Source organism: Sphingopyxis sp. Root1497 (genome assembly GCF_001427085.1).
In the GTDB taxonomy this organism is placed as follows: domain Bacteria; phylum Pseudomonadota; class Alphaproteobacteria; order Sphingomonadales; family Sphingomonadaceae; genus Sphingopyxis.
Window position 1 is genome coordinate 198,509 of the sequence record NZ_LMGF01000005.1, and the last position, 53,974, is coordinate 252,482.

Annotated in this window: 61 protein-coding genes and 1 pseudogene (2 of these 62 cut by a window edge); 33 read left to right on the forward strand and 29 right to left on the reverse strand. The window is 65.6% G+C overall.

The annotated features are described in order from the left end of the window. A protein-coding gene (locus ASD67_RS15365; protein WP_235535696.1) for a flavin-containing monooxygenase crosses the window boundary here: on the reverse strand, positions 1-381 show its 5' portion. 1,167 nt of this gene lie to the left of the window's left edge; the window shows 381 of its 1,548 coding nt (coding positions 1-381); its start codon is at positions 379-381; its stop codon lies beyond the left edge, outside the window. Between the two features lie 183 nt (positions 382-564). Between ASD67_RS15365 and ASD67_RS15370 the strand changes: the two genes are divergently transcribed. The 3 genes from ASD67_RS15370 to ASD67_RS15380 all read left to right on the forward strand — a co-directional run bounded on the left by ASD67_RS15370 (position 565) and on the right by ASD67_RS15380 (position 3,252). After that, positions 565-1,689, forward strand: coding sequence for a DUF47 family protein (locus ASD67_RS15370; RefSeq protein ID WP_162248596.1), 1,125 nt, complete (start codon positions 565-567; stop codon positions 1,687-1,689). 15 nt (positions 1,690-1,704) lie between these two features. After that, a complete protein-coding gene (locus ASD67_RS15375) occupies positions 1,705-2,718 on the forward strand; it encodes an inorganic phosphate transporter (RefSeq protein WP_056349051.1) in 1,014 nt (337 codons plus the stop codon). Between the two features lie 72 nt (positions 2,719-2,790). Beyond that, entirely contained in the window at positions 2,791-3,252 is a 462-nt protein-coding gene (locus tag ASD67_RS15380) for a DUF1579 domain-containing protein (protein WP_200938043.1), read from the forward strand. Positions 3,253-3,256: 4 nt separating this feature from the next. On the opposite strand, the gene ASD67_RS15385 is transcribed toward ASD67_RS15380, so the two are convergent. Together ASD67_RS15385 and rimO are read right to left on the reverse strand one after the other, a co-directional pair. After that, complete coding sequence (locus ASD67_RS15385) at positions 3,257-4,738, reverse strand: DUF4403 family protein (RefSeq protein ID WP_056349057.1); 1,482 nt, start codon at positions 4,736-4,738, stop codon at positions 3,257-3,259. Positions 4,739-5,318: 580 nt separating this feature from the next. Next, positions 5,319-6,692, reverse strand: coding sequence for a 30S ribosomal protein S12 methylthiotransferase RimO (gene rimO, locus ASD67_RS15390; protein ID WP_056349060.1), 1,374 nt, complete (start codon positions 6,690-6,692; stop codon positions 5,319-5,321). Positions 6,693-6,785: 93 nt separating this feature from the next. Here rimO and ASD67_RS15395 point away from each other — a divergent pair, with 93 nt between their 5' ends. Then, positions 6,786-7,115 carry a DUF423 domain-containing protein gene (locus ASD67_RS15395; RefSeq protein WP_056349062.1) on the forward strand — a complete coding sequence of 110 codons (330 nt, stop codon included), beginning with the start codon at positions 6,786-6,788 and terminating at the stop codon, positions 7,113-7,115. A gap of 28 nt (positions 7,116-7,143) precedes the next feature. Here ASD67_RS15395 and ASD67_RS15400 read toward each other — a convergent pair whose 3' ends face one another. The 7 genes from ASD67_RS15400 to ASD67_RS15430 all read right to left on the reverse strand — a co-directional run bounded on the left by ASD67_RS15400 (position 7,144) and on the right by ASD67_RS15430 (position 13,085). Beyond that, complete coding sequence (locus tag ASD67_RS15400; protein WP_056349066.1) at positions 7,144-8,211, reverse strand: potassium channel family protein; 1,068 nt, start codon at positions 8,209-8,211, stop codon at positions 7,144-7,146. Beyond that, positions 8,208-9,284 (reverse strand): M23 family metallopeptidase, encoded by a 1,077-nt coding sequence (locus ASD67_RS15405; RefSeq protein WP_056349069.1) that lies wholly within the window; start codon positions 9,282-9,284, stop codon positions 8,208-8,210. The genes ASD67_RS15400 and ASD67_RS15405 overlap by 4 nt, the downstream gene beginning before the upstream one ends. Before the next feature lie 85 nt (positions 9,285-9,369). Then, the gene (locus tag ASD67_RS15410) at positions 9,370-9,957 is read right to left on the reverse strand and encodes an SOS response-associated peptidase family protein (protein WP_056349073.1); all 588 of its coding nucleotides are present in this window, start codon (positions 9,955-9,957) and stop codon (positions 9,370-9,372) included. Positions 9,958-10,095: 138 nt separating this feature from the next. Then, the gene (surE, locus tag ASD67_RS15415) at positions 10,096-10,857 is read right to left on the reverse strand and encodes a 5'/3'-nucleotidase SurE (RefSeq protein WP_056349076.1); all 762 of its coding nucleotides are present in this window, start codon (positions 10,855-10,857) and stop codon (positions 10,096-10,098) included. 102 nt (positions 10,858-10,959) lie between these two features. Beyond that, a complete protein-coding gene (serS, locus tag ASD67_RS15420; RefSeq protein WP_056349079.1) occupies positions 10,960-12,240 on the reverse strand; it encodes a serine--tRNA ligase in 1,281 nt (426 codons plus the stop codon). Positions 12,241-12,282: 42 nt separating this feature from the next. Next, a complete protein-coding gene (locus ASD67_RS15425) occupies positions 12,283-12,744 on the reverse strand; it encodes an SRPBCC family protein (RefSeq protein ID WP_056349082.1) in 462 nt (153 codons plus the stop codon). Further along, positions 12,741-13,085: an ArsR/SmtB family transcription factor gene (locus tag ASD67_RS15430; protein WP_056349085.1), complete on the reverse strand. Its 345-nt coding sequence runs from the start codon at positions 13,083-13,085 to the stop codon at positions 12,741-12,743. Before ASD67_RS15430 ends, ASD67_RS15425 begins: the two co-directional genes overlap by 4 nt. An 83-nt stretch (positions 13,086-13,168) precedes the next feature. Between ASD67_RS15430 and ASD67_RS23730 the strand changes: the two genes are divergently transcribed. From ASD67_RS23730 to ASD67_RS15445, 3 genes are all read left to right on the forward strand, one after another. Beyond that, entirely contained in the window at positions 13,169-14,182 is a 1,014-nt protein-coding gene (locus ASD67_RS23730) for a hypothetical protein (protein WP_235535697.1), read from the forward strand. Between the two features lie 711 nt (positions 14,183-14,893). After that, positions 14,894-15,355, forward strand: a complete 462-nt coding sequence (dksA, locus tag ASD67_RS15440) for an RNA polymerase-binding protein DksA (RefSeq protein WP_056349089.1) — start codon at positions 14,894-14,896, stop codon at positions 15,353-15,355. A gap of 126 nt (positions 15,356-15,481) precedes the next feature. Then, positions 15,482-15,865 carry a PilZ domain-containing protein gene (locus tag ASD67_RS15445; RefSeq protein ID WP_235535698.1) on the forward strand — a complete coding sequence of 128 codons (384 nt, stop codon included), beginning with the start codon at positions 15,482-15,484 and terminating at the stop codon, positions 15,863-15,865. A gap of 57 nt (positions 15,866-15,922) precedes the next feature. Here the strand turns inward: ASD67_RS15445 and ASD67_RS15450 are convergent, their stop codons facing one another. Continuing rightward, positions 15,923-16,081, reverse strand: coding sequence for a YdcH family protein (locus ASD67_RS15450; protein WP_082545256.1), 159 nt, complete (start codon positions 16,079-16,081; stop codon positions 15,923-15,925). 141 nt (positions 16,082-16,222) lie between these two features. On the opposite strand from ASD67_RS15450, the gene ASD67_RS15455 reads away from it, so the two are divergent. After that, a complete protein-coding gene (locus tag ASD67_RS15455) occupies positions 16,223-16,420 on the forward strand; it encodes a YdcH family protein (RefSeq protein WP_056349099.1) in 198 nt (65 codons plus the stop codon). Positions 16,421-16,514: 94 nt separating this feature from the next. After that, positions 16,515-16,997, forward strand: a complete 483-nt coding sequence (locus ASD67_RS15460; protein ID WP_235535699.1) for a DUF1465 family protein — start codon at positions 16,515-16,517, stop codon at positions 16,995-16,997. A 41-nt stretch (positions 16,998-17,038) separates the two neighbouring features. On the opposite strand, the gene ASD67_RS23145 is transcribed toward ASD67_RS15460, so the two are convergent. Further along, the gene (locus tag ASD67_RS23145; protein ID WP_156377738.1) at positions 17,039-17,443 is read right to left on the reverse strand and encodes a hypothetical protein; all 405 of its coding nucleotides are present in this window, start codon (positions 17,441-17,443) and stop codon (positions 17,039-17,041) included. Between the two features lie 49 nt (positions 17,444-17,492). Next, a complete protein-coding gene (locus ASD67_RS15465) occupies positions 17,493-18,575 on the reverse strand; it encodes a DUF2332 domain-containing protein (RefSeq protein ID WP_056349102.1) in 1,083 nt (360 codons plus the stop codon). 39 nt (positions 18,576-18,614) lie between these two features. On the opposite strand from ASD67_RS15465, the gene hisG reads away from it, so the two are divergent. The 7 genes and pseudogenes from hisG (at position 18,615) to ASD67_RS15495 (ending at position 26,540) form a co-directional block, all read left to right on the forward strand. Next, positions 18,615-19,271, forward strand: coding sequence for an ATP phosphoribosyltransferase (gene hisG / locus ASD67_RS15470; protein ID WP_056349105.1), 657 nt, complete (start codon positions 18,615-18,617; stop codon positions 19,269-19,271). After that, the gene (hisD, locus tag ASD67_RS15475) at positions 19,258-20,550 is read left to right on the forward strand and encodes a histidinol dehydrogenase (RefSeq protein ID WP_056349108.1); all 1,293 of its coding nucleotides are present in this window, start codon (positions 19,258-19,260) and stop codon (positions 20,548-20,550) included. The genes hisG and hisD overlap by 14 nt, the downstream gene beginning before the upstream one ends. A gap of 7 nt (positions 20,551-20,557) precedes the next feature. After that, positions 20,558-21,010: a transcription antitermination factor NusB gene (gene nusB, locus ASD67_RS15480; RefSeq protein ID WP_056349111.1), complete on the forward strand. Its 453-nt coding sequence runs from the start codon at positions 20,558-20,560 to the stop codon at positions 21,008-21,010. A gap of 119 nt (positions 21,011-21,129) precedes the next feature. Further along, positions 21,130-22,059: a thiamine-phosphate kinase gene (thiL, locus tag ASD67_RS15485; RefSeq protein ID WP_056349114.1), complete on the forward strand. Its 930-nt coding sequence runs from the start codon at positions 21,130-21,132 to the stop codon at positions 22,057-22,059. Between the two features lie 183 nt (positions 22,060-22,242). Next, positions 22,243-22,334: hypothetical protein (locus ASD67_RS23735; RefSeq protein ID WP_235535791.1), on the forward strand; the 92-nt coding region annotated here is incomplete at its 3' end. 1 nt (position 22,335) lies between these two features. Beyond that, positions 22,336-24,297 (forward strand): annotated as a pseudogene (locus ASD67_RS15490) (sodium-translocating pyrophosphatase); the annotation flags it as partial. Positions 24,298-24,491: 194 nt separating this feature from the next. Then, entirely contained in the window at positions 24,492-26,540 is a 2,049-nt protein-coding gene (locus ASD67_RS15495; RefSeq protein WP_162248597.1) for an alpha/beta hydrolase family protein, read from the forward strand. Positions 26,541-26,579: 39 nt separating this feature from the next. On the opposite strand, the gene ASD67_RS15500 is transcribed toward ASD67_RS15495, so the two are convergent. Further along, positions 26,580-27,398 carry an SDR family NAD(P)-dependent oxidoreductase gene (locus ASD67_RS15500; RefSeq protein WP_056349122.1) on the reverse strand — a complete coding sequence of 273 codons (819 nt, stop codon included), beginning with the start codon at positions 27,396-27,398 and terminating at the stop codon, positions 26,580-26,582. 312 nt (positions 27,399-27,710) lie between these two features. Between ASD67_RS15500 and ASD67_RS15505 the strand changes: the two genes are divergently transcribed. Further along, entirely contained in the window at positions 27,711-28,241 is a 531-nt protein-coding gene (locus ASD67_RS15505; RefSeq protein ID WP_056349127.1) for a CarD family transcriptional regulator, read from the forward strand. 211 nt (positions 28,242-28,452) lie between these two features. Here the strand turns inward: ASD67_RS15505 and truA are convergent, their stop codons facing one another. Both truA and fmt read right to left on the reverse strand, forming a co-directional pair. Continuing rightward, positions 28,453-29,193: a tRNA pseudouridine(38-40) synthase TruA gene (truA, locus tag ASD67_RS15510; RefSeq protein WP_056349130.1), complete on the reverse strand. Its 741-nt coding sequence runs from the start codon at positions 29,191-29,193 to the stop codon at positions 28,453-28,455. Between the two features lie 96 nt (positions 29,194-29,289). Then, complete coding sequence (fmt, locus tag ASD67_RS15515) at positions 29,290-30,210, reverse strand: methionyl-tRNA formyltransferase (protein WP_056349132.1); 921 nt, start codon at positions 30,208-30,210, stop codon at positions 29,290-29,292. A 238-nt stretch (positions 30,211-30,448) separates the two neighbouring features. Between fmt and recR the strand changes: the two genes are divergently transcribed. From recR to def, 4 genes are read left to right on the forward strand one after another with little or no spacing between them, the layout of a single operon-like run. Next, complete coding sequence (recR, locus tag ASD67_RS15520; RefSeq protein ID WP_056349136.1) at positions 30,449-31,045, forward strand: recombination mediator RecR; 597 nt, start codon at positions 30,449-30,451, stop codon at positions 31,043-31,045. Positions 31,046-31,050: 5 nt separating this feature from the next. Next, the gene (locus tag ASD67_RS15525) at positions 31,051-31,395 is read left to right on the forward strand and encodes a hypothetical protein (RefSeq protein WP_156377739.1); all 345 of its coding nucleotides are present in this window, start codon (positions 31,051-31,053) and stop codon (positions 31,393-31,395) included. Next, positions 31,392-31,805, forward strand: a complete 414-nt coding sequence (locus ASD67_RS15530) for a hypothetical protein (RefSeq protein ID WP_056349143.1) — start codon at positions 31,392-31,394, stop codon at positions 31,803-31,805. The genes ASD67_RS15525 and ASD67_RS15530 overlap by 4 nt, the downstream gene beginning before the upstream one ends. A 42-nt stretch (positions 31,806-31,847) precedes the next feature. After that, the gene (gene def / locus ASD67_RS15535) at positions 31,848-32,381 is read left to right on the forward strand and encodes a peptide deformylase (protein ID WP_056349146.1); all 534 of its coding nucleotides are present in this window, start codon (positions 31,848-31,850) and stop codon (positions 32,379-32,381) included. A 102-nt stretch (positions 32,382-32,483) separates the two neighbouring features. Here the strand turns inward: def and grpE are convergent, their stop codons facing one another. Further along, positions 32,484-33,044, reverse strand: coding sequence for a nucleotide exchange factor GrpE (gene grpE, locus ASD67_RS15540; protein ID WP_056349150.1), 561 nt, complete (start codon positions 33,042-33,044; stop codon positions 32,484-32,486). A gap of 4 nt (positions 33,045-33,048) precedes the next feature. Continuing rightward, positions 33,049-34,092 (reverse strand): heat-inducible transcriptional repressor HrcA, encoded by a 1,044-nt coding sequence (gene hrcA, locus ASD67_RS15545; RefSeq protein WP_056349152.1) that lies wholly within the window; start codon positions 34,090-34,092, stop codon positions 33,049-33,051. 269 nt (positions 34,093-34,361) lie between these two features. On the opposite strand from hrcA, the gene ASD67_RS15550 reads away from it, so the two are divergent. Next, on the forward strand, positions 34,362-35,162 hold the full coding sequence (locus ASD67_RS15550) for a dienelactone hydrolase family protein (RefSeq protein ID WP_056349155.1): 801 nt from the start codon (positions 34,362-34,364) through the stop codon (positions 35,160-35,162). Between the two features lie 15 nt (positions 35,163-35,177). Here the strand turns inward: ASD67_RS15550 and ASD67_RS15555 are convergent, their stop codons facing one another. Further along, positions 35,178-35,897: a hypothetical protein gene (locus ASD67_RS15555; RefSeq protein ID WP_056349158.1), complete on the reverse strand. Its 720-nt coding sequence runs from the start codon at positions 35,895-35,897 to the stop codon at positions 35,178-35,180. Positions 35,898-36,003: 106 nt separating this feature from the next. Between ASD67_RS15555 and rph the strand changes: the two genes are divergently transcribed. The 4 genes from rph (at position 36,004) to ASD67_RS15575 (ending at position 39,601) form a co-directional block, all read left to right on the forward strand. Continuing rightward, positions 36,004-36,720 carry a ribonuclease PH gene (gene rph / locus ASD67_RS15560; RefSeq protein ID WP_056349161.1) on the forward strand — a complete coding sequence of 239 codons (717 nt, stop codon included), beginning with the start codon at positions 36,004-36,006 and terminating at the stop codon, positions 36,718-36,720. A 1-nt stretch (position 36,721) separates the two neighbouring features. After that, positions 36,722-37,345, forward strand: coding sequence for an RdgB/HAM1 family non-canonical purine NTP pyrophosphatase (gene rdgB / locus ASD67_RS15565; RefSeq protein WP_056349164.1), 624 nt, complete (start codon positions 36,722-36,724; stop codon positions 37,343-37,345). Between the two features lie 62 nt (positions 37,346-37,407). Beyond that, positions 37,408-38,586, forward strand: coding sequence for a radical SAM family heme chaperone HemW (gene hemW / locus ASD67_RS15570; RefSeq protein ID WP_056349166.1), 1,179 nt, complete (start codon positions 37,408-37,410; stop codon positions 38,584-38,586). Positions 38,587-38,704: 118 nt separating this feature from the next. Next, positions 38,705-39,601, forward strand: a complete 897-nt coding sequence (locus tag ASD67_RS15575) for a tyrosine recombinase XerC (protein WP_056349170.1) — start codon at positions 38,705-38,707, stop codon at positions 39,599-39,601. 111 nt (positions 39,602-39,712) lie between these two features. On the opposite strand, the gene ASD67_RS15580 is transcribed toward ASD67_RS15575, so the two are convergent. From ASD67_RS15580 to rsmI, 4 genes are read right to left on the reverse strand one after another with little or no spacing between them, the layout of a single operon-like run. Further along, positions 39,713-40,327, reverse strand: coding sequence for a DedA family protein (locus ASD67_RS15580; RefSeq protein WP_056349173.1), 615 nt, complete (start codon positions 40,325-40,327; stop codon positions 39,713-39,715). 22 nt (positions 40,328-40,349) lie between these two features. After that, the gene (gene gshB / locus ASD67_RS15585) at positions 40,350-41,300 is read right to left on the reverse strand and encodes a glutathione synthase (protein WP_056349176.1); all 951 of its coding nucleotides are present in this window, start codon (positions 41,298-41,300) and stop codon (positions 40,350-40,352) included. Between the two features lie 20 nt (positions 41,301-41,320). Continuing rightward, a complete protein-coding gene (locus ASD67_RS15590) occupies positions 41,321-41,671 on the reverse strand; it encodes a YraN family protein (RefSeq protein ID WP_056349179.1) in 351 nt (116 codons plus the stop codon). Beyond that, positions 41,668-42,540, reverse strand: a complete 873-nt coding sequence (rsmI, locus tag ASD67_RS15595; protein ID WP_056349181.1) for a 16S rRNA (cytidine(1402)-2'-O)-methyltransferase — start codon at positions 42,538-42,540, stop codon at positions 41,668-41,670. The genes ASD67_RS15590 and rsmI overlap by 4 nt, the downstream gene beginning before the upstream one ends. Before the next feature lie 10 nt (positions 42,541-42,550). Between rsmI and ASD67_RS15600 the strand changes: the two genes are divergently transcribed. Both ASD67_RS15600 and infC read left to right on the forward strand, forming a co-directional pair. Beyond that, on the forward strand, positions 42,551-43,738 hold the full coding sequence (locus tag ASD67_RS15600) for a penicillin-binding protein activator (protein WP_056351994.1): 1,188 nt from the start codon (positions 42,551-42,553) through the stop codon (positions 43,736-43,738). Between the two features lie 194 nt (positions 43,739-43,932). Beyond that, the gene (infC, locus tag ASD67_RS15605) at positions 43,933-44,454 is read left to right on the forward strand and encodes a translation initiation factor IF-3 (protein ID WP_056349184.1); all 522 of its coding nucleotides are present in this window, start codon (positions 43,933-43,935) and stop codon (positions 44,452-44,454) included. Between the two features lie 11 nt (positions 44,455-44,465). On the opposite strand, the gene ASD67_RS15610 is transcribed toward infC, so the two are convergent. Then, entirely contained in the window at positions 44,466-45,164 is a 699-nt protein-coding gene (locus tag ASD67_RS15610) for an NRDE family protein (RefSeq protein WP_056349187.1), read from the reverse strand. Between the two features lie 133 nt (positions 45,165-45,297). On the opposite strand from ASD67_RS15610, the gene ASD67_RS15615 reads away from it, so the two are divergent. Continuing rightward, complete coding sequence (locus ASD67_RS15615) at positions 45,298-45,735, forward strand: hypothetical protein (protein WP_056349190.1); 438 nt, start codon at positions 45,298-45,300, stop codon at positions 45,733-45,735. Positions 45,736-45,834: 99 nt separating this feature from the next. Here the strand turns inward: ASD67_RS15615 and ASD67_RS15620 are convergent, their stop codons facing one another. The 5 genes from ASD67_RS15620 to uvrB form a co-directional block, all read right to left on the reverse strand. Further along, positions 45,835-47,340 (reverse strand): S10 family peptidase, encoded by a 1,506-nt coding sequence (locus ASD67_RS15620; protein ID WP_056349192.1) that lies wholly within the window; start codon positions 47,338-47,340, stop codon positions 45,835-45,837. A 95-nt stretch (positions 47,341-47,435) separates the two neighbouring features. Continuing rightward, on the reverse strand, positions 47,436-47,726 hold the full coding sequence (locus ASD67_RS15625; RefSeq protein ID WP_200938044.1) for an addiction module antidote protein: 291 nt from the start codon (positions 47,724-47,726) through the stop codon (positions 47,436-47,438). After that, positions 47,701-48,066, reverse strand: a complete 366-nt coding sequence (locus ASD67_RS15630) for a type II toxin-antitoxin system RelE/ParE family toxin (protein ID WP_056349197.1) — start codon at positions 48,064-48,066, stop codon at positions 47,701-47,703. The genes ASD67_RS15625 and ASD67_RS15630 overlap by 26 nt, the downstream gene beginning before the upstream one ends. Positions 48,067-48,224: 158 nt before the next feature. Then, complete coding sequence (locus ASD67_RS15635; protein ID WP_056349201.1) at positions 48,225-49,193, reverse strand: Gfo/Idh/MocA family protein; 969 nt, start codon at positions 49,191-49,193, stop codon at positions 48,225-48,227. Between the two features lie 7 nt (positions 49,194-49,200). Next, complete coding sequence (gene uvrB, locus ASD67_RS15640) at positions 49,201-51,387, reverse strand: excinuclease ABC subunit UvrB (RefSeq protein ID WP_056349203.1); 2,187 nt, start codon at positions 51,385-51,387, stop codon at positions 49,201-49,203. 105 nt (positions 51,388-51,492) lie between these two features. On the opposite strand from uvrB, the gene ASD67_RS15645 reads away from it, so the two are divergent. The 4 genes from ASD67_RS15645 to ASD67_RS15660 form a co-directional block, all read left to right on the forward strand. Beyond that, positions 51,493-52,455 carry a TonB family protein gene (locus ASD67_RS15645; RefSeq protein WP_056349207.1) on the forward strand — a complete coding sequence of 321 codons (963 nt, stop codon included), beginning with the start codon at positions 51,493-51,495 and terminating at the stop codon, positions 52,453-52,455. 74 nt (positions 52,456-52,529) lie between these two features. Next, positions 52,530-53,087: a DUF3617 domain-containing protein gene (locus ASD67_RS15650; protein WP_162248598.1), complete on the forward strand. Its 558-nt coding sequence runs from the start codon at positions 52,530-52,532 to the stop codon at positions 53,085-53,087. Between the two features lie 13 nt (positions 53,088-53,100). Beyond that, positions 53,101-53,502 carry a VOC family protein gene (locus ASD67_RS15655; protein WP_056349214.1) on the forward strand — a complete coding sequence of 134 codons (402 nt, stop codon included), beginning with the start codon at positions 53,101-53,103 and terminating at the stop codon, positions 53,500-53,502. After that, positions 53,475-53,974: the 5' portion of a hypothetical protein gene (locus tag ASD67_RS15660; RefSeq protein ID WP_056349217.1), read on the forward strand. Its footprint extends 118 nt past the window's final position; 500 of the gene's 618 nt are visible here — the first part of the coding sequence; it begins with the start codon at positions 53,475-53,477; its stop codon lies off the right edge, out of view. Before ASD67_RS15655 ends, ASD67_RS15660 begins: the two co-directional genes overlap by 28 nt.

The window sequence follows — 53,974 nt, forward strand, 5'->3', positions numbered from 1 at the left end:
CGCGCTGTCCCAGTCGGCACCAACGACCTTGCGATCGAAACGGATGCGCTCGCGGATATGGCGTTCGTCGACGATGCGGTTCAGATATTCGAGGATCGCAGGGCCATCGGCGATCGTCTTTTCATGCTTCCATGGTTCGAAGACAAAACCCAGCGTGTGCATGTCACTGTCCGAGCGGATGCCGGGATAGCGGAAAAGATCCCAGGTGCCGCCCAGATCGGCGCGGCGCTCGACAAGCGCGAAGCTGCGCCCGGGGCTGTACTGCTGGAGGTGAACCGCCATGCCGATACCCGAAATGCCCGCGCCGACAATCAGTACATCCTGATCGACCGGCGCAGCCGCTGTGTCATTCGCGCGTTCCATGGTCGCGGTACCTGCCATGATTTCGTCTCCCATATGTCTTTAGGGTGCAGCTTACGCACCGCGTTGCATTTTGCAATGCATTAGACGGGGGAGCGTTGGGGGGCGAAGCATCCTTGTCGCTGTCACATTATTGTCATAGGGGCGAAACCCGATTGTAACCAACGGCGGCATGGCCCGCCCAAGAATAGGAAGGGACGAAAAATGCGCCAGATCGCGGTTCTTCCCTATCGTTTCGGTGGACCTGCGCAGGATGGACCGACCGAAGTGCTGCTGATTACCTCGCGCGAGACGAAGCGCTGGGTGATTCCCAAAGGCAACCCGCTAACCGGCATGACGCGCCACGCCGCCGCCGCGATCGAGGCGGAGGAAGAGGCCGGCGTGATCGGCGCCGTGTGCCCGACGCCGATCGGCAGCTATCAATATCGCAAACGCCGCGCTAACGGCGCGTCGGTGTTGCTCGACGTCGAGGTGTTTCCGCTCGCCGTCACCAGCGAACTTTCCGAATGGAAGGAAGAGGGTGAGCGCGACCGCCAGTGGTTTCCGTTCCACGCCGCCGCCGCGGCGGTCGAGGAACCCGATTTGCAGGCACTCATCCGTTCGTTCGGCGACAGCGGTTTTCGCGCCGTGGCGCGGACCGGCGGGGTGGTGCAGAATGTTGCCGAGAAGACAGGGGTGAGTTGGATGTTCGCATGGTTTCAGCGCTTGCTGCCGCGACAGGGCAATTTTTTCGAATTGTTCGAAAGCCACGCCGCGACGCTGGTTGCCGGGGCCAACGCGCTGTCGCGCCTGTTGCAGGGCGGGCCGGGGATGGCCGATCATATCCAGGAAATCGTCGAGCGCGAGCATGACGCCGACGCGATCACCCGCGAAGTGCTGCAGACTGTGCGCCGCACCTTCCTGACCCCCTTCGACCGCAGTGCGATCACTGACCTGATCGCGTCGATGGACGACGCGATCGACGAGATGCAGAAGACGGCGGGCGCGATTGATCTGTACGACGTGACCGAGATCGAACCCGAAATGCGTGACATCGCCGGCATCATCGTCGATGCCGCACGGCTGACCGCCGAGGCGCTGCCGCTGTTGCGCAACATCGGCGCCAACGGGCCGCGGCTGCACGAACTGACCGAACGGCTGGTGCGTATGGAGGGGCATGCCGACGAAATCCATGCAGCCGGGTTGAAGCGCCTGTTCCAGGAACATGGCGAGACGAACACGATTCAGTTCATCATCCGGCGCGAGCTGTTCAGCCACCTCGAACGCGTCGTCGACCGGTTCGAGGATGTCGCGAACGAGATCGACGGCCTGGTCATCGACCACGCATAAGCGAGGGCACGCGCCATGCATGAACTCGCATTTCCCCTGCTCGTCGGCCTCGTCATCCTGGCGCTGGCGTTCGATTTCCTCAACGGGCTGCACGATGCCGCGAACAGCATCGCGACCGTCGTCGCGACGCGGCTGCTCAAACCGGTACAGGCGGTGCTGTTCGCCGCTTTCTTCAACTTTGCCGCATACTTCCTGTCGGTCATCTTTCCCGAACTGCACAAGGTCGCCGAAACGATCGGCAAGGGGATCATCGACAAGGATCTGGTGACCCCTGCGGTGGTGTTCGGGGCGCTGGTCGGGGCGATGTTCTGGAACATCGTCACCTGGCTCAAGGGCATCCCGTCGTCGTCGAGCCACGCCCTCGTCGGCGGCATCGTCGGCGCGGGCGTCGCCCATGCCGGGTTCGAGGGGATCGAGTGGACCGGTCTGAACAAGACGGTGATCGCGATCTTCCTGTCGCCGATGCTCGGGATGCTGCTTGCGATGCTGGTGATGCTGCTCAGCAGCTGGGCGCTCCGCCGCGCCACCGCCAATTTCGCCGAAAGAACCTTTCGCCACCTCCATCTCTTCTCGTCGGCGGCCTATTCGATCAGCCACGGCCTCAACGACGCGCAAAAGACGATGGGGATCATCGCCGTTCTGCTTTATTCGACCGGATATTTGCAGGGCGAGTTCCATGTTCCGCATTGGGTGGCGTTCAGCTGCTACGTCGCGATCGCGCTTGGCACATTGTCGGGCGGGTGGAAGATCATCGAGACGATGGGCGGCCGCATCACCAAGCTGTCGCACCATCAGGGCTTTGCCGCGTCGACCGGCGGGTCGATCATGGTGTTCACTGCCAGCCTGCTGGGTATCCCGGTGTCGACGACGCACACGATCACCGGCAGCATCATCGGCGCCGGCGTCGCCCGCCGCGCTAGCGCAGTGCGCTGGGGCGTCGCAAGCAATGTCGTCGCGGCCTGGTTCATCACCATCCCGGCAAGCGCGATCGTCGCGGCCGCCTTCTATGGCCTCACGCGCCTGTTCTGAGCAGGGCGGGGTTGCGTTCGAATGAGAACGTAATAAGAACGATCCCTGCGATGAGATCGGGGAGAATTCATGATGGCTGGTGATTTCGATTTCCAGATCGGCAGCTGGCGCGTGTGGCACCGCCGGTTGAAGATGCGCCTTGCGGACTGCAACGAATGGGAAGAGTTCGACGGGACGTGCGACATGCGCCCGATATTGGGCGGCGATGGCAATATCGAAGACAATGTCCTGCACATCGCCAGCGGATCCTATCGGGCCGTCGCATTGCGATCCTTCGATCCCGTTCAGAAGAGCTGGGCGATCTGGTGGCTCGATGCGCGCAGCCCGCATAGTCTGGACGTTCCCGTCATCGGCAGGTTCGAGGATGGGGTCGGGCATTTCTATGCCGACGATAGGTTCGACGGCCAGCCGATCCGGCTGCGTTTCATCTGGAGCCGCACCAACAGTGCTTCGCCGCGCTGGGAGCAGGCGATGTCGGCCGATGACGGCGCGACATGGGAAGTGAACTGGACGATGGATTTCACTCGGGCGTAGCGGGTCATTTCGCCGGGCGATAGTCGATGCTGGCACCGCCGGTCATCTGCACCGGCAGGTAGAGGCCGTTGCCATAGGCCTTGATCTCGCCGATCGTGAAGCTGGCGACATTGGTGCGGATTACGAACGCCCCCTCGCGCCGCTGGCCGACGGCGCGGCGGATCTTGCCCTGGAGTTCGTCCAGGTCGCGGGTGAAATTCTGGGTCAGCGCGTCGGCGATCAGCGGCGCGAAGCCTTCGCTGCGACCGAGCAGGATCAGCAAGTCGCCAGCCACCCCGTCGCTGTCGCCGTTTATGACAAGGTCGGTGAAACGGACCTCGGCCGAGCCCGGCTCGTTGCTCGGGATCGCGGTCATCCAGATGCGACCGCGGGTCGGCGCGCCCTTGCGGCTCTGGAGCCGCGCCTCGACATCGACCCCGACCGCGATCCGCCCGCCGGACGCGCCATAGACGGTCGTCTTGCCGAACTTCACGTCCATCGGCCCAAGCTCGGGGAGGACGAAGGGCCGGGTCGACCGTTTCGCGAGCGCGCGGTCGATCACCGGCTGGAGCTGCGCATAGTCGGCGATGACGGGGACGCGCACGTCGAGGTGCGGCTTGGGCGCCTGTCGTACCAGTTTCGGCAGCGGCGTCGGGGCGGGATCGGCCGGGCGGTTCGCGACGAAGGTTTCGGTGATGCCCTCGATCCCGAGGTTGAGGTTGATGCGCTGGCCGTCGAGACGATAGCCGCCATACAGGATGCGCTGCGGTGTGACGCGCATCCACACGGGCGGATTCTGGTGGTTGAGTTCGAGCGTCGTGAAGCTTTGCCGCCAGACATCGGCGGCCTGTTTGCGGATGTCGATCTTCGCGATCTCGCGGTTCACGATGCCTTCGACGTCGCGCACGACGGGTTTCAGCTTGGCGTCGGCCTCGTCGGTGAAGGTGATGCGACGCCCAAGGAAATCGATGCCCGGGGCGCTGGTCCAGCCATAGGTGATCCGCGCTTTGCCGCGGGTGCGCCAGTCGGGGGATAGTTCGATGCGGACGCGGGCGTGCGCCATCGCGGCGCCGGTCGCAGTCTCGCCCTTCAACACGCCGCCGACGTCGCGCGCGCTGATCCGGGCGTGGATCGGGACATCGACGACGATCTCGTCGCCTTCGCCGCGCAGCCGCAGCGGGCCGCGCGTGACCTGGCCGACGATGGTGCAGGGGATGGCAGGGGTGACCTTGACGCGCTTGCCGAACACCTTGACCCGCTGCGGCGCCACGCATGCCTGTTCGCGCCGGTCGATCGTCCACAAGGTACGCGGTACCGGGCGTTCGAGTTCCTGCCGCAACGGTGCGATGCTGGCATTGATCGGGACTGCGATCAGCGACGTCTGCGACGGCGAAGGCGCCTTGTCGGTCGCGCGCGGCGGCGCCTCGGCTCCGCCATCGGCAGGGTTGCAGGCGGTGAGCGCGGCGGTCAGCAGCACCATGGCGGTTGCCAGTGGGATTAGTCGCATGTGGTGCCCCTGATGCGGTCTTTCCTGTTCATAACGGCGACCGAGTGATGCCGTTCCTTTGGGGAGCAGAGCGGGACGAAAGGGGTGGAAATCTGCCCAACTTCACACTGAAATTGCGTTTTGTGCGGATGCCGTGACTCGATTGCCTCGTCACCCCGGGATTGACCCGGGGCCTGCCTGTTTTTGCGAGGCCTATGCCGTCGGGCAAGGCGGACCCCGGGTCGAACCCGGGGTAGCAAGAAGGATTGCTTGCGCGCAAACGGTGGAAAACTGCGCAACTTTATACTGGAATCGTCCCGCGTGAGGTCGCGGAGCGGCGATGAGGCACAGCTTAAAGCGACAAAAGCTACGGACAGCCGACGGAAAAATGTCTCCTTTGTCGTCCTAGACGAAGCCGTGCGCAAAACTCGCGGGACAACCGGGCGACCCGGCGTGCTGCAACGTAAAAGAGAAACGAACACCGACATGGAGGAAGGCTATGATCGCCAGATAAATTAGGACAGCGATTTTTGCGGCAGGACGCAGCCCGCCTTCGTCAGCGGCTTTGCCGCCGCTACCTCACCCCGCAAGCGGAGAGAATTTATTGAGTGGCGACCACCCCAAACAGGTCATGCTCGTCGGCGTCTTCGACCGCGACATCGACGATATCGCCGGCCTTGAGGGTCGCCGCGACGTCGCGGAGGTAGACATGGCCGTCGATCTCGGGCGCGTCGGCCTGTGACCGCCCCGTCGCACCGATGCTGCCGTCTTCGTCGGCTTCGCCGACTTCGTCGATGATCACGGGCAGGGTGCGGCCGATCTTGGCTTCGAGCTTGGCGGCGCTGATCGCGGCGGTTTTTTCCATGATGCGCTGGTAGCGCTCTTCCTTGAGCTCTTCGGGCACCTGATCGTCGAGGGCATTAGCCTGCGCGCCCGCGACGGGTTCGAAGCGGAAGGCGCCGACGCGGTCGAGCTGGGCTTCGTCGAGCCAGTCGAGCAGATATTGGAAATCGGCCTCGGTCTCGCCGGGGAAGCCGACGACGAAGCTCGAGCGGATCGCGATGTCGGGGGCGATGCTGCGCCAGTTTTTCAGGCGTTCGAGCACTTTTGCTTCGTTCGCGGGGCGCTTCATGCGCTTCAGGACGCTCGGGCTCGCGTGCTGGAAGGGGATGTCGAGATAGGGCGTGAGCAGCGCCTCGGCCATCAGCGGGATGACCGCATCGACGTGCGGGTAAGGGTAGACATAGTGGAGGCGTACCCATGGGGCGCGGCCTTCGCTGGTCTGGAGTTGACCGAGTTCGCGCGCGAGGTCGGTCATATGGGCGCGGACTTCGCGGCCCTTCCACTGGCGCGGGTCGTGGCGGGTGTCGACGCCGTAAGCGGAGGTGTCCTGGCTGATCACCAGCAGTTCCTTGGTGCCCGCGGCGACGAGCTTTTCGGCTTCGCGGAGGACGGCGTCGATGCGGCGGCTGACCAGTTTGCCGCGTAGATCGGGGATGATGCAGAAGGAGCAGCTGTGGTTGCAGCCTTCGCTGATTTTCAGATAGCTGTAGTGGCGCGGGGTGAGCTTGAGACCGCCTTCGGGGACGAGGTCGACGAAGGGGCCTTGGGTCGGCGGCGCGGCTTCGTGGACGGCGTCGACGACCTGTTCATATTGATGCGCGCCGGTGACCGCGAGGACATTGGGGAAGCGCGCGCGGATGACGTCGGCCTCATTGCCCATGCAGCCGGTGACGATAACGCGGCCATTTTCGGCCATGGCTTCGCCGATCGCCTCGAGGCTTTCTTCCTTCGCCGAATCGAGGAAGCCGCAGGTGTTGACGAGGACGACGTCGGCGCCGGCATAGTCGGGCGACAGGCCGTAGCCATCGGCGCGCAGTTTCGTCAGAATCCGTTCGCTGTCGACGAGCGCTTTCGGACAGCCGAGCGAGACCATGCCGACCTTCGGCTGGGAGGGGAGGGTTTTGGTTGCCATGATTGGCGGCGCGCATAGTCGATTTTGCGTGGCTTGTCACGCGCGGCGCTTGGCGCCATGCCACGGGCTGGAATCGGCGATGCGAGGTGACAGATGGCGATAGGCGTGTTGGCGGCCGTTTCGGCGGCGATGGCAGTGGCAGCGGGCGCGTTCGGCGCGCATGGCGCGGCGGGGCCGCAGGAGGCCGAATGGCTGCGGACCGGCGGTATCTATCAGCTGGTTCACGCGGTTGCCGCGCTGGCGATCATGGGGGTCGCGCGCGGACCGGCGCTGACCCTGCTCGCGGGCGGGGCGATTTTTGGCGTGACGCTCTATGCGATGGCGTTGGGCGCGCCGAAATGGCTGGGCGCAGTGACGCCGATCGGCGGCACGCTGCTGATCATCGGCTGGCTGTGGGCGGGCTGGATTTACTGGCGGGGCTAGGGGCTGGACCCCAGGCAGCCTAGCCGCCCTAGCCGCCGGGAACGCTTGCCTCGCATTCTTCGCAGCGGATGACCTCGACGACCATGTCGCCGGCCTCGAGGCGCTGCGCCTCGGTTTCCCAGAAGCCATAGGGCTTGCCGCCGCGATAGATGCGCAAGCCGCGTCCCGCGCTTGCCAACTGGTCGATGCTGCGGCCGATTTCTTCGGCGCTGACCTGCCGTTCGCGGAGCTGAACGCGCCCGCCGATGCTGGCGAGGTCGGCCATATAGTCGGCGACATGCGCGCCCTGCGCCGATCCGGCGAGCAGCAGGCCGGTGAAACTGACCGGGTTGATGACATTGTTCGCGCCCGCCTGGCGTGCGAGCAGTTCATTGTCCTGCGCGCGGATGACGACGCTGATCGGCACCTGCGGCGACAGGTGGCGGACGGTGAGGACCATCAGGATCGAGGTGTCGTCGCGTCCGGCGGACACCAGCACCGCCTGCGCGCGCGCGATCTGGACGTCGATCAGCGTGTCGTCGTTCGACGCATCGCCCTGCAGCACGTTGCAGCCCATCGCTTCGGCCTGCTCGATCCGCGTCCCCGACTGGTCGATGACGACGATGCAGCCGGGGTCGGTGCCGCGCGCGATCAGTTCCTTGACCGCTTCGCTGCCGCTGACGCCGAAGCCCAGGACGACGATATGGTTGGTGAGCTTTGCCTGGATGCGGGCCATACGCCATTTTTCCCATGTGCGCTTGAGGACGAAATTATAGGCGGTGCCGACGAAGATGAAGAGCACCATGATGCGGATCGGGGTGACGATGACCGCCTCGATCAGGCGTGAGCGGTCGGAGACGGGGGCGATGTCGCCGAAGCCGGTCGTCGTCACCGATATCATCGTGAAATAGACCACGTCGAGGAAGCTGATATGGCCGTCGTGGCTGTCCTTCAGCCCCGCGCGATCGATCCAGTGGACGAGCACGACGATCCCGATCAGGAAGAAGGCGACGCTGAGCCGCGCGATGACGTCGGCCCAGATCGGCCATTTGCTCGCGCGCTTCAGCGGGCGGAAGATATGCTGCATCTGGAACTTGTCGGAGGATTTTTTGCTCATCGTGCGGGCAGTTGCTTGAGCGGATCGACTGGGATGCGGTTCTTGCGCAGCTGGAAATGGAGTTGCGGGGTCTGGACCTGACCCGTCGCGCCGGCGAGGCCGATGACGTCGCCCGCCTTCACCGACTGGCCGCGCCGGACGTCGAGTTGCTGGGCGTGGCCATAGGCGCTGACCCAGCCGCCGCCATGATCGATCAGGATCAGCCCGCCATAGACCGCGATCTGGTCGCCGGCATAGGAGACGACGCCGTTGGCAACAGCATGGATCGGGGTGCCGGCGGGGGTCGCGATATTGATCCCCTGATTGACCTTGCCGGGCGCGAGCGGACCGAATTTGGCGATGACCTTGCCGGGCACCGGCCAGACGAAGCGACCGGTGAAGGCGGCGGGGGTCGCGATGGCGGCGGTGACCGGCTTGCGCGGGGCGGCGCTGGCGGCGGCGGGGGCCTTGTTGGCGGCGAGCGCGGGCTGGCTGCCGGTCGCGATATCGTCGATGTCGAGGCTGAACGCTGCTGCGCGGGTCGCGACATCGACCTGTTTGGGGGTGAGCGGCCGGGCATCGGCGGGCAGGCGCAGCCGCTGTCCGACGCGCAATATATAGGGTTCGGCGAGCGCGTTGATCGTGACGATCTCGCCCCAGTCGGCGCCATAGGCGTGCGCGATGCCGATGCCGGTCTCGCCCGCCGCGACGCGGTGATAGAGGCCGGCGGGAATGCGCAGCCGCTGGCCGGGAACGAGCGTGTAGGGCGGCGCGAGGTCGTTCTCCATCGCGATCGCTTCGGAACCGGCGTGGGTCATCTCGCCGATCGCGCGCAGCGTGTCGCCGGGGCGGACGGTGTAGAGACTGGCGGGAACCTCGCGAGCTTTGGCCGCGACGGGTTGGAGAACCCAGGTCGGCTTGCTGTCACCGCCCGATACATCGTCATAGCCGAGCGGGTTGTCCGCGAGCGAAGGCGGCGCGGGCGTGGTGACAACCGGCGGGGCGGGGCGCTGCGGTGGCGCCGATGCCGGAATGCAGGCGGCGAGCGGCGCCGACAGCAGCAGTATAGCAAATATGCGATGGTGGTCCCCCATGCGCCTTCTTTGCCAAAGCCTTGGCGGATTGACCAGCGGCGAGATGATCTCGAGATCCTCCCCATGGGCTTTGCCACGAGGCGGATTATTGCGGCGGGGTATCCGACACCGTCATCGCCTGGGCGGGGAAGGGGGTGACGAGGGCGCCGGCGTCTTTCCAGTCGGCGGTGAGCCAGCGTTCCTGCGCTTCGGCGGGCAGGATCAGCGGCATCGCGCCGCTGTGATGGTGCGCGACCAGCGGGTTGGGGTCGGTCGTCAGCATCGCGAAGGTGGGGATTTCGTCGGCGAAGCGGATGATGCCTGCGATGGCGAAGATCGGCTGGCCCGCGACCGCGAACCAGTGCTGGCGCCGCGCGCCGTCCGGCCCCGACCAGAGCGCGAAGCTGGTCGCGGGGATCAGGCAGCGGAATTCGGTGTGGCGCAGCGTGCCGATCCAGAAGGGGCTGTCGAGGTTGCGCACGCTGGTGATCGGGTCGGTGCCGCGCGGTGGCGGCGGTACGCCCCAGAACATCGGCCCGACCCGGCGCATGCGCCATTTCGCGTCACGGGTGACGATCGGCGCGGGACGTCCGGGGGCGGCATAGCCGCCGGTCCACGGGTCCTTGCCCGCCTCGGCACCGAAACGCGCCGCGATGTCGGCGGCCGGGACGTCGAGGCGGTAGAGGCGGGTCATGGCTCATACGCCAATGCCCATTGGTTCCGTTCGTGTCGAGCGAAGTCGAGACACCCATAGGATCGCACGACTTCGGCGTGTCTTGACTTCGCTCGACACGAACGGGATTTGAGGGCGGCTTGCACCCTCAAAGCAATATTAGCTGTAAGCCGCCCGCAGCGCCGCCAGCGATGCGTCATGGGTCAGGTCGAGCTGGAGCGGGGTGACCGCGATATAGCCGTCGTCGATCGCTTCCAGATCGCTGTCGTGGCCAAGGCTGTGCTCGATACCGTGCAGCCCGAACCAGTAATAGCGATAGCCGCGCGGGTCGGTGCCCTCGACGATCGAGCCGCGGCCATAGTCGTGGAAGCCCTGGCGTGTGACGCGGATGCCCTTGACCGCGTCGGCGGGCAGGGCGGGGAAGTTGATGTTGATCATCGTGCGCGGCGCCATGTCCATGGCCAGCAGCGGGCGCAGCACCTTGGCGCCCCAGGCTTCGGCGGCGCCGAAGGGGACGGTGTCACCCATGCCCTCTTTGGCGTAAACCTGGCTGAGCGCGATCGAGCGGATGCCCGCGAGCGCGCCCTCGATCGCCGCCGAAACGGTGCCCGAATAGGTGACGTCGTCGCCGAGATTGGCGCCGCGGTTGACCCCCGAGAGGATCAGGTCGGGCTTTTCGGGCATCAGCTTGCCGATCGCCATCATCACCGAATCGGTCGGCGTGCCGGTGCACGACCAGCGGCGTTCGGCGTGCTGGCGGACACGCACCGGGCGCGACAGGGTGAGCGAGTGGCCGGCGCCGGACTGCTCTTCGGCGGGCGCGCAGACCCAGATATCGTCGCTGAGCTGGCGGGCGATCGCTTCGAGAACCGCGAAGCCGGGGGCGTGATAGCCGTCGTCGTTGGTGAGGAGGATGCGCACGGTTCTTCTTTCTGTTCTTTCGTCATGCCGGGCTTGACCCGGCACCCGCCTTTTTCGCTTTCAAGAAGGCGGGCCCCTGGTCAAGCCCGGGGTGACGTTGATTTAGCTTGCCGGTTCCAGCTTCGTGATCCCGCCCATGTAGGGAAGCAGCGCCTCCGGTATTGTGACACTGCCGTCGGCCTGCTGGTAATTTTCGAGGATCGCGACGAGCGTGCGGCCGACCGCTAGGCCCGAGCCGTTGAGCGTGTGGACAAACTCATTGCCCTTCGCGCCCTCGCGGCGGAAACGCGTGTTCATGCGCCGGGCCTGGAAATCACCGCAGTTCGAACAGCTCGAAATCTCGCGATAGGCGTTCTGGCCGGGCAGCCAGACCTCGAGGTCATAGGTCTTGCGCGCGGCGAAGCCCATGTCGCCGGCGCAGAGCAGCATCTTGCGATAGGGCAGGCCGAGCCCTTCGAGGATCAGTTCGGCGGCGCGCGTCTTGCGTTCCAGTTCGGCGTCGCTGTCCTCGGGGCGGACGATCGAGACCAGCTCGACCTTCCAGAATTGGTGCTGGCGGATATAGCCGCGCGTGTCGCGGCCCGCCGAGCCGGCCTCGGAGCGGAAGCAGGGGGTCAGCGCGGTCATGCGGATCGGGAGCGGCTCTTCGGGCAGAATCTCTTCGCGTACCGCGTTGGTGAGGCTCATTTCCGACGTCGAGATCAGCCAGCGGCCGTCGGTGGTCTGGAACAGATCCTCGCGGAATTTGGGGAGCTGGGTCGTGCCGAACGCCGCCTCGTCGCGCACCATCAGCGGGGTCGCGCATTCGGTGTAACCCTGCTCGATCGTCTGGCGGTCGATCATATATTGGCCGAGCGCGCGTTCGAGACGTGCCATCTGACCGCGGAGGAAGGCGAAGCGCGCGCCCGACATCTTCGCCGCCGTCTCGAAATCGAGGCCGAGCGCGGGGGCGAAATCGGCGTGTTCCTGCGGCGCGAAGTCGAAGCTGCGCGGGGTACCCCAGCGCGAGATTTCGACATTGCCGTCCTCGTCCTCGCCCTCGGGCACGTCGGCGGCGGGCAGGTTGGGGAGGGCGGCGAGCCTGTCCTGCAGCGCCGCGAGTTGCTCGCGCTCGGCGGTTTCCTGCGCCGGGAGCGCGGTTTTGAGGTCCGCGACCTCGGCCTTCAGCGCCTCGGCTCGGTCCTTGTCGCCCTGCGCCATCGCCTGGCCGATCAGCTTCGACGCTTCGTTGCGCCGTGCGAGCGCGCCTTGCATGTCGGTCTGCAGCGCGCGCAGCGATGCATCCATCGCCAGGATTTCGGCGGACAGGGGTTCGAGACCACGGCGGGCGAGGCCGGCGTCGAACGCTTGCGGGTTATCCCGGATCAGGCGGATATCGTGCATGGCCGCGCTATGACGGCGCGGCGCTAGTGGTGCAAGTCCGGTTTAGCGGTCGATAAGCGCCGCAAGCTGGCCGATCGCGGTGCCCCAGCCCTCCTGAAAGCCCATCTCGTCATGCTTGGCGCTGTCCTCGGGGGTCTTGTGGAGGACGCGCGCCGTGTAGAGCGTGCCGCCGTCCTGCGCCTCGAAGGTCAGGATCGCGGTGATCGCGAGCCAGGGTTCGGCGGGTTGCCAGCCTTCGGTGAGGACGGTGGTGAAGACGAGCCTTTTCTCGGGCACCGCCTCCAGAAAGCAGCCGTCGACGTGCGGCTGAAACGCGCCGTCGCCCTCGCGCATCCGGGTAACGAAACCGCCGCCGGGGCGCAGGTCGAGCGTGTCGACCCGGCATTCGATCGGTGCGGGAATCCACCATGCAGCGAGCTTGGTCGGGTCGCTCCAAGCGTCCCACACCGCCGACGGCGGTGCCTTGATCAGGCGCGAGATGGTCAGTTCGGTTTCGTTGCTCATGGGTTCTTCTCCTCGGGGATTTGCGATTCGACGAAGGCGGCGAGGCGGTCGGTGCGGCCCTGCCAGATGGCGCGCTGCTGCGAGAGCCAGCTTTCGGCTGCTGCGAGCCGGTCCTCGTTGATGTGGCAGGTCCGCACGCGGCCCCGTTTCTCGGACCGGATCAGTCCCGAGGTTTCGAGCACCGTCAGATGCTTGAGGAAGGCGGGAAGGCCCATCGCGAAGGGTTCGGCCAGCCGCTTCACGGGCGCCGCGCCTTTGAGCAGGCGGCTGATCACCGCGCGGCGAGTCGGATCGGCGAGGGCGTGGAAGACCGAGTCGAGGGGCGTTTGTTGGTTTACCATCTAGTGAACCATATGAAACAGTTTTCCATATGGCAAACTGTTTCTGCGGCGCCAAGAAAAAGGGCCACCCTTGCGGGCGGCCCTTGAAATGGTGGTCCGGATCGGACCTCCAGTGGATGGCTTATGCGGCGTCCTGTTCCTGGCCGTTGCTGTTCGCGGCCCGGCGGCGCGCGACGAGCGCGGCGGCGGCGGCGCCGAAGAGCAGGAGCATCGGCGGGGCCGGAACGGGGGTCGGGGTGCCCGACGAACCGCTGCTGGTACCGCCCGAGCTCGACGACGAGGAGGAGCTGGACGACGAACTGCTGCTCGACGAGGAGGATGAGGAACTGCTGCCGGTCGAACCGAAGCTGCTGCTGCCGCCGGTCGCGCCCGACGAGGTGGCCCCCGACGACGTGCTGCTGCTCGAGGACGAAGACGAAGAAGAGCTCGACGAGGACGAGCTGCTGCCGCCCGAACCACCCGAGCTGCCGTGCGACGAACCGCCCCAGCCCGAACTGCCGTGCGACGAGCCGCCTTTCGACGAATTGCCATGGGACGAACCGCCGTGTGACGACCCGCCGTGCGAGCTGCCGCCATGCGACGAGCCGCCCTTCGACGAGTTGCCGCCGCCCGACGACGAGGAACTCGACGACGAAGAGGAGGAGGACGAGCTCGACGACGAACTGCTGCTCGACGAGGAGGTCGAGACGTTGCCAGACGACGTGCTGACATTGCCCGACGAGGTCGAGACGCTGCCGGTCGAGGTCGACACGCTGCCGGTCGAGGTCGACACGCTGCCGGTCGAGGTCGACACGCTGCCCGTCGAGGTGCTCACACCGCCGGTTGAGGTCGAAACATCGACATTGCCCGTGGAGGTCGAGACGCTGCCGGTCGAGGTCGAAACGCCCGACGAGGTGCTCGACGAGGTGCTCACGCCGCCGGTCGTCGTCGAGGTGACGACGATGCTGCCGCTGCTACCGCCGCCGCTCGATCCGCCGAAGAAACCGCCAAAGAAGCCGCCGCCGAAGCCGCCGCCAAAGCCGCCGCCGACCACGGTGACACCGCCGCCACCGCCGCCGCCGCCTTCCCAGCCGCCGCGCTGCGGGAAGGGCGCATAGGGGATCGGGGGCAGGGGGATCGTCTGGGTGACGACCTGGGTCTGCGGAGTTACGGTGCGGATAACGCGCTTCGTCGTGACGACGCGGCGCACGCGCTTGACCGGCTTCTTCGCCGCATGGCGCTTGCGCACGACGGGTTTGCCGGCGCAGGGCGAACAGGACTTGGTCGTTTGCGCCCGTGCCGCCGGCACGTCGCTGATCTGCATCGCGCCGGTACCGATGATCGCACCGCCGCAGGTGCAGGCGCAGAGCTTTGCGAGGGCCATTCGGACAGACATAGGTTTCTCTCTCTTTTCCCGTTGCTTGGTGGGAAGGTGCCACACCCCGACACCCGCTTGCACCTGTTCTGGGGCCAAAAGGCCAAAGCTTTGTGAACGCCGCAATTGCGTTAACCGCGTTTGACTGTCCGACAGCGGGAAAAGGAAGGCGGAATCAACTCCCGTCAGACCCACTGTCCCAAAACGGAACGAAAGTTTGGGCGATTCCCCTGCTGTGGTTAACCCGAGTGCCAAAAACAGGCGTTCGGCGACCGCAATGGCGACCGATGAGAATCGCGTCGGCCGTGACGGCGGTTCAGCCTTGCTTCACCCTGCAAACGCCATCCACCGCTTCGACGCTTGTATCGCATCCAACGGCTGGTTATAGGCGCGCGCACTCCCCCGGTCCGCCATGCCCGGCGGTCCGCGAGACGAAAGGACGCAAGAGCCCGTCATGCCGACACAGACCGCCGACATTGGCGCCGACGCGCTCCGCGAAGCCAAATCCAACCTCGATACGGACTATGTCCCCCGCGACGACGAGCCGTTTATGAACGAACGGCAGCAGGATTATTTCCGCGGCCTTCTGGTCGCCTGGAAAAGGTCGATCCTGTCCGAATCCGAATCGACGCTTGCCCAGCTTCAGGACGGTCCGCTGCGCGAACCCGACCTGGCCGACCGCGCGTCGAGCGAAACCGACTGGGCGATCGAACTGCGAACCCGCGACCGCCAGCGCAAGCTCATCTCGAAGATCGACTCGGCGATCCGCCGCCTCGACGAGGGCGAATATGGCTATTGCGCGGTGACCGGCGAGCCGATCTCGCTCGCGCGGCTCCAGGCACGCCCGATCGCGACGATGACGCTCGAGGCGCAGGAACGCCACGAGCGCAACGAGCGGATCTCGCGCGAGGACTGACCGAAGACCGGCAGTGTCTGCCCCAGAGTGGGACGGACCCGCGAAATTTACGTTTCCGCAAGGGCTGCGCCCTAGATTCGCTATCCTGACTTTTAACGCGGGGAACGGGTCGCAATGGAATCGCGCGTGCCGACATCGATAGACGAAGAAGTGGCGGCGCTGTCGCGCAGCGCCGATCGGGACAGCCTGTTCATGCAGGCGAGGGTGGCGATGGCCGGAAAACCCGAACCGATTCTTGTCCGCGTTCGCAATCTGTCGGCGGGCGGCATGCTCGCCGAAAGCCCGATTTCGGTCGTGCAGGGTGCGGTGGTCGAGATCGAACTGCGCAATGTCGGACATGTGCCCGGGCGCATCGTATGGACCGGCGACAAGAAATTCGGGATCGCCTTCGACCGCGCGGTCAATCCGCAGGCGGTGCGCCGCGACGTGGCGCCGCAAAAGGAGGATGTGCCGCCGACGCTGGCCGGCCTTCGTTTGAATAAGGGCCGACCGCCGATCCGTCCGCGCTGACCCGTTCCGCGTTCGGAAGGCGCAGCGGGCGATCAGCGGCCGAACCTGGCGCGATCGTCAGCCGTTCGCGAACAGCTCTTCCTTGATTTTCAGCTTCTGCTTTTTCATCTGCGCCAGCAGGCCCACATCGGGGGCCGGTCGCCGTTCTTCATTCGCAATTTTCGCATCGAGGTCCGCGTGGCGGGACTTCAGGGCGGAAAGGTGCGACATGTTCATCGGCCAGTCTCCTTCATTTTTCGACTCGGTTGGCAGGACCGAATAAAACATGGATCACAGAGTTTGTCGCGCCGTTAACGCGGCGATTCGGTCAGCCGGTCCCCGTTGCGGATAGATTGTGATCGTGGCAGGAAGCGGCGCGTGAACCCCGACGAGATCAGCCAGCGCCTCGAACTTCTTCGTATCGAGCATCGTGACCTCGATGCGGCGATCGCCGCGCTCGGCGTGACGGTGGTTCCCGACCAGTTGCAACTGGCTCGACTCAAAAAGAAAAAGTTGCGGCTGCGCGACGAGATCGCGTGGTGCGAGGACCAGTTGATCCCCGACATCATCGCCTGACCCGCGGCGTCATCCGACTCAAAATGGGACGGGCTTTCGAAATATTGGTTAGCGCCGTTGCAGGCATGGCGCCGGCCGTGGCATTTCCCGCCGCATGAACAGGGTCGTTTCAGAATTGGCGACGATCGGCCTGCCCGTGCGGCGTGCCCAGGTCGAGAATCTCTATGTCGAGGCGATGGTGCTGGCCGACGAAGCGCACACCGCCTTCGCCGCTGCGCGTGACCTGGGGGTGGTCGGCGTCGGGGGCACGCGTGACAGCCTGCTTCAGATCGGGCTTGCCTGTGAATCGCTCAAGACGACAACACGGCTGATGCACATCATCGCCTGGCTGCTCCATCGCCGCGCGATGATCGGCGGCGATCCCGGAGCCGGGCCGAACGACAGCGCGGCGCGCATCGGCGAACCCGTGGTCGCCGACTGGGATATCTGCGTCCGGTTCGACGACCCCGTCCGCCGGATCATCGCCGCGAGCGAGCGCCTGTTCGAACGCATTGCGGCGATCGAGGCCGGATGGGACGCGCCGGTCGCCGCGCCGCCGGTGCAGGCGATGCTGGCGCGGCTGGAGGCGCGGCTTTGAGCTTTGGCTGATTGGCGGCGGCTTTGGGGTGGGGAGTGGACTTAGGGGCGAACGGTAAACTCTGGCAATCCTAAGTGTGCCTTCGCCGCTGTAAACTCCCGCTCATCGAGTGGCCCGACAATCCGTTCAGGGTTCTTGCCCCAACCGCTCGTTTCCTCAGGAACCCGTTCAAAATAGTAGTAGCTCGTGGGACCTTCGCCATCCGAACTCGGAGTTTGAGCCACCACGATGTATCGTTTGTTGGCCCCTGCCTCCGCGACGAATGGACCAGGAAGTCCGTCGATGGCGCACCCAACGCCAGGCTCATTCGGGCAGCGGAAGAGAGCGACGTCCTGGGGATGTTCAATGAACATCAGATAGAATGGATGATCCACCTCTATCGCGCGGCGTCCGCATCCGGCTGTGGCAAGCGCGATGACAATCAGAAATAGCGGGTTCATCTTCATGCAAAGACATTCGCACCAGCTGTTGATGTCCGCAACCGGCCGTTAGCCGTCAGCCGGCCAGCCACTCGATCCATGCGCCATGGGCGTGCGCGCGGCCGAGCATCTTTGGTGCGCCATCGCCCGGCCAGTGGCGCACCACCAGTTCGTGATGGTGCACGGTGCGGTTCGCTTCGAGCGCGATCCAGGCGAGCGGGCGGTCCGCGGTGGCGCGGGCGCCGGCGGCTTCCATCGCGGCGGTGACGCGCGCCTGCTGGTCGGCGGGGACATATTGCCAGACGATCGAATGCATCAGGACGCGCGTCGTGCCCGCGGCCTGCGGTTTCGCAAGTTCGGCCTCGACAAAATCGGCGGCATTGCTGTGGACGATGTCGGGTTTCTGCGCGGTCGCGGCGACGATCGCGGCCTCCATGCGTGCGAAGCGGATATGATGCTCGGGCCAGATATAGGCTTTCAGACGCAGCGCCTGCGCCGGGTCGGTGAGGTCGACGGGGGCGACGTCGCAGCCTCTGGTGCCCAGGATTTCGATCTTGTGCTGTGGCGGATGGCGCCCACGCCATTCGGGGGTGAAGGCCATCGCGCCGGGCAAAGGCCCGACCTGCACGCCCGCGAGATCATAATGATAGCGCGCGAGCATCAGGTTGATCCCGGCGCTCGACCCGATTTCGAGGCACTGGAAATGCGGCGGCAGGCCTTGTTCGGTTAGCCAGAGCATCGCGGCGATGAAGTTCGACGAGCGCCCCGCCTCGTTGGTCTGCGGCGGGCCGTCGAGCCAGGGGAGGAGCGCCGCTTCGTGCCGCTGCACCGTGCCCGCGACGATCGCGGCGTCGTTGATCCCCTCAGCATCGGCGTAGATGGGGGCGAGTTCGTGCGCGATCCCCGCGAGGTGCAGCGCATGCAGCCCGCCCGCGGCGCGCAGGGGCAGGGCATCGGCGAGCGGCGGACCTTGCCATTCGGCGATCCGCCGCGCGAATTTGGTCGCGGGCGTGTCGAGCAGGGTCGCGATCGCGGCGACGATGCGCGCGGTCACCGGCGCGTCGTTGGCCCGGCAATAAAGCACCTGATTGGCGAAGGCGCCGCGTACCGCGTCGGCGCCGGTGTCGCCGAGTTCCATCGGCTGGGGTCGCTCGCTCATTGCCCTTTCTCCCGGGCCCGCTTATGGGCTGGCGCGCTTATGCCCGAACCCATCATCTTTGCCATCCCGAAAGGGCGGATTCTCGACGAGGCGTTGCCGTTGCTGGCCAAGGTCGGCATCGAACCTGCTGCGGACTTCTTCGATCCGAAGAGCCGCGCGCTGGTGTTCGCGACCAACCAGCCGCATGTTTCGCTGATCCGGGTGCGCGCCTTCGACGTCGCGACCTTCGTCGCGCATGGCGCGGCGCAGCTCGGTATCGTCGGCTCGGACGTGATCGACGAGTTCGATTACAGCGAGCTTTACGCGCCGGTCGACCTGGGCATCGGCCATTGCCGCCTGTCGCTTGCCGGGCCGGCGGACAGCGCGCCGCCGGGACTGGGGTCGAGCCATATCCGCGTCGCGACCAAATATCCCGCGACGACGCGCCGCTGGTTCGCCGCGCAGGGCATCCAGGCCGAATGCATCAAGCTTAACGGTGCGATGGAGATCGCGCCGAAGCTGGGACTGGCGTCGCACATCGTCGATCTGGTTTCGACCGGACGGACTTTGGTCGAGAACGCGCTCGCCGAGCAGACGATCATCAGCGAGGTGTCGGCGCGGCTGATCGTCAACCGCGCCGCGTTCAAGCTGCGCTCGGCCGAGGTGCCGGCGCTGGTCGAACGCTTTCGCCAGGCGGTGGGCGATGCGGCGGCTTGATGCCTCCGAACCCGGTTTCGCGGCCGCGTTCGATGCGCTCGTCAACGATCGGCGCGAAAGCACATCCGACGTGTCGGCCGACGTCGCGGCGATCATCGCGCGGGTGAAGGCCGAGGGCGATTCCGCGCTCGCCGATTATACCGCGAAGTTCGACCGCTTCGATCTCGACGCGAGCGGGTGGAGCATTTCGAAAGCGGAATGCGCAGCGGCTTACGACGCGCTCGGACCCGAACTGCGCGATGCGTTGAATCTCGCGGCCGACCGCATCCGCGCCTATCATGCTGCGCAGTTGCCCGAAGACCGCGACTATCGCGACGCGGCGGGTGCGCGGCTCGGCGCGCGCTGGAACGCCGTCGATGCGGCGGGGGTCTATGTTCCCGGCGGACGCGCTGCCTATCCCTCGTCGGTGCTGATGAACATCATTCCCGCGAAGGTCGCCGGGGTCGGGCGGATCGTGATGATGACCCCGACCCCGGGCGGCGAGGTCAATCCGGTGGTGATGGCCGCGGCACATATCGGCGGGGTCGACGAAATCTGGCGGATCGGCGGCGCGCAGGCGGTCGCGGCTCTCGCTTATGGCACCGACAGGATCGCGCCGGTCGACGTCGTTACCGGTCCCGGCAATGCCTGGGTCGCCGAGGCGAAGCGGCAGGTTTACGGGGTCGTCGGCATCGATATGGTCGCGGGGCCGAGCGAGATCGTCGTCGTCGCCGACAATCGGAATGCACCGCATGTGATCGCCGCCGACCTTCTGAGCCAGGCCGAACACGATCCGACGAGCCAGTCGATCCTGTTCACCGACGATGCCGCGTTCGGCGAGGCGGTGGCGGCGGCGGTCGCCGAGGTCATTCCGACGCTGGCAACCGCGCGCACGATGGAAGCGAGCTGGGCCGACAATGGCGCGGTCATCGTCGTGTCGACCCTCGCCGAGGCAATCCCGCTCTGCGATCGACTGGCGCCCGAACATCTCGAACTCGCGGTCGATGCCGATGTTGCCGACGCGCTGTTCGCCAAGGTCCGCCACGCGGGCTCGGTCTTCCTCGGTCGTCATACCCCCGAAGCGATCGGCGATTATGTCGCGGGTCCCAACCACGTCCTGCCCACCGGACGCCGCGCGCGCTTTTCGAGCGGGCTGTCGGTCGGCGACTTCATGAAGCGCACCAGCTTCCTCGCGCTGGACGAATCGGCGCTGGCTGCTATTGGCCCCGCTGCCGTTGCGCTCGCGGGCGCCGAGGGGCTGCCCGCCCACGCGCTCAGCGTCCAGAACAGATTGAATTGACCTCGCTATGAACAAACGCGCCCAATCCCGCTCCGCCGCCCGGCTCGCCGCCGTCCAGGCGCTCTATCAGCACGAGATGGAGGCGACCCCGGTCGCCCGGCTGATCCATGAATTCCATCAGCACCGGATCGGCGCGACGATCGAGGATGCCGAATATGCCGACGCCGACCTCGCCTTCTTCGACGATGTGGTGAAGGGCGCGCTGGCGCGGCTCCCCGAAATCGACGCGGCGATCGTCGCGCGGCTGGCCAGCGGCTGGTCGATGGAGCGGCTCGACCGCACGATGAAGGCGATCCTGCGCGCGGGCACCTATGAACTGTTCGCGCGCGGCGATGTGCCGGTCGGCGCGGTGGTCAGCGAATATGTCGACGTCGCGAAGGCGTTTTTCGATGCGCGCGAGGCCGGGTTCGCCAACGGGCTACTCGATGCGATCGGCAAGGATGCGCGCAAGCCTTCCTAAAAATTCCCGTTCGTGTCGAGCGAAGTCGAGACACGTGAAGCCTAGCGCGTCCCAAGCGTGTCTCGACTTCGCTCGACACGAACGGAATTAGGGCACATTGTTTCGGCGAGAGGGTCGTAATGTCCGAAGCCGATTTCATCGCCCGCCTGCAGGCCATCGCGACAGATCCCGCCGCGCGCGGGCTGGCCGACGATGCCGCGGTGCTCGGCGCCCTCGTGCTTACCCACGACATGATCGTCGAGGGAATCCACTTCCTGCCCGACGACACGCCGCAGGATGTCGCATGGAAACTCGTCGCGGTGAACCTGTCCGATCTCGCCGCCAAGGGCGCCGCGCCGATCGGGGTGCTGGTCGGCTACAGCCTCGGCGACGATGACTGGAACGCGGCCTTCGTCGACGGGCTCGATGTCGCGCTGCGGCGGTTCGGGATCGTCCTGCTCGGCGGCGACACGGTGCGGGTGCCGGCGGGGACGCCGCGCAGCTTTGGCCTGACCGCGATCGGCCGTGCGCCGGCGGGCGGCGCGCCGTCGCGCGGCGGGGTGAAGCCCGGCGACCAGCTGTGGGTGACCGGGACGATCGGCAATGCGGGGCTCGGCCTCGCGATGCGGCTCGGGCAGGTCGAACCGAACGAAACCTGCCTCGCGGCCTATCGCCGCCCGCAGCCGCAGCTGACCTTTGGCCGGGCGGTGGTTCCGCATGTCCATGCGATGATGGATGTTTCCGACGGCCTGCTGATCGACGCGCAGCGGATGGCGGCGGCGAGCGGGTGCGAGCTTGGGATCATGCTCGAATCGATACCCTTGTCGGCGGCGCTGCTCGCGGTGCGGCCCGATATCCTCGACACGCGCCTCGCCGCGGCGACGGCGGGCGACGATTACCAGCTGCTTTTCGCGGCCGATCCGGGCGCGGCGGCGGCGATCCGCGAGATATCGGCGGGGCTGAATGTCGCGGTCACGCCGGTCGGCCACGCCGGGGTCGGCACGGGAATCATGCTGACCCACCGCGCGCAGCGGATCGCGCTGCCCGCGCATCTCGGTTTCATGCACTGAGCGCGAAAGCCCCGGGAAACGGCCGAATAACCGGGCTTGCCCTCGTTTCGCTTTCTTCCCATAACGCGGCGTCCAATTTGGGGCGGTCGCATCAGGGGAGAGAGCGAACCGGCATCAATAAGTCGGACGTTCGACTGCTATCTTCGCGTTCGCCCTTCTTCAATGGGGAAGGAATAGACACGCATGAATCCGGTTATGATCGCGATAGCGTGCGGCCTGGTGGCCGTACTCTATGGATTCATTACCTCGCGGCAGGTGCTCAGCGCATCGGCGGGNCAATATCGCACCATCGCCATCGTCGGCGTCGTCGTCGCCATCCTCGTCTGGTGGTTCCTTGGCGAAGTTTCGGCGACGGGCTTCCTGATCGGGGCCATCCTGTCGGGCGTCGCCGGCTTCGTCGGCATGAACATCTCGGTAAAGGCCAACGTCCGCACCGCGGCCGCGGCGCAGACGGGTCTTCAGGCCGGCCTGACCATGGCGTTCCGCGCCGGCGCGATCACCGGCATGCTCGTGGCGGGCCTTGCGCTTCTCGCGATCTCGGTCTTCTTCTGGTATCTGATCGGTCCCGGCGGCTACACCGTCGGCGGTGACGATCGCACCGTCGTCGACGCGCTCGTCGCGCTCGCCTTCGGCGCTTCGCTGATCTCGATCTTCGCGCGTCTCGGCGGCGGTATCTTCACCAAGGCCGCCGACGTCGGCGCCGACCTCGTCGGCAAGGTCGAGGCCGGAATTCCCGAGGACGATCCGCGCAATCCCGCGGTGATCGCCGACAACGTCGGCGACAATGTCGGCGACTGCGCCGGCATGGCCGCCGACCTTTTCGAAACCTATGTTGTCACCGTCGGCGCCACCATGGTGCTGATCGCGCTGCTCCTGAAGAGCGCGGGCGACCAGCTGCTGCCGCTGATGAGCCTGCCGCTGCTGATGGGCGGCGTCTGCATCATCACCTCGATCATCGGCACCTATTTCGTTCGTCTCGGTGGCGGCAAGAATGTCATGGGCGCGATGTACAAGGGCTTCCTCGTCACCGCGGTGCTGTCGGTCCCGGCGATCTGGTTCTCGACGAGCTATGTGCTGAAAGGCGACATGGATACCGTCGTCACGGGTCAGGCGTTCAACGGCTGGGACCTCTTCTATTGCTCGCTGCTCGGCCTCGTCATCACAGGGCTGATCATCTGGATCACCGAATATTACACCGGCACCAATTACCGCCCGGTGCGGTCGATCGCCAAGGCTTCGGAAACGGGCCATGGCACCAACGTCATCCAGGGTCTGGCGATCAGCCTTGAATCGACCGCGTTGCCGACGCTCGTGATCTGCGCGGGCATCGTCATCGCCTTCCAGATCGCGGGCATCATCGGCATCGCCTTTGCGGCGACCGCGATGCTGGCACTTGCCGGCATGGTTGTCGCGCTCGACGCCTATGGCCCGGTCACCGACAACGCCGGCGGCATTGCCGAAATGGCGGGCCTCGACGACAGCGTGCGTGAAAAGACCGACCTGCTCGACGCCGTGGGCAACACGACCAAGGCGGTGACCAAGGGCTATGCCATCGGGTCTGCGGGTCTCGCGGCCTTGGTGCTGTTCGGCACCTATACCGCCGACATCACCGAATATTCGGCGAAGCTCGGCCTCGACGCGCCGCTGACCTTCTCGCTCTCGTCGCCCTATGTCATCGTCGGGCTGCTGCTCGGTGCGCTCTTGCCATACCTCTTCGGAGCGTTCGGCATGACCGCCGTCGGCCGCGCGGCGGGCGAGGTCGTCAAGGATGTTCGCGAGCAGTTCAAGAACAACCCCGGCATCATGACCTATGAGAGCAAGCCCGACTATGCGCGCACGGTCGACCTGGTCACCAAGGCGGCGATCAAGGAAATGATCATCCCGTCGCTGTTGCCGGTGCTGGCGCCGATCGTGGTGTATTTCGTCATTCGCGGCGTCGCGGGGCCGGCCGCGGCGCTCGAAGCGCTCGGTGCGCTGTTGCTCGGCGTGATCGTCGGCGGGCTGTTCGTCGCGATCTCGATGACCTCGGGTGGCGGCGCGTGGGACAACGCCAAGAAATATATCGAAGACGGCAACCACGGCGGCAAGGGCAGCGAGGCCCATAAGGCCGCGGTGACCGGCGACACCGTCGGCGATCCGTACAAGGATACCGCAGGTCCGGCGGTCAACCCGATGATCAAGATCACCAATATCGTGGCGATCCTGCTCCTCGCGGCGCTGGCGCACGGCGCGGCGTAAACCGCTTCGCCTGCGGGTGAAACAAGAGGCCCCGCCGGAGCGATCCGGCGGGGCTTTTTGGTTTCAATTTCAACTTATGTCGGTTGCCATCCCCGCGCGCGCTTTCTAGGCTGCGCGGTAGAGGGAAGCGCGGGCAATCGGCCCGAATGCCAGTGGGTTGCGCTCTCCGTCGGGGCATGAATACGGAGATTATGATGATCAAGAAGATGTTTGCCGCCGCCTTGCTGGCATCGGCAGTGGCGTGGCCGGCGGTCGGCATGGCGCAGGCGAGCGATATCGTCGTCACCGCGCAAAAGGGGCGCGTCGATACCGCCGTGTTCGGCAAAAGGCCGTTCATGCGCGATCCGCGCCTGTCGCCCGACGGCACCAAGATCGCGGTGATGATGAGCCGCGATGGCGTCGACAATCTTGTCTATCTCGACCTCGCGAAGCCGGGCAGCGCACCGACGCTGATCGCCAAGGCCGAAGAATTTCGTGAGGCGGGCGACCGGACCATGGGGGGCTGGCGCTGGGTCGGCAATCGCACGCTGATCGTGACTTTGCTGTCGCGCGAGAACATCTTCGGGCAGCGCGCCGACCTTCGCCGCCTTGCCGCCTATGATCTTGAATCGGGCAAGCTGACCCCGATCGCGTGGACCGAAGCCGGCGGCGATGGCGGCACGATCCTGCACATCGATGACGAGAAGGAAACGATGCTGATCCAGCGCGGTTTCTTCAAGGACGGCAGCTTCTCGGTGGGCCCCGAAGTGCTCGACGTCGATGTACGCACCGGGAAATTCAAGACCGTCCAACGCCCCAATGTCGAGGTCAGCACCTGGCTGGTCGACGGCAAGGGCGTAATTCGCGGTGGTCTGGGCCAGGACGACAAGGGCAACCAGCGCCTGATGTATCGTTCGGACGCGAGCGGGACGCTCAAGACCGTGTCGAACGCGAAGGACCCGACCTTCACCAATTCGCAGATCGTACCGGAAGTCTTCCTCGACGAACCCGACATGGCCTATGCGACCAGCAACAAGGACAATCTGCGCCGCGTCTACAAGGTCAATATGAAGACGATGGAAGTCGTTGGCGGGCCGGTGTTCCAGCTCAGCCGCTACGATGTCGATGGCATTGTCGTCAACGAGGCTGAGAACGACATGCTGGGTGTCGCTTTCACCACCGACAAGGAGCGGCGCAAATGGACGGATCCGCGCCTCGCGCAGGTCCAGGCATTCTTCGACGAGGATTTCGGTGAAGGCAATGCGATCATCACCTCGACCAACGACGGCGACACCAAGCTGGTCGTTCGTGTCGGCGAGACGAGCGATCCGGGCGGCTATTATCTGTACGATACCGAAAGCGGCAAATTGCAGCTGCTCGGCTGGGTCCACCCGATTTTGCAGGGTGCGAAGATGAATCCGACCGACACGGTCCGCTACAAGGCGTCGGACGGGATGGAGATCGAGGCGGTCGTCACCTATCCGCGCCACCGCAAGGGCGCCAAGAACCTGCCTGTCGTGGTGATGCCACACGGCGGGCCCTATGGCATCCGCGATGAAGAAGGCTTCGGCTTTTTCCCTTGGCATCAGGCGGTCGCCGAACTCGGTTATGTCGTCATCCAGCCCAATTATCGCGGCTCGGGCGGCTACGGGAAGGAGTTCGTCAAGGAAGGACGCAAGCCCAACGGCTATGGCAACCGGATGCAGGACGACCTCAACGACGCGGTCACGTGGTTCGCCGGACAGGGCCTGATCGATCCCAAGCGGGCCTGCATCATGGGCTGGTCCTATGGCGGCTATGCGACCGCACGCGGCGCGCAGCGCGACGGCAATCTGTGGAAATGCGCGATCGCGGGTGCGGGCGTTTATGACTTCCCGATGATGAAGTCGTTCGACACCGGCACCTTCGGCAGCTTCGGCGCCAATTTCCAGGCCACCGCCGCCGACCTGATCTCGATCTCGTCGGCACGCAACACCGACGGGAAGTGGTCGCCGATCCTGATCGTCGCCGGTCTGCGCGATGCGCGTATCCCGATCGAGCAGTCGCGCACGCTGGTGTCGCGCCTCAAGGGCTCGGGCAAGAAGGAAGGCGTCGACTTCCGTTATGTCGAACAGCCCAAGGGAACGCACAACCTGCCCTATGAGGATGTGCACACCGAATGGCTGGTCGAGACCGAGAAGTGGCTGGAGCGGTTCAACCCCGCCTATATCGCCAGCGATCCCGACAAGCCGGTGCCGGTCGTGGTGACCGTCGACACCAAATAGCATCGGCTATTGTTGGAACCCGAGGCGGGCCGCGAAGGATTATCCTTCGCGGCCCGCTTTCATTTGGGCGGCATAGCCGGCCTGGACCATCGCGCTCATCCGGTCGAACAGCGCGTCGGGATCGCTGCGGCGCAGGCCGGGGATCGCAGCTTCTGCACCTTCGGCGACGACGAGCTCGCGCGTGCCCGCATCGACCGCGGCGAGAATCTCGGCTGCGGCGAAATCGGGCGACAGGCCATTGTCGATCGCTTTGTCACTTTCGCCGCGCACGCTGCCGTCGGCGTTGAGCGCGTTGCGGCTGACGTTGGTCGCGATCGATCCGGGAGCGACGACGAGCACTCTCAGCCCGAGATGCTCATTTTCGGCGCGGATGCTGTCGTGATAGCCGATCAGCCCATGTTTGGCGGCGCAATAGGCGCTGCGCAGCGGCACTCCGGCGATGCCCGCGACGCTGGAAATCGCGACGATCTGGCCGCCGCCCGCCGCGACCATGCGCGGCAGCAGTTGCTGGGTGAGGGCAATGGGGGCGAGCAGGTCGACGTCGACGATCTTCTGATACACCGAAAAATCGGTCTCGATCGCGAGGCTGCGCTGCGAGATGCCGGCGTTGTTGACGAGGCCGTCGATCCGGCCGCACCAGTTCCACGCTTCCTCGGCCATCAACGGCAGCGCGGCATAGTCGGTGGCCTCGAAGGGCAGGATCATCGTGCCGGGGCCGCAGTCCTTGGCGACGGCTTCGAGCGCCGCGACATTGCGCCCCGACAGGATCAACCGCGCGCCGCGCGCCGACAGCGCCCGCGCCAGTGCGGCACCGATCCCCGAAGACGCGCCCGTGACCCACCAAACTTGATCCTGCATATTGGCATCCTATCTGTCATTTCGTCCCAGCCTGAAACGGCTGTGCGGGGGCGTCAAGGCGCCTACCCACGCATTTCCGTGCAGGGGTGGCAATTTTGTTGCGACTCTGTTATAATAAATATCAACACGCCGACATTCTGTCTCTTCCCGTCGCTGGGCTGGGGCACGTTCGGCGTTTCCGATGGAGCCATATCCCTTGTCACTCTGACTGGCTAGCGCCGCCGAAATGCTCCGATCCCCCTCGCAGGAGGGCAGGATGCACCGGCTTTGACCCGCTTCCCCGTCCCCGACAAGGCACAGAAAGGAAACTGCATGTCCGCAAACACCCTCCTCTTCGAAGTCGGTGACTATGTCGTTTATCCGAAGCATGGCGTGGGGCGCGTCATCGAACTGCAGCGGTCGGAAATCGCCGGCATGCAGCTCGAACTCTATGTCCTGCGCTTTGAAAAAGAAAAAATGACCCTGCGCGTCCCGACCAACAAGGCCGAGGGCGTGGGCATGCGCAAGCTGTCGTCGGACAAGACGCTGAAGGAAGCGCTGCAGGTTCTGACCACCAAGCCGAAGGTCAAGCGCACCATGTGGTCGCGCCGCGCGCAGGAATATGAAGCGAAGATCAATTCGGGCGACCTGGTGTCGATCGCCGAAGTGACCCGCGACCTGTTCCGCGCCGACGATCAGCCCGAGCAGAGCTATTCGGAACGCCAGATCTTCGAAGCCGCCTCGAGCCGCCTCGCCCGCGAACTGGGCGCGATGGAAGAGAGCGACGAAAAGACCGCGCAGGCGAAGATCCTCGAGATTTTGAACGAAAATGCGCCGCGCTATTATGTGGAGAAGGTGGTCTAAGCCACGCTTCGACGCGATGAGACAGAGGAAAGGGCGGTCCGAAAGGGCCGCCCTTTTTCATTGCCCCTCTCCCATTTAGGGAGAGGGCAGCGAGACTTGCGAATTTATTCGCTAGTCGCAGCGGGTGAGGGCGTTTTTCGAAACGTCCGGACCCTCACCCTCCCATTGCTGCGCAATGGGTCCCTCCCTCTCCCTAGATGGGAGAGGGGATTCAGGGATAAGTCGCCCCGACAAAATACAGCCCGTCGGGCGGTGCGTTCAGGCCCAGCGCGTTGCGATCCGCGGCCTCCAGCGCCGCCCGCAAATCACGCGGCGACCATTTCCCGTACCCGACCAGCGCAAGGCAGCCGACCATCGAGCGCACCTGATGGTGGAGGAAGCTGCGCGCCGCGGCCTCGATAATCAGCTCGTCGCCATGGCGGCTGACGGTCAGCTTATCGAGCGTCTTCACCGGGCTTTGCGACTGGCAATGCGCCGAGCGGAAAGTCGTGAAATCATGCAGCCCCAGCAGCAGTTGCGCCGCGTCGTGCATCGCCGCGGCGTCGAGCGGCCGGGCGAATTGCCAGGCCAGTCCCTTGTCCCACGTCAACGGCGCGCGGCGATTGACGATGCGATATTCATAGGAACGACCGATGCAGGCGAAGCGCGAATGCCAGTCGTCGTCCGCCACCTCGCACCCGATGATCGCGATCGGGGCAGGGCGAAGCTGGGCGTTGATCGCCTCCATCAGGCGGAAGGGCGCCAGCGGCTTTTCGATATCGACATGGCCGCGCATCGCGATGGCGTGGACCCCGGCATCGGTGCGTCCGGCGCTGAACACCGCGGCGTCCTCGCCGGTAATCTTGGTGACGGCTTGCTCGATCGCCTGCTGCACGCTCGGGCCGTGCGCCTGCCGCTGCCAGCCCATATAGGGGCGGCCGTCATATTCGATGGTGAGGGCAAAGCGCGTCATCGCCGCCCCTTAGCCGTTCGCATCGAGCGAAGTCGAGATGCTCATCGGTCGCGCGCGCTTTCGAGGTGTCTCGACTTCGCTCGACACGAACGGAAATCAGGCGAGGCGCGTGCCCTGGGGAATCGGGCGGCCGCGCAGCAGGTCGGGGGCGTCCATCGCGGGCTTGCCGGCGCGCTGGACGCGCGTCGCGCGGATCGCGCCGGGGTTGCAGGCGATGGTCAGCGCATCGTCGAGCGTGACGCCGGGGGTGGCGCCCGCGATGCTATTGGTGGGATGAACGACCTCGGCGGCGAGCAGCTTGTACCGCTCGCCATCGAGCTCGAAAAAGGCGCCCGGCATCGGGTTGAAAGCGCGGACCTGGCGCTCGACCTGCACCGCACTCGTCAGGAAATCGAGCCGAGCCTCGCTCTTGTCGATCTTGGCCGCGTAAGTAACACCGTCGTCGGGCTGCGCTTCGGGGAGGAAGGCGTGGAGATCGCTGAGCGCCTTGACCATCAGCGCGGCGCCCATCGCGGCGAGTTCGTCGGTCAGATCGCCCGCGGTCTTGTCATCGACCCCGGTCCGCCCGACCAGCCGCATCGCGCCGGTGTCGAGGCCCGCGTCCATCTGCATGATCGTCACGCCGGTCTCGCCGTCGCCCGAGAGGATCGCGCGCTGCACCGGCGCCGCGCCGCGCCAGCGCGGCAGGATCGAGCCATGGACGTTGAGGCAGCCCTCGCGCGGCGCGCTCAGGATCGCCTGCGGCAGGATCAGGCCGTAAGCGGCGACCACCGCGACATCGAGGTCGAGTGCGGCGAATTCGGCCTGCGCTTCGGGGCTTTTCAGGCTCTTGGGGGTGCGGACGGGCAGGTCGTGTTCTTCGGCCCAGTTGTGGACGGCGCTTTGCTGCACCTTCTTGCCGCGCTGGGCGGGGCGGGGGGGCTGGGTGTAGACCGCGACGATCTGATGCCCCGCGGCGTGGAGCGCGGCGAGCGTCGGTACCGCGAAGGGCGGCGTTCCCATGAAGGCGATGCGCATGGGTGCGGGCTTTGGCGGAGCCGTTTGCACAGTGCAACCCCTCTCCCATCTAGGGAGAGGGCAGCGATACTTACGAACTTGTTCGTTAGTCACCGCGGGTGAGGGGTTGTGCGCTGTCGAGAGGGCGCACCCCCTCACCAACTCCGCCTAAGCGGCTTCGCCGCCAAGGCTGCGTATCCTCTCCCTAGATGGGAGAGGGGATATTGCGCCGACCCCGCAGCCTCACTACCACCACCCCATGGCGTCCACCGAAATCGAAGCCCTCGTCCAGCAACTCGCCCGCCTGCCGGGCCTCGGCCCGCGCTCGGCGCGGCGCGCGGTGCTGCACCTGATGAAGAAGCGCGAGAGCAGCTTCGCGCCCTTGCTCGCAGCGCTGCAGACGGTGTCCGAGCGGCTCGTTACCTGCGCCATCTGCGGCAATGTCGACACGCAGGACCCGTGCGCGATCTGCGCCGACCCGCGCCGCGATGCGCGCAGCCTGTGCGTCGTCGAGGAGGTTTCGGACCTGTGGGCGCTCGACAAGTCGCGGCTTTTTCCGGGAAAATATCATGTGCTTGGCGGGCGGCTGTCGGCGCTGGAAGGGGTGCGGCCGCAGGACCTCAGCATCGATGCGCTGGTCGCGCGCGTCGCGGCGGGCGGGATCGACGAGGTGGTGCTGGCGATGAACGCGACGCTGGAGGGGCAGACGACGGCGCATTATCTCGCCGAGCGGCTGGAGGGCTATCCGGTGCGGCTGACGCAGCTGGCGCATGGCCTGCCGGTAGGCGGCGAGCTCGATTATCTCGACGAGGGGACGCTGGCGCAGGCGCTGAGGGCGCGGCGGCCGGTCGGGTGAGGGTGATGCTTCGGTCCCTCTATCTGGCCGTTCGCGCTTGGGTCGACAGGGGTGTGGCCGGCTCGTCCGGCGATACCAATAATGTCCTTTTGGCTCCTATTTTGCTGCCTGTCGCGGTTGCGGCTCTTTTGTTCGGCGGCGACACGCTCTCGGAACGGCTCATTCGGTTGTCCCCGGTTCTGCTTTGGTCGGTGCTTTGGTTCGGCTTTTCGGGCTGGCGCTACTATCTTGCGCTGAGGCGGCAGTCCGTGAGGAATGATCGTCATTTCGATATTTGGGGCAAGCACAAGCTGCCGCCCGAATATGCAGACAGCGAAAGCGCAACCAAGGCGAAGCGGCGGCGGAAATGACGCGTCTCGTCCTGCTGCTTTTTCTCGGCCTCTCCGCCTGCGCCGCGCGCGAGGTCAAGCCGACCGAGCCCGAAATGGACCGTATTGAGGTGCAACTGGCGCAGATGCCGTGCGTGGGGCGCCTCGCGGATTGGGAGCGGATATATCTCTATCATCCCGACTATTTCGCGGAGGAAGTCGACGCCGCGATCAGGGAAGGCCGCGCGCCGCGCCGGAGCGGCTATGACCGGACGAAGATCGAAATCCATCTGCGGCAAGCCAATTTCGAGGAATTCGGCGAGGGCAGGAAGAGCTATGCCGATTATCCCCGCGGTTTGGCCGACACCGACGATCGTGCGTACCGCATCGCCTATGGTTCCTATGATGTCAAAAGCGGCAAACTCGACCTGGCAGCGTGCGGGGCGAATTGACTCCCCCTTGACCCCGCGCCCGCGCATCCATACCTGCACGCCATGGCCCTACTCCCCATCATAGAGACCCCCGATCCGCGGCTGCGCGTCATTTCGAAGCCCGTAGAGACGTTCGACGCCGAGCTGAAGACGCTGATCGCCGACATGTTCGAGACGATGTACGACGCCCCCGGTATCGGGCTCGCCGCGATCCAGGTCGGGGTGCCCAAGCGCATCCTGGTGATCGACCTGCAGGAACCCGATCCCGAGGACGAGGAGGGCAAGCGCCTGATCCGTGACCCGCGCGTCTTCATCAACCCCGTTTTCTCCGAGGAAAGTGAAGAGCATAGCGTCTATCAGGAGGGCTGCCTGTCGGTCCCCGAGCAATATGCCGATGTGACGCGCCCTGCCGAGGTCACCGTCGACTGGCAGGACGCCGACGGCAAGCCTCACAGCGAACGCATGACCGGGCTGATGGCGACGTGCATCCAGCACGAGCATGACCATCTGGAAGGCATTCTCTTCATCGACCATCTGTCGCGGCTGAAGCGCGAGATGGTGCTCAAGAAGCTGATGAAGATGCGGAAAGCGGCGTAGTCTTTACGTGTTCCCCGGCGAAAGCCGGGGTCCAGAACGCCTGAAAGCGAAGTTAGATCGAGCCAGCATGGACCCCGGCTTTCGCCGGGGAACACGAACGGGCTATCCCGCCTTCGCGACCGCGACCATCGCGGGGCGCAGCAGCCGGTCTTTCATCATATAGCCCGCCTGCATTTCCTGCACGATCGTGCCGGGGGTCTGATCGCTCGGGATTTCGAGCATCGCCTGGTGCTGGTTGGGGTCGAGCGGCAGGCCGATCGCGGCGATGCGGGTGATGCCGTTGCGTTCGAAGACGCTGAGCAATTCGCGCTCGGTCGCTTCGAGCCCGGTGACGAGCGGCTTGATCCCCTCGTCGGCGCGCTGCTCCTCGCTGAGAGCGGCGAGCGCACGGCCGAGATTGTCGGCGACCGACAGGATATCGCGCGCGAATTTGGTCGCGGCATAGGCGTGCGCGTCGGCGACTTCCTTTTCGCCGCGGCGGCGGACATTCTGCGTCTCGGCGCGCGAATAGAGCAGGTCCTGCTGCAGCGCCGCGACCTGTTCGGCGAGCTTCGCAACTTCGTCATTCTCGCCGGTGGTGGGCGTCGTCGCATCGGCCTCGGCCGCGACATTTTCGGGGGTCAGCGCGTCTTCGGCGCGCGTGTCGTTGTCAGTATTTGTCATAAACCTATCGTATCAGTCTGGAGAGCGATTGGGCGGTGAAATCCACCATGGGAACGATGCGGGCATAGTTCAAGCGCGTTGGGCCGATCACGCCGACAACCCCGACGACGCGCCCGTCCGATCCGCGATAGGGCGCCGCTATCACGGACGAGCCCGAAAGCGAGAATAATTTATTCTCCGACCCGATGAAAATGCGGGTCGCGGCGCCCTCGCGCGCGCTGTCGAGCAACTGCGCGATGTCCTGCTTGGTTTCGAGTTCGTCGAGCAATTGGCGGACCCGGTCGAGGTCGCCGACCGCGCTCTCGTCGAGCAGGTTCGCCTGGCCGCGCACGATCAGCACCGGGCGGTCGGCGCCGTCCGACGACCAGATCGCGAGCCCGCGCGACACCAGATCCTGCGCGGCGCGGTCGATCGCGATGCGCTCGGCCTCCATCTCGCGGCGGACGCGCACCATCGCTTCGGCGAGGGTGAGGCCCGACAGGGTCGCGCTGATATAATTGCCCGCCTCGACGAGCGCCGAGGGATTGAGGCCAGGCGGAATATCGATGACGCGATTCTCGACCGCGCCGTCGCCCGCGACCAGCACGACGAGCGCCTGACTCGCCGACAGCGGCACGAAGGCGAGCTGTTTGAGCACGCGCTCATGCTTGGGGACGAGGACGAGGCCGGCGCACGCCGACAGCCCCGACAGCGCCGAGGTCGCCTGCGCGAGCGCGCTTTCTATCGGGCCGGCGTCGGACAAGGACGCCTCAATCTGGGCGCGGTCCTCGGCCGATGGTTCGGCGACCTGCATCATGCCGTCGACGAACAGGCGCAGCCCCTGTTCGGTGGGCAGGCGCCCGGCGCTGGTGTGCGGGCTGGCGAGCAGGCCATATTCCTCGAGATCCTGCATCACGTTGCGGATCGAGGCGGGGGAGAGGTTGAGACTGGCGAGCTTCGACAGCGTGCGCGAGCCGACCGGCTGGCCGGTTTCGAGATAGGCGTCGACCACGAGCCGGAACACGTCACGTGCGCGCGTGGTGAGTTCGGTGATCGGCGGCGTGGTCATGGGGAGGATTTAGGGATGCAGGAGGCCGAGCGCAACAAAGCTGGACCTCGGCTTCTCAACGATCGTCATCCCCGCGAAGGCGGGGATCCAGCTTCCTTCTTCTTCTCTTTTCTTCGTGCCTTTGCGCCTTTGCGTGAAATCCGAAAAATCTCACGCAAAGGCGCAAAGGCACGAAGAAGGAAAAAGCTGGATCCCCGCCTTCGCGGGGATGACGAAAGGGGGTGCAAAAGGCGATTCTTCTGCTTAGCCTCCGACCGGGGGAGAGACACATGACCGCACGCCCGCTAACCCAGGACGACCCGCTCGACGATTTCGACCATCGCGACATCGTCCTGCTTGGCCGCCAGCATCGCGTCTACACGATGGGCCGCGGTCCGGCGGTGATCGTGATGACCGAAATGCCCGGGATCAGCCCGCATGTCGCCCGCTTCGCGCGCTGGGTCCGCGATGCGGGCTTCACCGTCTATATGCCGCATATCTTCGGGCGTGACGGCGCGGTGCCGCGCATGCCGGGTGCGGTCTTCACGATGATCGGCGGGTGCATCAGCCGCCAGTTCCGCGCCTTTCAGGCCAATGAAAGCTCACCCGCGACGTTGTGGCTGCGCGCGCTGGCGGCGCTCGCCCACAAGGAATGCGGCGGCAAGGGCGTCGGCGCGATCGGCATGTGCTTCACCGGCAATTTCGCGCTGTCGATGATGCTCGAACCCTCGGTACTCGCGCCGGTTTTGTCGCAGCCGTCGTTGCCGCTGAACGACGCGGCGGGGATGCATATCGCCCCCGACGAACTCGCGGCGGTCAAGGCGCGGATGGAGGCCGAGGATCTGACCGTGCTCGCGTACCGCTTCGAGGGCGACAAATTCTGCAAGGCGGCACGCTTCGCGGCCTATGAGGATGCGCTCGGCGACCGGTTTATCGGCAAGGTGCTGCCCGACGATGCGGCGAACCCCGAGAGCCCGATGAAGAACCCGCACAGCGTCGTGACGATCCACCTGATCGACGAGGCGGGCCAGCCGACGGTGGCTGCGCGCGACGAAATCCTCGATTTCTTTCGTCTGCGGTTGAGCGATTGAGCGCGATTTTAGCGGTCAGTCGGTCAGGTAGAGTGTTTTTGGTTCCAGCAGTTCCGGACGGTTCGGTGGGAGCTTCATCGTTTTGGGTATGCCCCTCACGTAAGGGGCAATTGCGGCATCGGCGCGCGCAATATTGCGCGATTGCGCTTCGTTGCAACGCTCTCCCGCGCGCCGTGCTTCTCTTGCACTGAAGAATGTCAGCGCTGCTGCCATGTTGTCGGAGCGTTCGATAACGAGCAATCGCGTGTTATAATCGTCGCCGCTCATATCGCTGCGCGGGAAGTGGCGATCGCAGGCCGAGGACATTGTCGGCGGGAAACCGATGTCCTCGATGCTTCCCCATGCTGGTTTCCACCGCAGGTGCCCCAGCTCTTCATGAAGCAAGTTCACTTGATTCGGCGTGAGGCGGATTGACGATCGCGCGGCGACATCGGGAGCGTCCGGCTCGGATGCCGGCGAGGCATCTTCAAAATCCATGAGCGGTACGCACCGCCCGTTTTGGCGACGCTGGAGGTACCAGATCGACAGCAATGCGCCGTCCTGTTCCACGGTGACCCACTGTGACAGCGGGCAATCCCCAAGCCGCTCCGGTTGGCGATGATCTATATCACGGATGTAGGTGATCTTGGAGATAGCGGGGCCGTCGGTCCTTGTTGATCCGATCGACGAGGCCAAGGCAACGCCGATGGCGAGCAGGGTGGCGACCGTTACGGTGGCGAGTGATCCTGGGCGCATTGCGCGATCATAACTTGCCGACCGCCAAAGTCGACGGCGGTGAAGACTCGCCAATCCTTTCCGGCGCCGCTAAGCGCCGCCGCACACATTCACAGGAGAATCCCCCATGCGCCCTTCCGGCCGCGCGCCCGACCAGATGCGTCCCATCGGCATCGAGACCGAATTCACCATCCATGCCGAGGGCAGCGTCCTCGTCAGCTTCGGCAACACCAAGGTGCTCGTCACCGCCAGCGTCGATGAAAAGGTGCCGCCCTTCCTGCGCGGCAAGGGTCAGGGCTGGGTGACCGCCGAATATGGCATGCTGCCCCGCGCGACGCACACGCGTGGCAGCCGCGAGGCGGCGAAAGGCAAGCAGTCGGGGCGGACGCAGGAAATCCAGCGGCTGATCGGCCGCAGTCTGCGCGCCGTCGTCGATTTCAAGAAGCTGGGCGAACGCCAGATCGTGATCGATTGCGACGTGATCCAGGCCGATGGCGGCACGCGCACCGCGTCGATTTCGGGCGCGTGGGTCGCGCTGCGGATCGCGGTCGACAAGCTGCTCGCGTCGGGTGCGATCGCCGAGGATCCGATCGAGGACAAGGTCGGTGCGATCTCGTGCGGCATCTACAACGGCACGCCGGTGCTCGACCTCGATTATGACGAGGATTCGGTTGCCGAGGCCGACGGCAACTTCGTGCTGACCGGGCGCGGCCAGATCGTCGAAGTGCAGGCCAGCGCCGAGGGTGCGACCTATGACGAAGAGGGCCTGCTGCGTCTGCTGCGGTTGGCGCGTATCGGTTGCGCCGAGATTTTTGCGGCGCAGGACAAGGCGACGGGGCGCTGAGGTGAATCGCAAGCTCGTCCCCGGCAAGCTCGTCATCGCGAGCCACAATGCGGGCAAGGTGCGCGAGATTCGCGCGCTGCTCGAACCGTTCGGGATCGAGCCGGTGTCGGCGGGCGACCTCGGGCTGCCCGAACCCGAGGAGACGGGGACGACCTTCCGCGAGAATGCGCTGCTCAAGGCGCATGCGAGCGCGTCGGCGGCAGGGCTGCCCGCGCTCGCCGACGACAGCGGGCTCGAGGTCGCGGCGCTCGGCGGGCGGCCGGGGGTCTATACCGCCGACTGGGCCGAGCGGCAGCGCTTCGAGGGTAATCCGGGGCGCGACTGGTATCTCGCGATGGGCAAGGTCGAGGGGTTGCTGGCGGAGCAGGGGGCGGAGGTCGACCGCAGCGCGCGCTTCGTGTGCACGCTGGCGCTGGCGTGGCCCGATGGGCATGCCGATGTTTACGAAGGTGCCGCGGAGGGCAGCCTGACCTGGCCGCCGCGGGGCAAGCTGGGGTTTGGTTATGACCCGGTCTTCGTTCCGGCCGGTAACACACTGACTTTCGCTGAGATCGATCCGGCCGAGAAGCACAAGATCAGCCATCGGGCCGATGCCTTTGCCAAGCTGGTAGCGGGGGCGTTTTAGTTCCCCTCCCGCTTGCGGGAGGGGCTAGGGGAGGGCCTGTGGCCACCACTGATCCACGAGACATGCCCTCCCCTGACCCCTCCAGCAAGCGGGAGGGGAGTGAACCGCTCGCCCTCTATGTCCATTGGCCTTTTTGCGTCAGCAAATGCCCCTATTGCGACTTCAACAGCCATGTGCGCGACAGCGTCGACCAAGAGGTCTGGCGCGCGGCTTTGCTGGCGGATTTGCGGTATGAGGCGGCGTTGCTGCCGGGGCGGACCGTGTCGTCGATCTTCTTTGGGGGCGGGACGCCGAGTTTGATGCCGCCCGCCACGGTGGCGGCGGTGATTGCCGAGGCGGGAGCGCTGTGGAGGCTGGCGGACGAATGCGAGATCACGCTCGAAGCGAACCCCAATTCGGTGGAAGTTGCCGCTTTCGCCGATCTGGCGGCGGCGGGGGTCAATCGCGTGTCGATCGGGGTGCAGAGTTTCGATCCAAAAGTGCTGGGATTTCTGGGGCGCGCGCATAGCGGCGACGAGGCGCGGCGGGCGATTGCGGCGGCGCAAACTTATTTCCCGCGCGCGAGTTTCGACCTGATCTATGCGCGGCCGGGGCAGGCACTTTCCGACTGGGAAGCCGAACTGGCGGACGCGCTGGCGTTCGGGACGGGGCATTTGTCGCTGTACCAGCTGACGATCGAGCCGGGGACGCGCTTTGCGACGCTGGCGGCGAAGGGCGACCTGATCATTCCCGACGGCGATGCCGCGGCAGACCTGTTCGACGCGACGCAGGCGATGACGCGCGCGGCGGGGCTGCCGCGCTACGAAGTGTCGAACCATGCGCGGCCGGGCGAGGAGAGCCGGCATAACCTGACCTATTGGCGTTATGGCGACTATGCGGGCGTCGGGCCTGGGGCGCATGGGAGGCGGCTGGCGCAGGCGACCGAACGGCACAAGAAGCCCGAGAATTTCATCGCGGCGGTCGGGCGCAACGGCCATGGGCTGAAGGTCGAGAATGACCTGCCCGCGCATGAGCGTGCGACCGAGGCGATGCTGATGGGGCTGCGGCTGAGCGAGGGTGTCGATCTGGCGCGCGTCGAGGCGCGGAGCGGGCTGGGGCGCGCGGCGTTCGTGGATGATGCGGCGGTGGCGCGGCTGGCGAGCCTGGGGCTGATGCGCGCCGAGGGCGACCGGCTGGCGGTGACGGGCGAGGGGATCTTGCTGCTCGACTCGATCCTTTCCGAGGTGGTGCGGACGGGCTAGGTTCCATCGCTGCGCGAGCCATTAGATAGGGACAGTCCCTGTTTAACGGCGAGCGGGAGCGATCGACAAATGATGCGCCGATTAAATAGGGACTGCCCCTATTTAATGGCGGTTGGGGATGAGTTTGGCGCAAGATCCGATCCGCGACTGGGATGCCCATCTGGCGCATGAGCGGCGCCGGTCGGAGCATACGCGTCGCGCTTATGTCGCGACGGCCGAGCGCTTTGCGGCCTTTCTGTCGGGCCATCATGGTGGTGCGGTCGATGCCGCGATGTTGCGGCGGACGAGCGCCAATGATTTGCGCGCCTATCTGGCGACACGGCGGAGCGAGGGGCTGGGCAATGCGTCGGCGGCGCGCGAGCTGTCGGCGCTGCGCGGTTTCCTGCGTTTTGTCGGGGGTGAGGGGGCGACCTTGCCCGCGCTGCGCGGGCCGCGCGTCAAGAAGGGGCTGCCGCGCCCCGTCGCGCCCGCCGAGGCGTTGCAACTGGCGCAGGATGTCGAGGATAATGCGCGGCTGGGCTGGGGCGGCGCGCGCGACTTCGCGTTGCTGCTGCTGCTCTATGGCGCGGGGCTGCGCATCGGCGAGGCGCTGGCGCTGACCGGCGCGGTGCTGCCGCTGGGCGATGTGCTGCGCGTGACGGGCAAAAGGAACAAGACGCGCGTGGTGCCGATCCTGCCGGCGGTCGCGAAAGCGGTCGCGCGCTATGTGGACGCCTGTCCCTGGCCGATGGCGAAGGAGACGCCGCTGTTTTTGGGCGCGCGCGGCGGGCCTTTGCAGCCCGGGGTGGTGCGCGCGAGCGTGCGGTCGGCGCGGCGCGCACTGGGGCTGCCCGAGCGGACGACGCCGCACGCGCTGCGCCACAGCTTCGCGACCCATTTGCTGGCGGGCGGGGCGGATTTGCGCTCGCTCCAGGAATTGCTGGGCCATGCGAGCCTTGCATCGACGCAGGTCTATACGGCGGTCGATGCGGCGCATCTGCTTGACATCTATCGGAATGCGCATCCTAGGGCTTGAGCGGCGCTATTCCCTTTTCCGTTCGTCTCGAGCGAAGTCGAGAGACGTTGTGCTGGCGCTTTCCTTCGCGTGTCTCGACTTCGCTCGACACGAACGGCGTTGGGTTGGGCTCTATGCTTCGTCCTCGCTTGCCTTCGGCTTCCACCTAATCACGCGCCAAACGTAAATCAGCACCAGCGTCCCGATCGCGACCAGCGCGAGCGGGCCGACGAAGGCGTCGAGATTGGCGAACTGCTTGCCGAACCAGTGGCCCGCGCCGGCGAGCGCGGCGATCCAGATCGTCGACCCCGCCGCCGTCCAGACGAGGAATTTGGCCTGGTTCATCCGCACCATGCCCGCGGGCAGCGACACCATCGTGCGCGCGACGGGCATGAAGCGCGCGAAAAAGACGATCGCGGGACCATATTTCACGAACCAGCCGTGCAGCCGTTCGACCTCGGCCCAGTCGAGGGTCAGCCAGCGGCCGTGGCGGTCGATGAAGGGTTTGAGGCGCTCATAGCCGATCCAGCGCCCGATCGCGTACCACACCCAATTGCCGGCGGTCGTCCCCGCGACCGCGACCGCGACGAGGGTCCAGAAGTCAAAGCGGCCTTGCGAAACCGCGATGCCGCCGAGTCCCATGATCACTTCGGACGGGATCGGCGGGAACACATTTTCGAGGACCATGAGGATGAAGATCCCCACATAGCCCCAGGCCTGGATCAGGTTCAGAATGAAATCGGTCATGGCGGGTCAACGCGCGCCGGGGTCAGCCGATCCGCCGCAGGATCGCGTCCCAGATCATGCCCGCCGTGTCGCTGTTGTTGAAACGGTCGATCGCGACGATGCCGGTGGGCGAGGTGACGTTGATTTCGGTGAGCCATTCGCCGCCGATCACGTCGATGCCGACGAAGATCAGCCCGCGTTCCTTGAGCGCGGGACCCAGCGCGGCGCAGATTTCCGCCTCGCGCGGGGTCAATTCCGCCGCCTCGGCATAGCCGCCGACCGCGAGATTTGAACGGAATTCGCCTTCGCCGGGCTTGCGGTTGATCGCGCCCGCGACCTCGCCGTCGATGAGCACGATGCGCTTGTCGCCCTGCGATACGCTGGGCAGGAATTGCTGGACCATGAAGGGTTCGGGCCACACCTGTCCGAACAGTTCGACGAGCGCGCCCAGATTGCCGCCGTCGGCGTCGATCTTGAACACCGCCTTGCCGCCGTTGCCGTGCAGCGGCTTGATCACGACCGCGCCGTGGCGCGACTGGAAATCCTTCGTCGCGTCGAGGCTGCGGGTGACCATCGTCGGCGGCATGAATTGCGGGAAGTCGAGGACGAACACCTTTTCGGGGGCGTCGCGCACCGCCGCGGGGTCGTTGACAACCAACGTCTCGCTCTTGATCCGTTCGAGCAGCCAGGTGCCGGTGAGATAGCCGAGATCGAAGGGCGGGTCCTGGCGCATCAGCACGACGTCGATGTCGCGGCCAAGGTCGAGGGTGATTTCCTCGCCGAACTTGTAATGCGCGCCGGCTTCGCGCTGCGCCTCGATCACCCGGTGGGCTTTGGTGGTCAGCCGCCCGGCCTCCCACGTCAGGCCGCGCACGTTATAGTGGTAGACGGTGTAGCCGCGTTCGAGGGCGCTGAGTATCAGGGCAAAGCTGCTGTCGCCGTTGATGTTGATGCCATCCATCGGGTCCATTTGCACGGCGGCGCGCAGGGTCATGCTCTTCTCCTTGGGCGCCGTCAGGGCTGCCAGACGTGGACCAGATGGCGTGGCAGGCGGCGCGGCGCAAGGAGCATCACGTCGATCCGGATGTCGTCGCGCGGTCCGGCGAAGCGCGGGGCGAGCATTTCGGCCGCGGCGGCGACGCGGCGGAGGCGATATTGGTCGATCGCGACATCGAGATCCTCGGGGCGGTCGCGCCATTTGACCTCGATGAAGGCGATCGTGCGGCCGCGCCGCGCCACCAGATCGACTTCGCCGACCGGGACGCGCAATCGCTGACCAAGGATGCGCCAGCCGTGAAAGCGGAGCCACCAGGCGGCGCGGCGTTCGGCCTTGCGCCCGCGCGCTTCGGCCTCGGCGCGTTTCACCCGGCGTCTTTCCCGAGGGTTTTGAGCGTCAGCGCGCGCGCATAGATGTCGTGGCGGTCGAGCCCGAAGCGCTTGGCGACCGCCTTGGCGGCCTGCGCCACCGGCTTGTCGACCATGGCTTCGCGCAGCGCCGCATCGAGGGTGGCGTCGTCGGCGGCTTCGGCCACCGCTTCGCCCGGCGGGCCGACGATGACGACGATCTCGCCCTTCGGCGGGGCGTCGGCGTAGCGCGCGGACAGTTCGGTCAGCGTGCCGGTGACGCATTGTTCGTAGATCTTGCTGATCTCGCGGGCGACCGCGGCGTCACGGTCGCCGAGGCCGTCGGCGAGCGCCGCGAGCGCGCCCGACAGCCGCGGGCCGCTTTCGTAGAAGACGAGCGTCGCACGAAGCCCCGCGAATTCGGCGATCGTGTCGGCGCGTGCCTTGGCCTTTGACGGCAGGAAACCCGCGAACAGGAAGCGATCGCTCGGCAGCCCCGACAAGGTGATCGCGGCGATCGCGGCGCAGGGGCCGGGCAGGGTGGTGACGTGGCGCCCCGCCGCGCGCGCGTCGCGCACCAGCTTGTAGCCGGGGTCGGAAATCAGCGGGGTGCCGGCATCCGACACCAAAACGACGACTTCGTCGGCCATCCGCGCAACCAGCGCGGCGCGCGTGCGTTCGTCGCTATGGTCGTGATAGGGGGTCATCGGAATTCGCAAACCCAGATGCGAAAGCAGCTTCGCCGTCACACGCGTGTCTTCGGCGGCGATCAGGTCGGCGCGGGCCAGCGTCGCCGCGGCGCGCGCCGTGATGTCGCCGAGGTTGCCGATGGGGGTCGCGACGATATAGAGTCCGGGCAAGGGAGAATTTGAGATGGTCGAATCCGGCATGATGCCGCAAATGGCAGAAACTGCTGCCGAGCGCCAAAATAATGCGTCGCCGCGGCGGCAAATGCTGCGCATGGCGGCGGTGATGGCGATGGCGGGGCTGCTCGCGGCGTGCCAGGTCGTGCCCAAGGGCAATGGTCCGACGACGGTGGTGACGCCCGATCGTCCGCCCGAGGCGATCGAACCCGGACTGCCGACCGATACCGACCGTCACCGCGTCGCGCTGCTGGTGCCGCAGACCGGACCCAATGCCGATGTCGGCATGGCGATCGCCAATGCGACGACGCTGGCGCTGCTCGACACCAAGACCGAACGCGTCCGCATCACCACCTATGACACCGCGCTTGGCGCGGCGGCGGCGGCGCAGCAGGCGGTCGCCGACGGCAACAAGCTGATCCTCGGCCCGTTGCTGACCGAGGATGTCGCGGCGGTGGCGCCGGTCGCCCGCGCCGCGAAGGTGCCGGTATTAAGCTTTTCGAACGACAGCGGCGTCGCCGGCAATGGCGTCTTCATCATGGGCTTCGTCCCCGGCCAGTCGGTCGAGCGCGTCGTCGCCTATGCGCGCGGCAAGGGCCATGTCCGCTTCGGCGCGCTGGTGCCCAAGAATGTCTATGGCGACCGCTCGGCGGCGGCATTCCGCGCTGCGGTGGCCGAAGCGGGCGGCACGCTGGTCGCGGTCGAAAGCTATGACCGCAGCGCCACCGCGCTGACCGGTGCGGCGCGGCGGCTCGCCAATGGCGGCGCGATGGATGCGGTGCTGATCGCCGATTCGGGCGGCAATGCGATCCGCGCGGTGCCGATCATCAAGGGCACCGGCGGCAAGCAGATCCTGGGGACCGAGCTGTGGAACACCGATTCGTCGCTCGGCACTAACGCCGCGATGCGCGGGTCGTGGTTCGCCAGCGTGTCGGACGGGCTCTATGGCCAGCTCGCGGGCAAATATCGCACCCGGTTCGGCAAGGCGCCCTATCGTCTCGCCAGCCTGGGCTATGACTCGGTCCTGCTGACGGTGCGGATTTCGCGCGACTGGAAACCGGGGACGAATTTCCCGGTGAACCAGCTGCTCGCGGCCGATGGTTTCGGCGGGATCGACGGCATTTTCCGCTTCAACAACCGCGGCATCGCGATCCGCGCGCTCGAGGTCAGCGAAGTCGGGGCGGGCGGTTTTCGCGTGATCGAACCCGCGCCGACGAAGTGGTGAGCGGGGTTCGCGCCTCTCCGAGCGTGGCATAGTCGCCACAGTCGGGCGAAAAGCGGCACCCATTTACCACGGGCAGCCTTTACGACGGCTGCGCGTTCCCTATATGAGCGGTGCGCGCGATCGCGTCGATTCCGCGCGCCTATTATTCACGACCAGGAGATACAGCTATACCACCGCCCACAATTCGCCGCCCGATGGCGCCTATGCCGCCCAAGAACGGCCCGCGATACAATGAATTCATCGCCTCGCCCAAGGTCCGCGTGATCGACGAGGAAGGCGAAAATCTGGGCGTCATGCTGACTGCTGAAGCGATCGAACAGGCGGCCTCGGTGGGCCTCGACCTGGTCGAAGTATCCCCCAACGCCGATCCGCCGGTGTGCAAGTTCCTCGACGTGGGCAAGTATAAATACGAAGCCCAGAAAAAGGCGAACCTCGCTCGCAAGAGCCAGAAGACGCAGGAAATCAAAGAGATCAAGATGCGTCCGAACATCGACGATCATGATTTCGACGTGAAGATGCGCAAGGTGTTCGACTTCCTCGAGGAAGGCGACAAGGTCAAGATGACCATGCGGTTCCGCGGCCGCGAAATGAGCCACACCCAGCTCGGCCTCAACGTGCTCCAGCGCGTCGCCGAACTGACCTCGGAAATCGCGAAGGTCGAGGCGCATCCGCGTACCGAAGGCCGCCAGATGCTGATGGTGATCGCGCCGAAATAAGCGCGCGGGCGTCAGCCTATCGAAAAATTGCGGGCGGTCGTTCCAATGGGGCGGCCGCCCGCTTCGTATCGGCGCTCGGTCATCTGCACGCTACCGGCGGCGGCGATCAGGACGAGGGTCGAGGCGCGGGTGCCGTAAAGGTCGCCGCGCAGGAACAGCGCGGGATCGTCCTCCTCCATCAGCGTGTCGAGCAGCGATGCCGGATCGGTGCGCGCTTCGACCACCGCCGCTAGCGCGGCGCGCAGCCGTTCGGCGCGCGGGCAGGGCTGGTCGACGGGTTCGTTGGCGAGCGCGTGGACGCCGGGCGCGAGCGGCATGATCAGCGGCACCGGGCGATTGGTCAGCAGCCGCGCCTCGCCGCCGGCGACGGCAAACAGATTGAAGGCGTTGAACCGTGACAGATCGTCCGCTTCGGGATCGGCGAAGCGGCCATCGCCGCGCAGCATGTCGGTGACCAGCGCGCCGCGCGATTCCTTCGCGGGGTCGGGCATCGCGCCGCGCACATTGGTGACGACGACAACCCGGCCGCTCGGCGCATGGACGCCGAGCCAGGTGCCGCCCGCCTGGAGGTCGCGGCCGGCGACGATGCCGCTGTCGTCGTCCCATGCGGCGAGCGGGGCCGCAGGGCGGGCGTGAAACTCGTCGCGGTTGCCGATCAGGATCAGCGGCCAGTCGGGATGGATTTGGTGAGCGAGGGCGACGACACACATGGCGGTGCCTATCGGGTGCCGCGGACCGTTTGCCAAGCCCACCTCTTCAGTGTATTGTGTCGATATATCACTCATTGCCCGCGTCTTGAAATGGTGATAGCCTTCGCGCCTCTTTCTGGAGGGGGAGGTGAATATGAACAATGGGGTCAAAACACCCTGGCATCTATGGGTGGTCGGGGGTCTATCGCTGCTATGGAACCTGTTCCCGGTGGTCGATTTCACGATGACCAACATGCAGAATGAATTCTGGCTGTCGCAATATAATGAGGCGCAGCGCGCCTTTTTCCTGTCGACGCCGGCGTGGGCCAATCTGGGCTGGGCAGTTGGCGGTTTCGGTTCCTTCGTCGGTTCGCTGCTGTTGCTAATGCGATCGCGCCATGCGCCGACCGCTTTCATGGTGTCGGCAGTAGGGTTGGCGGTAGTAAGCTATTACCAGCTCGTGCAGAATGGCGACCGGTTGAAGCAATTGCTTGGCGACATCCCGCTCTACACGAGCATCACCGTCTGGGTGATCTTGCTCGCGCTGTTCTTCTATGCCCGCGCGATGGCGGCGAAGGGCGTGCTGCGTTGAACGGAACGGTCCTCCCTGTCGCGAAGCGATGGGGAGGGGGACCGCCCGCGTAGCGGGTGGTGGAGGGGCCAGCGACGTCGCGCCATNAGCAACCGTCGCTCAACGCGCCCGGATGAAGGCGCGCACATCCTCGGACAATTTGTGGCGATCCTCGTCGCGGATATACATCATGTGGCCCGCGCCGTAGTAAGTGTAGTGGATGCGGTCCTGCGGGATGCCGGTGCGCGATAGCGCATATTCGGCGGCGAAGAACGGCGTCGCGAAATCATAATAGCCCTGCGCGACCAGCACCTTCAGCCCTGAATTCTCACGCAACGCCTGCCCGATATAGGGCGCGACGTTGAGATAGGCGTTGGTGTCGCGGCCACCGATGCGCCAGTCCCATTGCCCGCCGATGCTGCCGATCGACTGATATTCGCGGTCGGTCTTGAATCCGAGCCCGTCGCGCGCCCAGCTGTTGATCGCGGCGGTATAAGAGGCGTCGATGCCATAGAAGCTGGGGTCGTTGTCGGGGCCTTCGCCGGCATTGTCATAATCCTTGCCGGTGTAGCGGCTGTCGAGGCGGCCGACGGTGAGGCCGCGGTCGCGCAGCAATTCCTTGTAGAAGCGCTGCGGGGTGACGCGCAGGTCGGCCTGTTCGAGATAGGTTTCGCTAAGCCCGGTAAAGCGCGCGAGCTCGCGGCGGATCGCGGCGCGTTCCTCTCCCTGCAGTTTCTGACCCTTGAGCAGCGCCGACGCATAGGGGCCGATCGCCCATTGCCGCGCTTCCTCGACGAATCCCTCGACCGACGAGGCCTGCGCCTTGCCATGATAGAGCGCGGTCGCGGCCATCGAGGGCAGGTTGGTGATCGGCGACAGCTCGTTGCCCGGCGTGTCGGCGCCCGCCGCGAAATCGAGCACGGTCGAGATCAGGATGATGCCGTTGAGCGCGACATCATTGTAGGTGTCGTTCATCAACTCGTTGGCGACGGCGGCCGAGCGGGTGGTGCCATAGCTTTCGCCGCCGAGATATTTGGGGCTGTTCCAGCGGCCATTGTCGTTGAGCCACAGCCGGATGACCGAAGCGACGAGCTTGGCATCCTGCGTGACACCGTAATAATCCTTGGGGTCGGCCTTGCCGATCAGGTGCGAAAAGCCGGTGCCCGGCGGGTCGATGAACACGACGTCGGTGACGTCGAGCAAGGCGTCGGGATTATCGACGATCGGATAGGGCGGCGCGCCGTCGTCGACCCCGGTGCCGGGGATGGCGACGCGCTTGGGTCCGAAGGCGCCCATCATCAGCCAGACGGTGCCCGAACCCGGGCCGCCGTTGAACAGGAAGGTGATCGGCCGGTTGGGGTCGCGCGGCTCCTTGATATAGGAGGTGGTGACGACCGCGACTTCGGGCACGCCGTCCTTGGTCTTGATGATCGTCTCACCGATCGTCGCGGAATAATTGATCCGCTGGCCGCCGAAGGTTCCGCTCAGTTTCGTTGTGCGAACCTGCGGGGTGATGTCGGCGGGCTTTTCTGCCTTGGCCTTGTCGGCGGGCGCGTCCTGCGCATGGACGATGGCAGGCGCGGCAAAGGCGAGCGCCAGGGCGATGAGCGACGGACCCGATTTCATGATTTTCTCCCCGGTTGAGGCGCGGACGCTAATCCGGGCACGGGGAGCGGGCAAGGGTGTCGGTCGGCTGCGGCGACGCTTTGGTCGAAGGGGTGTCAGGCGGCCTTGCGCTGCACTGTCAGTTGCAGCCCGAGCGCGTCCAGCACAGCGGTCAGCGTTTCCAGTGTCGGATTGCCGTTGTCCGACAGCGCCGTATAGAGCGCTTGCCGCCCGAGACCTGCCTTGCGCGCAATCTCGCTCATGCCTTTCGAACGTGCGACGTCGCCCAGCGCGCTGGCGATATGCTTCGGGTCATTCCCTTCCATCGCCGCTTCCAGATAGAAGAGAATGTCTTCTGCCGTTTCGATGTACTCGGCGGGGTCAAAAGGCGTCGTCTTCAATACCATCATCCGCCTCCTTTGCCAGTTCCTTGGCCTTTGCGATGTCGCGTGCCTGGTTATCTTTGTCGCCGCCTGTCAGAAGCAGGACGAGCGTGTTGCCTCGCCAAATATAATAGATTCGATAACCCGGCCCGAAAGCCAGTCGCAGCTCCTGGACATTGTCACCGACAGATTTCGTGTCTCCGGCATTGCCCGCGGCGAAACGCTTCAGTCGGTCAGCAATCCTGAACCGTGCGCGTCGATCCCGCAAATCGCGAAGCCACTTTTCAAATTGAAGCGTCTGGCGGATTTCGATACTTTGTCCTTTATAAAGGACATTTGGGATTTTGTCAATTGGCTCATCCATGGGGCGATCTTCCTTCTCGGGGAAGCGTGCCGCTTAAATGTGCCCCATGTTACCGCCGTCAGCCACCATAGAAATCCAGAATTTCAGCCGCAATGGACAGGACTACCGCCCCCGCGCGTCCCCGGCCCGACGCGCGGCGCGGGCCACCCACGCCGCGATCAGCGGGCCGACAAGATCCGGTCCATCACCCAAGCGGTATGCGCGGCGCTTTCGCCGGTCGAGGGATGCGGGCCGCGACCCGCGAGATGATCGCGCATCGCCTCGACGTGGAAATGCTGGATGACCGGTGGATGCGCAACGACCGTCTCGACGGCGGTGCCGTCGCGAACGAGCCGCAGGGGGGCGTCGTCGAAGATCGAAAACAGGATGCGGCCGGCGCTGCCGATGATCTCGACCCGGTCCTCGCGGTCGGCGGCGCCGAAATTCCAGCTTCCCGACCCCGTCACGCCCGCCCGGTGCAGCCAGCATCCCGTCACCGCATCGGCGGCGCTGTAACGGCCCTGCTGGTTGAGCGCGAAGCCCGCGACGTCGGCGACCTCGCCGAACAGCCAACAGAACAGGTCGAGACCGTGGCTCGCGAGGTCGTCGAAATAGCCGCCGGGCGCGACCGCCGCGTCGACGCGCCAGTTGGTCGCTTCGACATCGGCGGGGCTGGCGGGCTTGGTCAGCGTCCAGTGGACATGGCGCACGCATCCGATCGCACCCTCGTCGAGCCAAGCCTTGACCTGCCGGAAGCGGGGGAGCGTGCGGCGGTAATAAGCGACGAAGAGCGGCAATCCGCGCGCGGCAAAGGCGTCGCGGATACGGACGCAGGCAGCGTGGTCGGGTGCCATGGGCTTTTCGATGCAGCAGGGCTTGCGCGCGCGCGCGACGTCGAGCGCATAGGCCTCGTGGCTGTCGGGCGGGGTCGCGATATAGACGGCGTCGATATCGGAGGCGTTGATCAGCGCCTCGGCGCTATCGAAGACATGCGGTACACCGTGACGGGCGGCATAGTCATCGGCCTTTGCGCGGGTGCGGCCATAGAGGCCGTGCAGGGCGAAACCCTCCACCTGCTGATAGGCGGGCGCGCTTTTGCGCTCGGTCACGTCGCCGCAACCGATCATGCCCCAGCGGATCAGGGCCATCGGGTCGTCACCGGCCCCACTTGGTCTTGCTAGCCTTCCCGAACCGCCCCTTGCGCGTGCCCGGCTTGCCCTCGTTCGAGCGCCCGACGCGCGGCGCCACTTGTTGATCCGCCGGCAGGCCCAGCTCGTCGGCTTCGAGCCGGCGGATTTCGTCGCGGAGCTTGCCCGCCTGCTCGAATTCGAGGTCGGCGGCGGCGTCGCGCATCTGTTTTTCGAGGTCGGCGATGTACGCGCGCAGATTGTGGCCGACCATATGTGCCGGCTTGTCCTCGCCGATGTCGATCGTCACCTGATCCTTCGACGCGACATGCGCGATGATGTCGCCGATGTTGCGCTTGATCGTCGTCGGGGTGATGCCATGTTCGGCGTTATACGCCTCCTGCTTTTCGCGGCGGCGGTCGGTTTCGCGCATCGCGCGTTCCATGCTGCCGGTGATGCGGTCGGCGTAGAGGATGACGCGGCCGTCGACGTTGCGCGCGGCGCGGCCGATGGTCTGGACGAGGCTGGTCTCGCTGCGCAGGAACCCCTCCTTGTCGGCGTCGAGGATCGCGACGAGCCCGCATTCGGGGATGTCGAGCCCTTCGCGCAGCAGGTTGATGCCGACGAGCACGTCGAACACGCCCAGACGCAGGTCGCGGATGATCTCGATACGTTCGAGCGTCTCTACGTCGCTGTGCATGTAGCGGACCTTCAGCCCCGCCTCATGGAGGAATTCGGTCAGATCCTCGGCCATGCGCTTGGTGAGTGTGGTGACGAGGGTGCGGTATCCCGCGGCGGCGGTCGCCTTCGCCTCCATGATCAGGTCGTCGACCTGTTCTTCTACCGGCTTGATGAACACCGGCGGGTCGATCAGGCCGGTGGGGCGGATCACCTGCTCGGCGAAGACACCCTGGGTGCGGTCCATTTCCCAGGTACCCGGCGTCGCCGACACGCTGACCGTCTGCGGGCGCATGACGTCCCATTCGGCAAAACGCAGCGGGCGATTGTCGATGCACGAGGGCAGGCGGAAGCCATATTCGGCGAGCGTGATCTTGCGGCGATGATCGCCCTTCGACATCGCGCCGATCTGCGGGATCGTCTGGTGGCTCTCGTCGACGAAGAGCAAAGCGTTGTCGGGCAGATATTCGAACAGGGTCGGCGGCGGCTCGCCGGGCAGGCGGCCGGTGAGGAAGCGGCTGTAATTCTCGATCCCCGCGCAACTGCCGGTCGCGGCGATCATCTCGAGGTCGAAATTGGTGCGCTGTTCGAGCCGCTGCGCCTCCAGCAGCCGGCCTTCGGCTTCGAGCTCTTTCAGCCGCTCGGCGAGTTCATGCTTGATCGCCTCCGACGCCTGCTTGAGCGTCGGGCCGGGGGTCACATAGTGGCTGTTCGCATAGATGCGGACATGGTTGAGGTTGGCGATCTTCTTACCGGTCAGCGGATCGAACTCGGTGATCTCCTCGATCTCGTCGCCGAAGAAGCTCACGCGCCAGGCCATGTCCTCATAATGCGAGGGGAAGATTTCGAGGCTGTCGCCGCGGACGCGGAAATTGCCACGCGCGAAGGCCTGATCGTTGCGCTTATACTGGAGCGCGACGAGCTTGCGGATGATCTCGCGATTATCGACGACCTGACCTTTCTTGAGGTCGAAGATCATCGCCGAATAGGTCTCGACCGAGCCGATGCCATAGAGGCACGACACCGACGCGACGATGATGACGTCGTCGCGTTCGAGCAAGGCGCGCGTCGCCGAGTGGCGCATGCGGTCGATTGCCTCGTTCACGCTCGACTCTTTTTCGATGTAGGTGTCGGACCGCGGCACATAGGCCTCGGGCTGGTAATAGTCGTAATAGCTGACGAAATATTCGACCGCATTGTTCGGGAAGAAACTCTTGAACTCGCCGTATAACTGCGCCGCGAGGATCTTGTTCGGGGCGAGGATCAACGCCGGGCGCTGCAACGCCTCGATCATCTTGGCCATGGTGAAGGTCTTGCCCGAGCCGGTGACCCCGAGCAGCACCTGGTCGCGCTCGCCGGTCAGCGCGGTATCGACCAGTTCGCGGATCGCGGTCGGCTGGTCGCCCGCCGGCTCATATTCGCTGACCAGTTCGAACGCCCTGCCGCCCTCGACCTTGTCGGGGCGCGCGGGGCGGTGGGGGACGTAATCGGGGGCGGTATCGATTTCGTCGAGCGAGGTGCGAATCTGAATTGCCATCCCCGCCAATATGGAGGTTATAGGCGCCAATCCAAGGCCGAAAGGCGAGGGGGTCGGGCTTTCGAGGGGGATAGGGTGTCGCTGTCTGTTTTGCCGCTTATTTTCATGGCCATGACGCTGCAGGGCGATGCCGCCGCACTAGCCGCGTCGCCCGCCGAAACGGTCGAAGCCGGGAAAAGTCCGGCGATGGTCGAGGCGCTCGCGAACCAGGCGCAGATGGCGCGGGGGCCGCGGCTGATCGGCGAATTTCAGCCGGCCTATAGCGACGAACAGCGCGCGGCGGGAATGCTGGGGCAGGGACGCATATCGATCATCGTGACCGCCGAGGGGAGTGTCAGCGAAGCGGCGATCCGGTACAGCAATGCGCCGCCCGAACTCGACGCGTCGGCGCTGGCTGCGGCGCGCGGGCTGAAATTCACCCCGGCGGTCGACAAGGCGGGCAAGGCGATTGCGGTCCCCGCGCTGTTGCCCTTTTCGTTCGAAGCGGCGGGCGGTCATCCCATGTATGTGACGCGCGTCGAGCCGGTGTTCAGCGATGCGGCACGCGCGGCGGGCGAACATGGCAAGGTGGTGATCGACGGCAAAATCGGTGCCGACGGGCGGATGGTCGACGCGGTCGTATTCCAGAGCAGCCGGTCGGCCTCGCTGGACGCGGCGGCACTCGAAGCCGCCACCGCGTCGCGCTATCGTCCCTATCGCGATGGGGCGGGGCAGCCTTATGCGCTGCCGGTGCGGGTGCCCTTCAGCTTCGACAATTACCGCACGCCCGGACCCGGCGGCGGCATATTGCGCTATCGCTGCGACCAGTTCGCGCGCGACGAAAGCTGGTGGGCCGCCAACTGGCCGGCGAGCGAGAAGAATGAATTCTATTCGATGATGCTGGGCATCAGCGCGTTGTCGCAGGGCATGCTGACGCAGGTTTCGCAGTTCAAGGAAAAGAAGGCGGCGTTCGACAAGCGCTTTGCGGCGGCCCGGCTCGAATGTGCGGCCCGGCCCGACAAGCTTTTCGTCGACGTCATGAAGGTCGAAGGACCGATCGCGCGGCGGATGGCCGAGAAAGCGAAATAGCGCCGCGATATTGGCATTGCCAAGCCGGACGATATGGGGAGGATGATCGCATCATGATTTCGAAGGACAGGGGAATGACCATGAAAAGAGGCATGGTTCTGGCGTTCGCCGGCAGCCTCGTCCTCGCGGCGTGCGGCGACAAGGGGGCGGCCGAACAGGCGCCGCCCGAAAAGCCCTGGCCCGGCAGCTGGACGCAAAAGATCGAGGTTCTCGAACTGAGCGGCGAAGGTGCTCCGGCGAATGCCAGGGAAGAGTTGAACGCGATGTTCGCCGAACTGGGCAACGCGACCCTGTGCATCACGCCCGAACTGGCCGACCGGATGGATATTGCGAAGCGTGTCGCCGATCTGGCTTCGCAAGGTGGCGATTGTCGTTTCGGACGGCGGATCTCGAGCGGCAAGAATGTCGATTTTTCCGCGACATGCGAAGGGCCGAGCGGATCGATGACGATCGCGGGCAAGGGAATAAGCGGCACGACCGCGCAGGATGTGACGGCGACGATCACCGGGCTCAAACCCGATGGTTCGGTCAAGGGCAAGATGGTCTGGCATGTGACCGGCGAACGCAAGGGCGAGTGCGGGCCGGATGATATCGTCATCCCGGTCCCCGAAGCGCCGGTCGCGAAAATCTGAAGGGAGACGAGTCATGCTGGGTTATGTGACCATGGGCGCCAGCGATCTGGACCGGGCGCGGGAATTCTATTCCGCGCTGCTCGGGACGATCGGCGCCAGCGAGTTGATGCGCATGTCGGATACGGAGGCCAACGGTTTCACGTTGTACGGCACCGGTTGGGGCCAGCCGGGGATCGCGGTGACGCGGCCCTATGACGGGCAGCCCGCGGATCGCGGCAACGGCCATATGGCAGCACTGGTCGTCGACGAGCGTGCCAAGGTCGATGCGCTGCACGCCAGGGCGCTCGAACTCGGCGGGACGTGCGAAGGGGCGCCGGGGGTGCGCGGCGACGAAGGCGAGCAGGCCTTTTACGCCGCCTATTTCCGCGACCTCGACGGCAACAAGCTTTGCGCCTTTCGGATCGGCCCGGCCTGAGCGCCGCCGCCTGGCTCGACCGGCGGTGGACGCCGCTCCTCATCGGACTGGCGGCGGGGCTGGTCGCGGTCGGCGCGGCGTTGCTCGCCGGCAAGGGGGCGCCGCAGGAGGCGCTGCTCGCGGCGCGCTGGACCGCGCGTGTTGCCGCGCCGCTCTTTCTCGTCGCCTATCTTGCGTCGACCCTGTGGCGGCTGTCGCCGGGGGCGATCACCGCCGCGCTGTTAAGGCGCCGCCGCCAATGGGGGCTGGGCTTCGCGCTGGCGCATACGATCCATCTCGCCGCGCTGCTGGTGAACATCATCGCCTTTCGCCCGCGGCCGGTCGCGACGCTGGTCGGGGGTGCGCTGGCCTATGCGATGATCTATCTGATGGCGCTGACGTCGAACGACGCGTCGCAGCGCCTGCTCGGGCGCGGCTGGACCTGGCTCCATCGCATCGGCATCCATTATATCTGGCTGATCTTTTTCATCAG

Excerpts from the sequence above, each read along its gene's own strand:
- ASD67_RS15620 (WP_056349192.1), bottom strand. The coding sequence starts at position 47,340 with ATGAAATCGGGTCCGTCGCTCATCGCCCTGGCGCTCGCCTTTGCCGCG.
- ASD67_RS15430 (WP_056349085.1), bottom strand. The coding sequence starts at position 13,085 with ATGGTAAACCAACAAACGCCCCTCGACTCGGTCTTCCACGCCCTCGCC.
- ASD67_RS15575 (WP_056349170.1), top strand. The coding sequence starts at position 38,705 with ATGAGTTTGGCGCAAGATCCGATCCGCGACTGGGATGCCCATCTGGCG.
- nusB (WP_056349111.1), top strand. The coding sequence starts at position 20,558 with ATGAACAAACGCGCCCAATCCCGCTCCGCCGCCCGGCTCGCCGCCGTC.
- ASD67_RS15370 (WP_162248596.1), top strand. The coding sequence starts at position 565 with ATGCGCCAGATCGCGGTTCTTCCCTATCGTTTCGGTGGACCTGCGCAG.
- ASD67_RS15525 (WP_156377739.1), top strand. The coding sequence starts at position 31,051 with ATGCTTCGGTCCCTCTATCTGGCCGTTCGCGCTTGGGTCGACAGGGGT.
- ASD67_RS15550 (WP_056349155.1), top strand. The coding sequence starts at position 34,362 with ATGACCGCACGCCCGCTAACCCAGGACGACCCGCTCGACGATTTCGAC.
- fmt (WP_056349132.1), bottom strand. The coding sequence starts at position 30,210 with ATGCGCATCGCCTTCATGGGAACGCCGCCCTTCGCGGTACCGACGCTC.
- ASD67_RS15600 (WP_056351994.1), top strand. The coding sequence starts at position 42,551 with ATGGCAGAAACTGCTGCCGAGCGCCAAAATAATGCGTCGCCGCGGCGG.
- ASD67_RS15650 (WP_162248598.1), top strand. The coding sequence starts at position 52,530 with ATGACCATGAAAAGAGGCATGGTTCTGGCGTTCGCCGGCAGCCTCGTC.
- hisD (WP_056349108.1), top strand. The coding sequence starts at position 19,258 with ATGCGGCGGCTTGATGCCTCCGAACCCGGTTTCGCGGCCGCGTTCGAT.
- ASD67_RS23145 (WP_156377738.1), bottom strand. The coding sequence starts at position 17,443 with ATGAAGATGAACCCGCTATTTCTGATTGTCATCGCGCTTGCCACAGCC.
- ASD67_RS15375 (WP_056349051.1), top strand. The coding sequence starts at position 1,705 with ATGCATGAACTCGCATTTCCCCTGCTCGTCGGCCTCGTCATCCTGGCG.
- ASD67_RS15500 (WP_056349122.1), bottom strand. The coding sequence starts at position 27,398 with ATGCAGGATCAAGTTTGGTGGGTCACGGGCGCGTCTTCGGGGATCGGT.
- hemW (WP_056349166.1), top strand. The coding sequence starts at position 37,408 with ATGCCCTCCCCTGACCCCTCCAGCAAGCGGGAGGGGAGTGAACCGCTC.
- hisG (WP_056349105.1), top strand. The coding sequence starts at position 18,615 with ATGCCCGAACCCATCATCTTTGCCATCCCGAAAGGGCGGATTCTCGAC.
- ASD67_RS15625 (WP_200938044.1), bottom strand. The coding sequence starts at position 47,726 with ATGGTATTGAAGACGACGCCTTTTGACCCCGCCGAGTACATCGAAACG.
- grpE (WP_056349150.1), bottom strand. The coding sequence starts at position 33,044 with ATGACAAATACTGACAACGACACGCGCGCCGAAGACGCGCTGACCCCC.
- ASD67_RS15400 (WP_056349066.1), bottom strand. The coding sequence starts at position 8,211 with ATGAGCAAAAAATCCTCCGACAAGTTCCAGATGCAGCATATCTTCCGC.
- ASD67_RS15635 (WP_056349201.1), bottom strand. The coding sequence starts at position 49,193 with ATGGCCCTGATCCGCTGGGGCATGATCGGTTGCGGCGACGTGACCGAG.
- infC (WP_056349184.1), top strand. The coding sequence starts at position 43,933 with ATGGCGCCTATGCCGCCCAAGAACGGCCCGCGATACAATGAATTCATC.
- dksA (WP_056349089.1), top strand. The coding sequence starts at position 14,894 with ATGCCGACACAGACCGCCGACATTGGCGCCGACGCGCTCCGCGAAGCC.
- rimO (WP_056349060.1), bottom strand. The coding sequence starts at position 6,692 with ATGGCAACCAAAACCCTCCCCTCCCAGCCGAAGGTCGGCATGGTCTCG.
- hrcA (WP_056349152.1), bottom strand. The coding sequence starts at position 34,092 with ATGACCACGCCGCCGATCACCGAACTCACCACGCGCGCACGTGACGTG.
- ASD67_RS15610 (WP_056349187.1), bottom strand. The coding sequence starts at position 45,164 with ATGTGTGTCGTCGCCCTCGCTCACCAAATCCATCCCGACTGGCCGCTG.
- ASD67_RS15380 (WP_200938043.1), top strand. The coding sequence starts at position 2,791 with ATGGCTGGTGATTTCGATTTCCAGATCGGCAGCTGGCGCGTGTGGCAC.
- serS (WP_056349079.1), bottom strand. The coding sequence starts at position 12,240 with ATGCACGATATCCGCCTGATCCGGGATAACCCGCAAGCGTTCGACGCC.
- ASD67_RS15410 (WP_056349073.1), bottom strand. The coding sequence starts at position 9,957 with ATGACCCGCCTCTACCGCCTCGACGTCCCGGCCGCCGACATCGCGGCG.
- ASD67_RS15405 (WP_056349069.1), bottom strand. The coding sequence starts at position 9,284 with ATGGGGGACCACCATCGCATATTTGCTATACTGCTGCTGTCGGCGCCG.
- rsmI (WP_056349181.1), bottom strand. The coding sequence starts at position 42,540 with ATGCCGGATTCGACCATCTCAAATTCTCCCTTGCCCGGACTCTATATC.
- ASD67_RS15385 (WP_056349057.1), bottom strand. The coding sequence starts at position 4,738 with ATGCGACTAATCCCACTGGCAACCGCCATGGTGCTGCTGACCGCCGCG.
- ASD67_RS15530 (WP_056349143.1), top strand. The coding sequence starts at position 31,392 with ATGACGCGTCTCGTCCTGCTGCTTTTTCTCGGCCTCTCCGCCTGCGCC.
- ASD67_RS15460 (WP_235535699.1), top strand. The coding sequence starts at position 16,515 with ATGAACAGGGTCGTTTCAGAATTGGCGACGATCGGCCTGCCCGTGCGG.
- ASD67_RS15580 (WP_056349173.1), bottom strand. The coding sequence starts at position 40,327 with ATGACCGATTTCATTCTGAACCTGATCCAGGCCTGGGGCTATGTGGGG.
- def (WP_056349146.1), top strand. The coding sequence starts at position 31,848 with ATGGCCCTACTCCCCATCATAGAGACCCCCGATCCGCGGCTGCGCGTC.
- ASD67_RS15630 (WP_056349197.1), bottom strand. The coding sequence starts at position 48,066 with ATGGATGAGCCAATTGACAAAATCCCAAATGTCCTTTATAAAGGACAA.
- ASD67_RS15505 (WP_056349127.1), top strand. The coding sequence starts at position 27,711 with ATGTCCGCAAACACCCTCCTCTTCGAAGTCGGTGACTATGTCGTTTAT.
- truA (WP_056349130.1), bottom strand. The coding sequence starts at position 29,193 with ATGACGCGCTTTGCCCTCACCATCGAATATGACGGCCGCCCCTATATG.
- ASD67_RS15495 (WP_162248597.1), top strand. The coding sequence starts at position 24,492 with ATGATCAAGAAGATGTTTGCCGCCGCCTTGCTGGCATCGGCAGTGGCG.
- ASD67_RS15465 (WP_056349102.1), bottom strand. The coding sequence starts at position 18,575 with ATGAGCGAGCGACCCCAGCCGATGGAACTCGGCGACACCGGCGCCGAC.
- ASD67_RS15615 (WP_056349190.1), top strand. The coding sequence starts at position 45,298 with ATGAACAATGGGGTCAAAACACCCTGGCATCTATGGGTGGTCGGGGGT.
- ASD67_RS15425 (WP_056349082.1), bottom strand. The coding sequence starts at position 12,744 with ATGAGCAACGAAACCGAACTGACCATCTCGCGCCTGATCAAGGCACCG.
- thiL (WP_056349114.1), top strand. The coding sequence starts at position 21,130 with ATGTCCGAAGCCGATTTCATCGCCCGCCTGCAGGCCATCGCGACAGAT.
- gshB (WP_056349176.1), bottom strand. The coding sequence starts at position 41,300 with ATGACCCTGCGCGCCGCCGTGCAAATGGACCCGATGGATGGCATCAAC.
- recR (WP_056349136.1), top strand. The coding sequence starts at position 30,449 with ATGGCGTCCACCGAAATCGAAGCCCTCGTCCAGCAACTCGCCCGCCTG.
- ASD67_RS15450 (WP_082545256.1), bottom strand. The coding sequence starts at position 16,081 with ATGAACATGTCGCACCTTTCCGCCCTGAAGTCCCGCCACGCGGACCTC.
- rph (WP_056349161.1), top strand. The coding sequence starts at position 36,004 with ATGCGCCCTTCCGGCCGCGCGCCCGACCAGATGCGTCCCATCGGCATC.
- ASD67_RS15645 (WP_056349207.1), top strand. The coding sequence starts at position 51,493 with ATGGCCATGACGCTGCAGGGCGATGCCGCCGCACTAGCCGCGTCGCCC.
- uvrB (WP_056349203.1), bottom strand. The coding sequence starts at position 51,387 with ATGGCAATTCAGATTCGCACCTCGCTCGACGAAATCGATACCGCCCCC.
- ASD67_RS15555 (WP_056349158.1), bottom strand. The coding sequence starts at position 35,897 with ATGCGCCCAGGATCACTCGCCACCGTAACGGTCGCCACCCTGCTCGCC.
- ASD67_RS15395 (WP_056349062.1), top strand. The coding sequence starts at position 6,786 with ATGGCGATAGGCGTGTTGGCGGCCGTTTCGGCGGCGATGGCAGTGGCA.
- ASD67_RS15655 (WP_056349214.1), top strand. The coding sequence starts at position 53,101 with ATGCTGGGTTATGTGACCATGGGCGCCAGCGATCTGGACCGGGCGCGG.